Source organism: Myxococcales bacterium (assembly GCA_016717005.1).
Lineage (GTDB): Bacteria > Myxococcota_A > Polyangia > Haliangiales > Haliangiaceae > UBA2376.
In genome coordinates this window covers 57,672-115,342 of the sequence record JADJUF010000016.1, presented here as the reverse complement: position 1 = coordinate 115,342, position 57,671 = coordinate 57,672, and the positions used below count along the sequence as shown (strand labels likewise).

At 74.3% G+C, this 57,671-nt stretch carries 45 protein-coding genes (2 of these 45 cut by a window edge); 28 read left to right on the top strand and 17 right to left on the bottom strand.

The features are described from left to right. The 4 genes from alr to IPL61_16345 form a co-directional block, all read right to left on the bottom strand. On the bottom strand, nt 1–1,067 hold the 5' portion of the coding sequence (gene alr, locus IPL61_16360; protein MBK9032817.1) for an alanine racemase. The gene continues 124 nt to the left of window position 1, outside the view; only the first 1,067 of its 1,191 coding nucleotides appear in the window; its start codon is at nt 1,065–1,067; its stop codon lies beyond the left edge, outside the window. Between the two features lie 81 nt (nt 1,068–1,148). Next, the gene (locus tag IPL61_16355) at nt 1,149–1,874 is read right to left on the bottom strand and encodes a Crp/Fnr family transcriptional regulator (protein ID MBK9032816.1); all 726 of its coding nucleotides are present in this window, start codon (nt 1,872–1,874) and stop codon (nt 1,149–1,151) included. Between the two features lie 1,007 nt (nt 1,875–2,881). Further along, complete coding sequence (locus tag IPL61_16350) at nt 2,882–3,202, bottom strand: four helix bundle protein (GenBank protein MBK9032815.1); 321 nt, start codon at nt 3,200–3,202, stop codon at nt 2,882–2,884. 715 nt (nt 3,203–3,917) lie between these two features. Then, nucleotides 3,918–7,982, bottom strand: a complete 4,065-nt coding sequence (locus IPL61_16345; protein ID MBK9032814.1) for a chromosome segregation protein SMC — start codon at nt 7,980–7,982, stop codon at nt 3,918–3,920. Between the two features lie 142 nt (nt 7,983–8,124). Between IPL61_16345 and IPL61_16340 the strand changes: the two genes are divergently transcribed. From IPL61_16340 to IPL61_16280, 13 genes are all read left to right on the top strand, one after another. After that, nucleotides 8,125–9,795: a carboxypeptidase regulatory-like domain-containing protein gene (locus IPL61_16340; GenBank protein ID MBK9032813.1), complete on the top strand. Its 1,671-nt coding sequence runs from the start codon at nt 8,125–8,127 to the stop codon at nt 9,793–9,795. A gap of 11 nt (nt 9,796–9,806) precedes the next feature. Then, nucleotides 9,807–11,030: a signal recognition particle-docking protein FtsY gene (ftsY, locus tag IPL61_16335; protein ID MBK9032812.1), complete on the top strand. Its 1,224-nt coding sequence runs from the start codon at nt 9,807–9,809 to the stop codon at nt 11,028–11,030. A gap of 348 nt (nt 11,031–11,378) precedes the next feature. Then, a complete protein-coding gene (locus tag IPL61_16330) occupies nt 11,379–12,185 on the top strand; it encodes an outer membrane beta-barrel domain-containing protein (protein ID MBK9032811.1) in 807 nt (268 codons plus the stop codon). Nucleotides 12,186–12,196: 11 nt separating this feature from the next. Then, entirely contained in the window at nt 12,197–13,096 is a 900-nt protein-coding gene (locus tag IPL61_16325; protein MBK9032810.1) for a hypothetical protein, read from the top strand. A gap of 613 nt (nt 13,097–13,709) precedes the next feature. Continuing rightward, nucleotides 13,710–14,069, top strand: a complete 360-nt coding sequence (locus tag IPL61_16320) for a hypothetical protein (GenBank protein MBK9032809.1) — start codon at nt 13,710–13,712, stop codon at nt 14,067–14,069. A 72-nt stretch (nt 14,070–14,141) separates the two neighbouring features. After that, the gene (locus IPL61_16315) at nt 14,142–19,028 is read left to right on the top strand and encodes a translocation/assembly module TamB domain-containing protein (protein MBK9032808.1); all 4,887 of its coding nucleotides are present in this window, start codon (nt 14,142–14,144) and stop codon (nt 19,026–19,028) included. 349 nt (nt 19,029–19,377) lie between these two features. Then, nucleotides 19,378–22,350 (top strand): BamA/TamA family outer membrane protein, encoded by a 2,973-nt coding sequence (locus tag IPL61_16310; GenBank protein MBK9032807.1) that lies wholly within the window; start codon nt 19,378–19,380, stop codon nt 22,348–22,350. Between the two features lie 76 nt (nt 22,351–22,426). Beyond that, the gene (locus IPL61_16305) at nt 22,427–22,570 is read left to right on the top strand and encodes a hypothetical protein (protein MBK9032806.1); all 144 of its coding nucleotides are present in this window, start codon (nt 22,427–22,429) and stop codon (nt 22,568–22,570) included. Between the two features lie 39 nt (nt 22,571–22,609). Next, on the top strand, nt 22,610–23,053 hold the full coding sequence (locus IPL61_16300) for an acyl-CoA thioesterase (protein ID MBK9032805.1): 444 nt from the start codon (nt 22,610–22,612) through the stop codon (nt 23,051–23,053). 127 nt (nt 23,054–23,180) lie between these two features. Next, nucleotides 23,181–23,960 carry a folate-binding protein YgfZ gene (locus tag IPL61_16295; protein ID MBK9032804.1) on the top strand — a complete coding sequence of 260 codons (780 nt, stop codon included), beginning with the start codon at nt 23,181–23,183 and terminating at the stop codon, nt 23,958–23,960. Nucleotides 23,961–23,970: 10 nt separating this feature from the next. Beyond that, complete coding sequence (locus IPL61_16290) at nt 23,971–25,215, top strand: hypothetical protein (protein MBK9032803.1); 1,245 nt, start codon at nt 23,971–23,973, stop codon at nt 25,213–25,215. A gap of 19 nt (nt 25,216–25,234) precedes the next feature. Further along, on the top strand, nt 25,235–25,909 hold the full coding sequence (gene modB, locus IPL61_16285; GenBank protein MBK9032802.1) for a molybdate ABC transporter permease subunit: 675 nt from the start codon (nt 25,235–25,237) through the stop codon (nt 25,907–25,909). Further along, nucleotides 25,906–26,646, top strand: a complete 741-nt coding sequence (locus tag IPL61_16280) for an ATP-binding cassette domain-containing protein (protein ID MBK9032801.1) — start codon at nt 25,906–25,908, stop codon at nt 26,644–26,646. Before modB ends, IPL61_16280 begins: the two co-directional genes overlap by 4 nt. A gap of 9 nt (nt 26,647–26,655) precedes the next feature. Here the strand turns inward: IPL61_16280 and IPL61_16275 are convergent, their stop codons facing one another. Next, nucleotides 26,656–27,474: a 3-hydroxybutyryl-CoA dehydrogenase gene (locus tag IPL61_16275; GenBank protein ID MBK9032800.1), complete on the bottom strand. Its 819-nt coding sequence runs from the start codon at nt 27,472–27,474 to the stop codon at nt 26,656–26,658. A gap of 32 nt (nt 27,475–27,506) precedes the next feature. Continuing rightward, entirely contained in the window at nt 27,507–28,682 is a 1,176-nt protein-coding gene (locus IPL61_16270) for an acetyl-CoA C-acetyltransferase (GenBank protein MBK9032799.1), read from the bottom strand. An 83-nt stretch (nt 28,683–28,765) separates the two neighbouring features. Between IPL61_16270 and IPL61_16265 the strand changes: the two genes are divergently transcribed. From IPL61_16265 to IPL61_16255, 3 genes are all read left to right on the top strand, one after another. Continuing rightward, nucleotides 28,766–30,604 (top strand): hypothetical protein, encoded by a 1,839-nt coding sequence (locus IPL61_16265; GenBank protein ID MBK9032798.1) that lies wholly within the window; start codon nt 28,766–28,768, stop codon nt 30,602–30,604. 358 nt (nt 30,605–30,962) lie between these two features. Continuing rightward, nucleotides 30,963–31,580, top strand: a complete 618-nt coding sequence (locus IPL61_16260; protein ID MBK9032797.1) for a hypothetical protein — start codon at nt 30,963–30,965, stop codon at nt 31,578–31,580. Beyond that, nucleotides 31,577–33,118, top strand: coding sequence for a radical SAM protein (locus IPL61_16255; GenBank protein ID MBK9032796.1), 1,542 nt, complete (start codon nt 31,577–31,579; stop codon nt 33,116–33,118). The genes IPL61_16260 and IPL61_16255 overlap by 4 nt, the downstream gene beginning before the upstream one ends. 15 nt (nt 33,119–33,133) lie before the next feature. Here the strand turns inward: IPL61_16255 and IPL61_16250 are convergent, their stop codons facing one another. Further along, nucleotides 33,134–33,292: a hypothetical protein gene (locus IPL61_16250; protein MBK9032795.1), complete on the bottom strand. Its 159-nt coding sequence runs from the start codon at nt 33,290–33,292 to the stop codon at nt 33,134–33,136. Nucleotides 33,293–33,407: 115 nt separating this feature from the next. Between IPL61_16250 and IPL61_16245 the strand changes: the two genes are divergently transcribed. Then, entirely contained in the window at nt 33,408–34,370 is a 963-nt protein-coding gene (locus tag IPL61_16245; GenBank protein MBK9032794.1) for a hypothetical protein, read from the top strand. Then, on the top strand, nt 34,367–36,124 hold the full coding sequence (locus tag IPL61_16240; protein MBK9032793.1) for a hypothetical protein: 1,758 nt from the start codon (nt 34,367–34,369) through the stop codon (nt 36,122–36,124). The genes IPL61_16245 and IPL61_16240 overlap by 4 nt, the downstream gene beginning before the upstream one ends. A 123-nt stretch (nt 36,125–36,247) precedes the next feature. Here the strand turns inward: IPL61_16240 and IPL61_16235 are convergent, their stop codons facing one another. Then, nucleotides 36,248–39,151, bottom strand: a complete 2,904-nt coding sequence (locus tag IPL61_16235) for a TIGR03960 family B12-binding radical SAM protein (protein ID MBK9032792.1) — start codon at nt 39,149–39,151, stop codon at nt 36,248–36,250. A 284-nt stretch (nt 39,152–39,435) separates the two neighbouring features. On the opposite strand from IPL61_16235, the gene IPL61_16230 reads away from it, so the two are divergent. Continuing rightward, nucleotides 39,436–39,918, top strand: coding sequence for a glutathione peroxidase (locus tag IPL61_16230; protein MBK9032791.1), 483 nt, complete (start codon nt 39,436–39,438; stop codon nt 39,916–39,918). A gap of 12 nt (nt 39,919–39,930) precedes the next feature. Here the strand turns inward: IPL61_16230 and IPL61_16225 are convergent, their stop codons facing one another. Then, nucleotides 39,931–42,792: a CHAT domain-containing protein gene (locus IPL61_16225; protein ID MBK9032790.1), complete on the bottom strand. Its 2,862-nt coding sequence runs from the start codon at nt 42,790–42,792 to the stop codon at nt 39,931–39,933. Continuing rightward, nucleotides 42,785–43,315 carry an RNA polymerase sigma factor gene (locus IPL61_16220; GenBank protein MBK9032789.1) on the bottom strand — a complete coding sequence of 177 codons (531 nt, stop codon included), beginning with the start codon at nt 43,313–43,315 and terminating at the stop codon, nt 42,785–42,787. Before IPL61_16220 ends, IPL61_16225 begins: the two co-directional genes overlap by 8 nt. Before the next feature lie 163 nt (nt 43,316–43,478). Here IPL61_16220 and IPL61_16215 point away from each other — a divergent pair, with 163 nt between their 5' ends. Then, nucleotides 43,479–43,943, top strand: a complete 465-nt coding sequence (locus IPL61_16215; GenBank protein MBK9032788.1) for a hypothetical protein — start codon at nt 43,479–43,481, stop codon at nt 43,941–43,943. Between the two features lie 43 nt (nt 43,944–43,986). On the opposite strand, the gene IPL61_16210 is transcribed toward IPL61_16215, so the two are convergent. The 5 genes from IPL61_16210 to queD all read right to left on the bottom strand — a co-directional run bounded on the left by IPL61_16210 (nt 43,987) and on the right by queD (nt 47,474). Further along, on the bottom strand, nt 43,987–44,670 hold the full coding sequence (locus tag IPL61_16210) for an RNA polymerase sigma factor (protein MBK9032787.1): 684 nt from the start codon (nt 44,668–44,670) through the stop codon (nt 43,987–43,989). Nucleotides 44,671–44,900: 230 nt separating this feature from the next. Next, the gene (locus tag IPL61_16205; GenBank protein ID MBK9032786.1) at nt 44,901–45,701 is read right to left on the bottom strand and encodes a thioesterase family protein; all 801 of its coding nucleotides are present in this window, start codon (nt 45,699–45,701) and stop codon (nt 44,901–44,903) included. A 23-nt stretch (nt 45,702–45,724) separates the two neighbouring features. Beyond that, entirely contained in the window at nt 45,725–46,600 is an 876-nt protein-coding gene (locus IPL61_16200) for an endonuclease/exonuclease/phosphatase family protein (protein ID MBK9032785.1), read from the bottom strand. Beyond that, a complete protein-coding gene (locus IPL61_16195) occupies nt 46,597–47,118 on the bottom strand; it encodes a hypothetical protein (protein ID MBK9032784.1) in 522 nt (173 codons plus the stop codon). Before IPL61_16195 ends, IPL61_16200 begins: the two co-directional genes overlap by 4 nt. Continuing rightward, nucleotides 47,115–47,474, bottom strand: coding sequence for a 6-carboxytetrahydropterin synthase QueD (gene queD / locus IPL61_16190; protein ID MBK9032783.1), 360 nt, complete (start codon nt 47,472–47,474; stop codon nt 47,115–47,117). The genes IPL61_16195 and queD overlap by 4 nt, the downstream gene beginning before the upstream one ends. Nucleotides 47,475–47,540: 66 nt before the next feature. On the opposite strand from queD, the gene IPL61_16185 reads away from it, so the two are divergent. The 4 genes from IPL61_16185 (at nt 47,541) to IPL61_16170 (ending at nt 51,132) form a co-directional block, all read left to right on the top strand. Continuing rightward, nucleotides 47,541–48,752 carry an MFS transporter gene (locus tag IPL61_16185; GenBank protein MBK9032782.1) on the top strand — a complete coding sequence of 404 codons (1,212 nt, stop codon included), beginning with the start codon at nt 47,541–47,543 and terminating at the stop codon, nt 48,750–48,752. 572 nt (nt 48,753–49,324) lie between these two features. Further along, nucleotides 49,325–50,101, top strand: a complete 777-nt coding sequence (locus IPL61_16180; GenBank protein ID MBK9032781.1) for an aminotransferase class I and II — start codon at nt 49,325–49,327, stop codon at nt 50,099–50,101. Next, nucleotides 50,091–50,498 carry a DUF3037 domain-containing protein gene (locus IPL61_16175; protein ID MBK9032780.1) on the top strand — a complete coding sequence of 136 codons (408 nt, stop codon included), beginning with the start codon at nt 50,091–50,093 and terminating at the stop codon, nt 50,496–50,498. Before IPL61_16180 ends, IPL61_16175 begins: the two co-directional genes overlap by 11 nt. Before the next feature lie 79 nt (nt 50,499–50,577). Continuing rightward, entirely contained in the window at nt 50,578–51,132 is a 555-nt protein-coding gene (locus IPL61_16170; GenBank protein MBK9032779.1) for a hypothetical protein, read from the top strand. Here IPL61_16170 and IPL61_16165 read toward each other — a convergent pair. Further along, nucleotides 51,083–52,516, bottom strand: coding sequence for a nuclear transport factor 2 family protein (locus IPL61_16165; GenBank protein MBK9032778.1), 1,434 nt, complete (start codon nt 52,514–52,516; stop codon nt 51,083–51,085). The genes IPL61_16170 and IPL61_16165 overlap by 50 nt on opposite strands. Nucleotides 52,517–52,587: 71 nt before the next feature. Here IPL61_16165 and IPL61_16160 point away from each other — a divergent pair, with 71 nt between their 5' ends. After that, entirely contained in the window at nt 52,588–54,015 is a 1,428-nt protein-coding gene (locus IPL61_16160) for a hypothetical protein (GenBank protein MBK9032777.1), read from the top strand. Nucleotides 54,016–54,055: 40 nt separating this feature from the next. On the opposite strand, the gene IPL61_16155 is transcribed toward IPL61_16160, so the two are convergent. Continuing rightward, the gene (locus IPL61_16155; protein MBK9032776.1) at nt 54,056–54,487 is read right to left on the bottom strand and encodes a hypothetical protein; all 432 of its coding nucleotides are present in this window, start codon (nt 54,485–54,487) and stop codon (nt 54,056–54,058) included. A gap of 465 nt (nt 54,488–54,952) precedes the next feature. On the opposite strand from IPL61_16155, the gene pdhA reads away from it, so the two are divergent. The 3 genes from pdhA to IPL61_16140 all read left to right on the top strand — a co-directional run. Continuing rightward, the gene (gene pdhA, locus IPL61_16150) at nt 54,953–55,954 is read left to right on the top strand and encodes a pyruvate dehydrogenase (acetyl-transferring) E1 component subunit alpha (protein ID MBK9032775.1); all 1,002 of its coding nucleotides are present in this window, start codon (nt 54,953–54,955) and stop codon (nt 55,952–55,954) included. Nucleotides 55,955–55,956: 2 nt separating this feature from the next. Then, nucleotides 55,957–56,940, top strand: a complete 984-nt coding sequence (locus IPL61_16145) for a pyruvate dehydrogenase complex E1 component subunit beta (GenBank protein MBK9032774.1) — start codon at nt 55,957–55,959, stop codon at nt 56,938–56,940. A gap of 76 nt (nt 56,941–57,016) precedes the next feature. After that, nucleotides 57,017–57,671, top strand: partial view of a pyruvate dehydrogenase complex dihydrolipoamide acetyltransferase gene (locus IPL61_16140; GenBank protein ID MBK9032773.1) — the start only. It continues 698 nt past the right edge of the window; 655 of the gene's 1,353 nt are visible here — the first part of the coding sequence; its start codon is at nt 57,017–57,019; its stop codon lies off the right edge, out of view.

The window sequence follows — 57,671 nt, the reverse complement described above, 5'->3', positions numbered from 1 at the left end:
CCGAGCAGCACGACCTCGTCGCCGACGACCACGCCCGGCAGGTCGGTCACGTCGGCGATCGCGATGTCCATCGACACCGCGCCCAGCAGCGGGCACCGCCGCCCAGCGACCAGCACCTGGCCGTGGCCGGTGACCCGCCGCGGCAGCCCGTCGGCGTACCCGACCGGCAGGACCGCGACCACGCTCGGCCGGGTGACGACGCCCAGGCCGCCGTACCCGACGTGGGCGCCGGCCGCGACCTGCCGCACCTGCGCGACGTGGGTGACGAACCGCAGCCCGGGGCGCCGCGGCTGCGGCAGCGCGGCGTCGGTGGCCCAGTGGCCGTTGCCGTACAGGGCCAGGCCGACCCGCACCAGGTCGCGGCGCGCGCGCGGGAACAGCATCGCGCCCGAGCTGTTGGCGGCGTGGCAGATCTCGACCGGCGCGCCGGCCGCCCGCACCAGCGCGATGGCGTCGTCGAACCGATCGAGCTGCCGCCAGGTGGTCGCGTCGGGATCGGCCGGGTCCTCGACGTCGGCGTTGGCCAGGTGGGTCATGACGCCGACGACGTCGAGGCCGCTCGGGCGCGCGCGGGTCACGAGGTCGGCCAGCTCGTCGACGGTGAGCCCGAGACGGCTCATGCCGGTGTCGACCTTGACGTGGACGGCCAGGCGCCGCTGCCGCCGGCGCGCGACCGTCGCGAGCTCGGCCAGATCGCCTGGCGACGACACCACCGGGGTGAGGTCACGGCCGGCCATCTCGTCGCCGCCGCCGGCCTGGGCCGGGCCCATGATCATGATCGGCGCGCGCACGCCGGCGTCGCGGAGCTGCACGCCTTCCTCGACGAGGCTGACCGCGAACCCGGCCACCGCCCGCGCCCCCTCGAGCGCGCGCGCCACCGCGGGCGCGCCGTGGCCGTAGGCGTCGGCCTTGACCACCGCGCAGACCTTGCTCCCGGTCAGCGCGGCGATCGCGCGGGCGTTGTCGGCCAGCGCCGCCAGGTCGACCTCGATGGCCGTCGGCCGGATCCCGACGCCGGTGGCCGAGACCGACGACGCGGCGACCGACCTGGCGGGTGACTCCGGCACGGTATGAGGCTTGTCGCGAGTTGCCCCGCGTGTCAACTCAACAGCTTGGATCTGCGAGGGATTCCAGGCGATCCCGTCGGACTACGCGGCCCTCTTGCGCTCCGAGCGCTCGATCAGCGCCGGCGTCACGATCAGCGCCCGACCGCGCGCGATGATCAGGCCGTCGCGGGCCAGCTGGTTGAACGCGCGCGAGATGGTCTCGCGGCACGAACCGATCATGTTGGCGAGCTCCTGCTGGGTCGGGCGACGGCGCACGACCAGGCCCTCGCTGCTGCTCGAGCCCTCCTCGCGGGCCAGGCCGACGAGGCGATGGATGAGGCGCTCGTTGACGTCGCACAGCGCCAGCTGCGCGATCGACTCGTCGGCCTTGCGCAGGCGCCGCGCCATCTCACCGAGCAGGTTCATCGCGGTGCGCGGGTGGGCCGCGATGTGCCGCATCAGGTCGTCGCGCGACAGGGCCAGCACCGACGTGGGCTCGAAGGCGATGCAGGTCGCCGACCGGCTGCCACCGTCGAAGAGCGACATCTCGCCGAACGAGTCGCCGGGCCGCAGGATCGACAGCGTGACCTCGCGGCCGCTCTCGCCGCACAGGACGACCTTGACCCGCCCAGACATCACGACGAACACCGCGTCGCCCGGCTCGTCCTGCGACACCACCGCGGCGCCCGCGGCGATCCGCCGAACGGCGACCCGCTGCGACAGATCCTCGATGGCCGAGATGGGGAGCGCGGCGAACAGGTGCGCGCGCGCGATCGACGCCCGGATCCGCGCGGGATCCTCGGGGTTCACCGTCGCCCGTCCGAGCACAGTGGAGATCGTCGTTGCGGGAAGCTGAGGCCGAACAATGCCGAGCGCCATGGACTGACTCCTTGGTTCGTGACGAAGCGAAGCGAATACGGGTGTCACTAAAGCAAGGGAGGTGCCGATCCGGATGAACTCGACGATCTCCGCTGTTCTTGACGGTTTGAATCCCGGGGCTGGCGGCCAACCGTGACCTTGGCTTCACATTTTCGTTGGCACCCGCGGCGTTCGTGTCGTGGTTTCTGTCGCCAGAGTCACACTCCGCGCGCCGCGTCATGGCGACGGACACCCGCCCACGTGTGTCAGACCGGTGAAATCCCGACGGAAAGTGGGATGTCATCAACGGCGCGCCCGTCTGTGAGCCAAGACACGTTCGCGAGCAGTGCCGCGACGGGAACCCCGAGCCGGAACCGGAGCCAGAGCCGAAGGCGGAGCCGGAGCCGGAGCCCGAGCCCGCCCCCGACCCGGACCCGGACCCGGACCCGGGACCCGGACCCGGACCCGGAGCCGGAGCCGGAGCCGGAGCCGGAGCCGGAGCCGGAGCCCGGAGCCGGACCGGACCTGACCCGGGAGCCGGACCCGAGCCGGAGCCGGAGCGGACCCGGAGCCGGACCGGAGCCGGAGCCGGACCCGGACCCCGAGCGGACCCGGAGCCGGACCCGACCTGGACCGGAGCGGACCTGACCCGACCCGACCCGGAGCCGGAGCCGGAGCCGGACCGGACCCGGAGCGGACCTGACCCGACCCGGAGCCGGAGCCGGAGCCGGAGCCGGAGCCGGACCCGGACCCGGACCCGGAGCCGGAGCCGGACCCGGACCCGGAGCCGGAGCCGGAACCGGACCCGGACCCGGAGCCCGACCCGGAGCCGGAGCCGGACCCGGAGCCGGAACCGGACCCGGAGCCGGACCCGGAGCCGGAACCGGACCCGGAACCGGAGCCGGAACCGGAACCGGACCCGGACCCGGAGCCGGACCCGGAGCCGGAGCCGGCGTCGGGTGCCGGGCCCCGTCGGGCTACCGCCCGAGCCGGTAGGTCATCGCGCCGACGCGCTCGGCGAGCGCCAGCGCCGGCGCGATCGAGTCGGGCGCTACGTAGCCCCAGGCGGCGGCCACCGCGAGCGCGCTCTTGACCTCCTGGGCCTCGGCCGCGGCGATCCGGTACACGCGGCGCTTGTCCCGGCCGCTCCGCCGCGTGCCCTCGGCCAGGTTCAGCGCCACCGAGGTCGCGGCGCGCCGGAGTTGCTCCGCCAGATCCGGCGAGCACCGGCGCACTTCCTCGACGATCGACCTGAGCACCGTGATGAGTTCGAGCGTGACCTGCTGTGCATCGAGCATGACGTTGGTCTCCGTGTTCGGGGTTGCGCCCCGATCCGCGGCCCGACGCGCAGGTCTCGTGCCCGACCGCGCCGCCCTCGATCTCGTCGCTCCTCACACGATCGCGTCCCGGCGGCGCGTGGGCACGGGACGTGCGCGGGGGCCGCGAGGGGCAACCCCGGACACGGAGCTCCACTCACGCACACAGCTCAACGCCGCACTCATCCAAGCGCTCGTCGAGGAAGCCCGCGCCCCGGAGCCGGAACCGGAGCCGGAACCGTCGGAACCGGTGCCGGTGTCGGAACCGGACCCGGACCCGGAGCCGGTGCCGGTGCCGGTGTCGGAACCGGACCCGGAGCCGGTGCCGGAGCCGGTGTCGGAGTCGGAGCCGGAGCCGGAGCCGGAACCGGAACCGGAACCGGAACCGGAACCGGAACCGGAACCGGAACCGGAACCGAACCGAACCGGACCCGGACCCGGACCCGGACCCGGAGCCGGAGCCGGAGCCGGAACCGGAACCGGAACCGGAACCAGACCGGAACCGGAACCGGAACCGGAACCGGAACCGGAACCGGAACCGGAACCGGAACCGGAACCGGAGCCGGGAGCCGGGAGCCGGAGCCGGGAGCCGGGAGCCGGGAGCCGGGAGCCGGAGCCGGAACTGGGAACCGGAACCGGCCCCGGAACCGGAGCCGCCCGCGCCCGTGCCCGCGCCCGCGCCCGCGCCCCCGCCCGCCTACGCCGCGGCCTGGGCCTTGCCCAGCTTCGCCAGGTTCACGCTCACCAGCTTCGACACGCCCGCCTCCTGCATCGTCACGCCGTACAGGTTGTCGGCGGACTCCATCGTGCGCTTGTTGTGCGAGATGACGATGAACTGCGACCGGTCGGTCATCTCGCGCACGATCTCGTTGTAGCGATCGACGTTGGCCTCGTCGAGCGGCGCGTCGACCTCGTCGAGGATGCAGAACGGCGACGGCTTGATCAGGAAGATCGAGAACACCAGCGCGACCGCGGTCAGGGCCTTCTCGCCGCCCGAGAGCTGGTCGACGGTCGAGTTCTTCTTGCCGGGCGGCTGCGCGAAGATCTCGACGCCGGCCTCGAGGATGTCGAGCTCGGCGCCGTCCTTGCCGGTCGACAGCGACAGGTGGGCCTGGCCGCCGCGGAACAGGCGCGGGAACACCTCCTTGAAGGTGGTGTTGATCGCCGTGTAGGCCTCCTTGAACAGCCGGCGCGAGGTCTTGTTGATCTTGTCGATCGCCTTCTCGAGCTGGTCGACCGCGTTCTCGAGGTCGCCCTGCTGCGCGGTCAGGAACTCGTGGCGCTTGGCCACCTCGCCGTACTCGTCGATCGCCGTCAGGTTGATGTCGCCGCTCATCTTGTCGAGCAGCTCGCGCAGCTCGGTCGCGCGGTCGTCGTGGTTTTCGGTCAGCACGCCGCGCTGGTGGTAGTCGGGCACGACGTCGAGCAGCTCGAGCTGGTAGCGCTCGTGGGTGGCCGCGACCAGCGTCTGGTACGCGCTGGCCAGGTTGGCCGCGCGGATCTCGAGCTGCGTGACCTCGGCGGCCAGGCGCTCGGCCCGGGTCCGCAGGTCGCGGACCTCGATCTCGACCGAGGCCATCGCCTGCAGGCGCTCGTCGTAGCCGCGCCGGCCGTCCTCGAACTCGACCGCCAGCTCGTGGCGCCGCTCGCGCAGCCCGCCGAGCTCGTCGGTCAGCGTGGCCGCGTCGGTGCGCAGCTCGGCGATCCGGACCTGGCTCGAGGCCAGGTTGGCGTCGATGCGCTCGATCCGGGTGCCGAGCTCGCGCGCGCTCGAGGTCAGCGCGCGGATCGACGCCTCGATGCCGGCGCGCTTCTCGCCGAGCTGGGCGGCCCGGACCCGGGCCGAGGTCAGCTCGAGCTGGACCGCGTCGACCCGATCGCGCCCGGCCGTGACGCCCTCGATCAGGCCGAGCTGGGTGCGCTCGAACTGGTCGCAGCGGTCCTTGGCGTCGGCGGCCCGGGCGGCGATCTCGTCGTGCTCGCGGCCCATGGTCGCGAGGCGCTCGTCGAGCTCGACCCGCTCGGCGCCGAGCTGGGTCGCGCGATCGCGGATCCGGTCGTGCTCGCCGCGCAGCCGCGCCGCGTCCTTCTCCTGGCTCATGATCGCCAGGTCGCCCTGGTGGGCCTCGCGCCGGAGGCCCTCGAGGGCCTTCTCGACCTGGCGCAGCTCGGTCTTGGCGGTGACCAGGGTCGCGGTGGCCTCGGTCAGCTCGCCCTCGAGCTGGGCGACGATCTCCTCGAGCTCGCGGATCTCGCGCTTCTGGCCGAGCACGCCGGCGCCCTGGGCGTCGCGCGAGCCGCCGGCCACGACGCCACGGGCGTCGACCAGGTCACCGTCGATGGTGACCAGCGTCGTGGCGGCGCCGGCCTGGTGCAGCGCGACCGCGCGCTCGAGCGAGTCGACCACGACCGCGTCGCCGAACAGGCTGTGGGCCACGCCGGCGTAGCCCTCGGCCAGCCCGACCAGATCGACCAGGCGCCCGAGCACGCCGTCGACGCCGACGGCCGCGACCGCGCCGGTGATCGCGGTGCGATCCTCGACCACCATCTGGGCGTCGTCGCCCGACGGGACCTGCCAGCTCGACGCGCCGACCCGATCGGCGTCGGCCACGGCCAGGTCGACCGCGGGCGCGGCCTGGAGCTCGGGCACCGGCACGAACGCCGAGCGCCCGGCCGACGCGCTCTTCAGGTAGCCGATGGCCGCGACCCCGACGCCGGCGTCGTCGACCAGGACGCCGCCGAGGCGATCGCCCAGCGCGGCCTCGACCGCCAGCTCGAGGGTCTCGGGCGCGCGCACGACGTCGGCCACGAGGCCGCGGATGCTGCCGTTGGCGCGGGCGGCGATCTCGTCGGAGCGCTGCATGACCGCGCGCGTGCCGCGGGCGAAGCCCTCGTAGCGCTCCTGGATCTCGACCAGCGACTGCAGGCGGGACCGCCGGCGGTGGGTCTCGGTCCGCAGCATCTCGACCCGGGACTCGCCGCTCGCGACCTGCTCGGCGAGGAGCTCCTGGCGCGCCTCCCAGGTCTCGGCCTGGTTGCCGAGATCGAGCCGGGTCTGGCGCAGGGCCGCGATGGCGTCGACGGCGCGCTGGCTGTCGCGCTCGACCTCGTGCAGGCGCTCGGACACCTGGGCCAGCTCGTCGGTGACCCGGGCCAGGCGGCGGTCGCTCTCCTCGCGGCGGCGGACCAGCGCCTCGGCCTGGGCCTCGGCCTTGGCCTCGTCGGCGCGGGCGGTCGCGACCTGCCCGCGGGCGCGATCGAGGCTCGACTGGGCCTCGGCCAGGCTCTGGCGGGCGTCGGTGGTCGCGCCCTCGGCGGCGCGCACGGCCTCGTCGCCGGCGGCGACCTCGTCGGCCAGGCCGTCCCGCTCGGTGACGCGCGCGGCCAGCTCGACCTCGCCGTCGGCGCGCTGGGCGATCAGGCGCTCGCGCTCGGCGGCCGCGTCGATCGCGCGCTGCTCGAGCTCGCCGGCCTCGCGGGTCTCGAACCCGATCTTGGACTCGGTCAGGCGCAGGCGGTTGTCGAGCTCGTAGAGCTGCTCCTGCAAGGTCGCGATCCGGCGCTCCTCGAGCGCCAGCTCGGCCCGCTCGGCGATCACCGCCGCGTCCTTGGCGTCGTACTCGGCGCGGACGCCGACGCGCTCGGTCTCGGCCTCGGTCAGGCGCTCGCTGACCGCCGCGGTGTCGGCGCGCAGCTCGAGGAACCGGTGCGAGGCCTTCCAGAGATCGAGGTCGCGCAGCTCCTGCTTGTAGGCGCGGTAGCGCTCGGCCTTCTGGGCCTGGCGCCGCAGCGTGCCCATGCGCTTGTCGAGCTCGGCGACGATGTCCGAGATGCGCAGCAGGTTCTGCTTGGTCTGATCGAGCTTCTTCTCGGCCGCCTTCTTCTTGCTCTTGAACTTGGTGATGCCGGCGGCCTCCTCGATGATCTGGCGCCGATCCTGGGGCCGCGACGAGACGATCTGGCCGATCCGGCCCTGCTCGATGATCGCGTAGGCCTTGGTGCCGACGCCGGTGCCGAGGAAGAAGTCGGTGACGTCGCGCAGGCGACACGGCACCTTGTTGATCAAGTAGTGCGAGGTGCCGTCGCGGTAGAGCCGGCGGGTGATCGTCACCTCGGTGTACTGCGTGAAGTCGATCGCGGGCGGCTCGTCGGCCAGCAGGTCGCGGACCTCGGCCGTGGCCGAGGGCACGATCTGCCCGTCGGCGTCGACCAGGACCGCGGGCTCGCCGGTCGCCGGATCGACGGCCGCGGCGGCGCCGGCCTCGACGTCGAGCACCTCCGCGACCGCCGCGGTCTCGCGCACCACCGCGTCGGGATCGAGCGTGGCCGCGTCGGGCTCGCGCAGGCCCCCGTCGGGATCGAGCGCGCCGTCGAGCTCGAGGGCGTCGGGATCGAGCAGGCTCGCGTCCGGATCCGGCACCGCGTCGACCTGGGCCAGCGCGGCCTCGGCCGCGGCCTCGTCGCTCTGCAGCGACGCCGCCAGGGTCTCGTGGGAGAACCCGACGTCGTCGAACGTCAGCGACACCTCGGCCATCGGCGCCGGCCCGCGGGTCTCGGAGCCCGCGAAGATGACGTCCTCCATGGCCTTGCCGCGCAGGTGCTTGGCCGACTGCTCGCCCATGCACCAGCGGATGGCGTCGACGATGTTCGACTTGCCGCAGCCGTTGGGACCAACGACGGCGGTGATCGGCTGCGCGATGTTGATGACCGCGCGATCGCAGAACGACTTGAACCCGATGACTTCGACCCGCTTGATACGCATGTAAGGCTTCGGCTCCTCGGCAGAGACGATCCCGGGATCGCTCCGCGGTCGGCAGGGTCGATCCCCCCTCTGACATCCGGATCCTGGGACACCGGGGAGAGGGACGCGGCACGAGCGGTTCCGCCGTGTTATCACCCGGTCCGTGGCTCGCGCGCTGGTCGCCCTGCTCGCCCTGGCCGTGGTCGCGGCCGCGCCGGCGCCCGCCCGCGCGCGGCCGCCGACGGTCACGATCCGGGCCCGGGCCGAGCTGGTGCTGGGCAGCGTCCGGCGCACCGACGACGGCCGCGTCCGGATCCGCGGCACGCTGCACGACCGCGCCAGCGGCTCCGGGCTCGGCGGCGAGGCGGTCGACGCCCTCGCCGGCGGCGCCACCGGCACCGGCATCACCAGCCCCGACGGCAGCTTCGAGATCCTGGTCGCGCCGGGCGACGGCCCGCTCGACATCACCCTGAGCTACGCCGGCAGCGCCGGCATCGATCTCGCCACCGCGAGCGCGACCAACGTCGACCCGACCAAGGCCGCGGTCGACATGGTCGTGACCACCAGCGTGACCCCGGCCGGCGTGCTGGTGACGGCGACGACGTCGTCCGACGGCACCTCGATCGAGGTGCCCGTGGTCGTGCGGGTGTCGCCGACCGATCGCGACGAGCCCCACCACGACGCGGCGGGCCGGAGCAACCAGCCCATCATGATCACGCGCGCCGACGCCCTCGGCCCGGGCGCGCGCCGCCTGACCGCCTCCTTCGCCGGCGACGCGGGCCACGCCCCGGCCACGGTCACGACCGTGGTCGAGCTCACGAGCGACACCGCGATCACCATCGATGCGCCGGGCGCGGTCGCCTACGACGCCACGCTGCGCCTGCGCGGGCGCGTGGTCGACGCCGACGGCGCCGGCGTGGCCAAGGTCACCGTCACGATGACCGGCGCCGACAAGCGCCGGCTCGGCAGCGCGGTCAGCGGGGCCGACGGCACGTTCCGGGTCGCCGCCGAGGCCAGCCTGCTCGGCACCGGCCGCCACGGCGTCGTCGTCGCCGCCGAGCCGCGCGAGTCGTGGCTGCGCCCGAGCCAGTCGCCGATCGTGTTCGTCACCGTCGGCGCGCCGCGCCCGGCGCCGGTCGCGATCACGATCGCGGCGTTCGCGGCGACCGCGCTCACGGCCCTGGGCTTCATCCTGGCCCGGCGCCGGCGCGAGCGCCAGGTGGCCGCGGCGACGGTCGAGGCCGACCGCCCGCACCAGGCCCCGCGCGGCGGCCTCGAGCCCGCCCGCCCCAGCCTGGTGTCGACGCTGCGGCGCGCCGCCGACCACGGCTTCGCCGGCCTGGTGCGCGACTCGGTGCGCGGGCGGCCGATCGCCGACGCCACCGTCGAGCTGACCCTCGGCGGCGAGCTGCGCAGCGCGATCACCACCGCCGACGGCCGCTTCGCCGTCGAGGCGCTGCCGATCGGCGAGTGGTCGGCCCGGGTCACCGCGGCGGGCCACATGGGCGAGCGCTTCAGCGTGACGATCCCCCACCGCGGCGAGCTCCGGGGCGCGCGCATCGACCTGGTCGCGGTCCGCGAGCGGGCGTTCGCGATCTACCGGACCGCGGCGCTGCCGCTCCTGCCGCGCCCCGAGCTGTGGGGCATCTGGTCGCCGCGCCAGATCGTCGACTACGTCCGGACCCGCCGGCCGCCCGCCGCCCTCACCGACCTGACCGCCACGATCGAGGAGATCTACTTCTCGGGCCGGGTCTTCGACGAGGCGATCGTGCCGACGGTCGAATCCAAGGCCAGGGCCGCGATCGCCGAGCGCACGGCCGGCATTGCAGTATAGTCGCCGCCCTCATGGTTCGAGAGATCGTCACGTTGGTGGTCGTGCTGTCGGTGGTCGGGCTGTTCGTCTGGTACCTCCGCCGCGCCGGTGAAGCCAGCCGCACCCGCAGCACCAAGTCGGTCCAGGAGCGCGTGGCCGGGACCCCGGCGGCCGAGGCCGCGCGCCCGCCCCGCGAGCGCAAGCGCAAGCGGATGGGCGGCGCCGCCGCGCAGCGCCGCCGCGCCGCCGCGCCGGCCGAGCCCGAGAAGGACGACGACGACGATGAGGGCCACGAGGCCGACGCCGAGCCGGCGGGGCCCGCCGACGAGGCCGCGACCGAGGCGTTCCGGGCGGGGCTGGCCAAGACCCGCGGCGGCTTCGTCGCGAAGCTCGGCAAGCTCTTCGGCAAGAAGAAGATCGACGTCGACGTGCTGCCGGATCTCGAGGAGGTCCTGTTCACCGCCGACATCGGCCCGCGCGCGGCCGACCGCATCTTCGAGTCGGTCAAGAAGAGCCTCGCGAAGGACGACCTGGCCGACGCCAGCAAGATCTGGTCGAAGATCCGCGAGACCTCGACCGCGATCCTCGACGTCGACGCCCCGGCGCTCGACTGGAGCGCCAGGCGCCCGTTCGTGCTGCTGGTGCTCGGCGTCAACGGGGTCGGCAAGACCACGACCATCGGCAAGCTGGCCGCGCTCCTGGCGGCCGAGGGCAAGAAGGTGCTGCTGGCGGCCGGCGACACGTTCCGGGCGGCCGCGGCCGAGCAGCTCGAGGTCTGGGCCAAGCGCGCGAACTGCCCGGTCGTCCGGGGCAAGGACGGCGGCGACCCGTCGTCGGTCATCTTCGACGCGGTCAAGCGTGGGGTCGACGAGCAGTACGACCTGGTGATCTGCGACACCGCCGGTCGGCTCCACACCAAGGTCGATCTGATGGACGAGCTGAAGAAGGTCCGGCGCGTGATCGACAAGGCCATGCCCGGCGCCCCCCACGAGACCTGGATGGTGCTCGACGCGACCACCGGCCAGAACGCGATCACCCAGGCCAAGACCTTCAAGGAGGCCATGGAGATCACCGGCATCGTCATCACCAAGCTCGATGGCTCGGCCAAGGGCGGGGTGATCCTGGGTATCTGTGACGAGCTGAAGGTCCCGGTGCGCTACATCGGCGTCGGGGAGAAGCTCGAGGATCTGCGGCCGTTTGACCCGGCCGCATTCGTCGCGGCGCTCTACGACGACACCGCGGCCGCCGCCTCGTGACGGATCGGCCCGCGCGGGCCACCCACGCCCCGTCGAGGATTTCCCAGGTCGATCGCGCAACCACTGAATGTCACGCGTGGTCTTGTGAATTGAAAATCGCGCGTGTAATATTGCGCGCAGTTGAGCTAGATGACGCGCAAAGATTTGAAATCATTTAGGATTTCAGCATTTCGCGGCATCGACCCCGGGACCTTTCGCCGGAGACGATCTCACCTCATGCGACGCACCAAGAGCCACTCAAGTTTCTTCGCCGCCTTGGTAAGTGCCGCGGCGCTCACGTGGGCGATCGGTCTCCCGGCAGCGCGGGCGCAGCCCAAGCCAGCCCCCGTCGCCGATGATGAGATCGAGATGGACGGCGACGACGGCGACAAACCCGTCGACGAAGGCGAGATCGAGATGGAGGGGGAGACCCCCGAGCCCGATCTGACGGCCGACCTGGCCGCCGACGACGCCGCCGCGGTCAAGATCGACACGACCACGCGCGACGTCAAGGCGGTGTCCTGGAAGGACATCATCGTGGTGATGCGCAAGCCGTTCCTCAAGCTCGGCCGCACCGACATGATGCCGTTCCTGGCAACGACCATGAACGACAACATGATCCGGCACGTCGGCGCCGGCGCGCAGATCAACTACTACCTGACCGACGTGCTCTCGGTCGGCGTCGAGGGCCAGTACTTCGCGAAGAACTTCCGCGAGCCGTTCGACCTCGTCGGCCGCCAGGCCCGACGGCTGCCGACGGTCAACAAGTACAACTTCGCCGCGGCCCTCAACTTCCACTACGTGCCCGTCTACGGCAAGTTCGCCGTGCTCGACAAGCACCTCATCCACTGGGAGACGTACTTCACGGCCGGCGTCGGCATCACCCAGAGCGAGGTGATCCCGCGCGACCCCCGGTACGACGCGTTCACGAACATCCTGATCACGCCGAACATCGGCGCGTCGATGCGGTTCTTCCTCGCCAAGTGGCTGACGGTCAACCTCGGCATCCGCGACTACATCTTCGTCGACAAGTTCGAGCCGACCGACCGCACGATGTACACGTCGGCCTCGTCGGCCAAGGACCACGCCGACACCGCGTTCATCAACAACGTCATGTTCCAGCTCGGCGTCAGCTTCTGGATCCCGCCGACGTTCGAGTACACCACCTTCCGCTGAGGAGCCGAACCGTGACCACCAACGCCCGTCTCTGGTCCCGCTCCCTGGCGCCCCTCGTCGGTGGGGCCCTCGCGACCGCCACGCTGCTGGGTGCGCCCGCCGCCGCGTCGGCGGAGAACAAGAGCGACCTCGAAACCCAGCCGGCGGTGCGCCACCGGCTGCTGCTCGTGGCCAAGCGCCTCGAGGCGACCCCGATGTTCGAGTCGACGATCAACGCCGACTTCCGCCACTTCGTCGGTGGCGGCCTCAAGCTCGAGTACCACCTGAGCGACATGCTGTCGTTCGGCGTGATCGGCGTGGGCTCGGCCTCGATCGACACCAAGCTCACCGAGCGCGTCCTGGCGACCCTCGAGGACGCGGATCCGATGCCGCCCCCGGGCGCGTCGTCGGGCAGCCGCGAGCCGTCGAAGACCGAGTTCGCGCAGCACCTGAACAAGATGCCGTTCCACGGCGCCGCCTACGTCAGCCTCACGCCCTGGTACGGCAAGCTGGCGGCGTTCGGCAAGTCGTTCGTGAACTTCGACTTCTACTTCCAGGGCGGCGTCTCGTTCGCGCAGCTGACCTCGGACTGCGCCCGCACCGTCTGCGACGACACCGATCCGGGCGGCCCCGAGGCCAACCCCGCCGACCCGATGGCGCCCCTGCCCGACGACAACCCCAACGACGATCCGCCGCTCAACGCGGGCTTCAAGCCGGGCCTGTACCTGGGCGGCGGCATCCACGTGTTCGTGAACGACTTCATCGCGATCGACCTCGCGGTCCGCGACTACGCGTTCACCGACAACCCGTCGGGCGCCGACTTCAACGCCGACCTGGCGGTCAAGAGCGACGACAGCCGCTTCCTGCACCACCTCTTCGCCGGCGTCGGCGTGTCGATCATGCTGCCGATGCAGGTGAAGCGCACGCGGTAATCCAGAGAGGGTTTTTCGAAACAACCCTCCCCCGGCGCATACGCCGGGGCCCAGGCAGGTGTAGGGGCGCTCCGAGGTCCGTGGTCACCACCAAGCCACGGCGGCACGTCGAGGTCGAAACGGCCCAGAGCGTGGGCGGAGGGTGGATTTGGCCGGGCGCCCGACGTGGCGCCCGGTTTCGTTTTCGGCGGAGCGGGCGCAGCCACTGACGATCGGGTGACACCCGTCAGCGCAGGTCCAGCTGACGATCGGGTGACACCCGTCAGCGCAGGTCCAGCTGACGATCGGGTGACACCCGTCGGCGCAGTCCCGCTGACGATCGGGTGACACCCGTCAGCGCAGGACACCCGTCGGCGCAGGACACCCGTCAGCGCAGGACACCCGTCGGCGCAGGACACCCGTCGGCGCAGTCCCGCTGACGATCGGGTGACACCCGTCGGCGCAGGACACCCGTCGGCGCAGACACCCGCTGGCCCGCACGATGCGACAACCGTTGTTGCGGATTGCCAATCTGGTTGTCAGGTGGCTGGGTGGGAAGTGGCGGAAATCAGGAGGGGTGCATGTGGATCGAAAGTTGCGTAGGCTTGTTGTCGTGATGGCTCGCGCTCTGGCTGTGTTTGCGCTGTTTGTCGGGCTGACGCTCGGGGCGTGCATCACGCCGTCGATCCCGATCCCGCCGCCGGAGCCGTCGTCGATGGTGTTCGCGCTGAGCCCGACCGACGGCGTCGCGACGTTCAGCTACGCCGCCGAGCCCAACTACTCCGGCGCCACGGTCTACGTCTTCAACCGCACGGCCGGCAGCGGCGTGATCGCCACGGCCCGGGCCGACGGCAGCGTCGGCCCCACGGCGCCCTTCCCGGCCGGGCTCGGCGACAACGTCGCCGTCACGTTCGAGACCGACGAGGTCTCGGTGACCCGGTGCGTGGTCGTCCGCGAGGGCGCGCCGTCGGCGGTCGAGTACTGCGCGCAGTGACCGGCGCCCCCGACGACATCGTCGGGGCGAACCCGGGCGGGCCCGCCCGCAACCTGCTACCGTAACCGACGCGTGCTGGTCCGCCCTGCGATCCGGTTGCGCCGGTGGCTGGTGGCTACCGGGCTGGCGCTCCTGGTCGTCACCGGTGCAGCCGTGGCGATCTTGCGCGTGCGGTTCGAGGGCCCCGACCTCGCGACCACGCTGACCGACATGATGAACCGGTCGATGCGCGGCCGCATCGAGGTCGCGTCGGTCAACTGGCCCGTGTCCGGCATCCAGACGATCGTCCGCGGCGGCTGGATCCCGCTCGAGCTGATCGACGTGAGGATCTGGGACGAGGAGGGCCAGCTGGTCCTCGAGACGCCGCGGCTGACGACCGAGATCGACATCCACGCGCTCATGTTCGCGCGCCACGACTTCGTGCTGCGCAAGATCCACGTCCACGGCGGCCACGTCCACCTGCGCGAGATCGCCGAGCCCAACCCGCTCCACGAGTACGACCGCAAGGTCTTCAGCCTGCTGGCCGCGTTCTACGGCGTGCGCAAGGCCGGCTTCTACGTCGGCATCCACGCCAGCCGCAAGCCGGTGTTCGACCTGCGCGACTTCACGGTCGAGGACCTCGACCTCGAGATCTGGAGCGGGCTCAAGGACGGCGACTACGCGTTCCGCGCGCTGGTCCACGACGTCAACGCCACCGGCTTCCTGTACATGGACGCGTCGGATCCGCTGGTGCCGAAGTTCTACTTCGCGCTGGCCCCGACCGGCGGCCCCGGCGAGATCGACATCCTCTGGGAGAAGTACAAGGACGGCCAGTGGCGCGGGTTCTACAAGTTCCCGATCGAGCGCCTGACGGTCAACACGCTCAAGCAGATCCCGACGACGTGGCCGGCCAGCCCGGTCGCCAACACGCTCACGTTCGATCTCGAGATCGACACCGTCAGCCGCGCCCACGTGAAGCTCCGCGGCGCGATGATCGACTACTGGGACACGCCGTACGGCGGCTCGTGGCAGATCACCGCCACCGTCGACAACGCCGGGCCGATGCTCAAGCAGTCGATCCTGGTCGACCTCGGCGGCGACGACGTCAAGGTCCAGGCCGTCGTCACCGGCCCGATCGTGTTCTACCCGACGATCGAGCTCGAGATCTCCGGCCTCACCTACGACCTCATGGACTTCGTGCCGCCCGACCCCAAGACCGGCCTGCGCACGTCGGTCTTGCTCAACCTCGACAGCCTGCACGCGGGCTACGACCTCGCGGTCAACGCCGGCAGCGTCGACGAGTTCATCGCCCGCGGCGTCGGCGGCGAGCTCACGCTGTCGGCCAGCTTCGAGGGCGACGGCTCCGACGAGGCGCCGTTCCTGGTCAACGCCCAGGTCGACATCCACGAGCCGCTCGAGCTGGCTCGGTGGATGCCGAAGTGCCAGCGCGACGTGCTCGGCTCGACGCTGTCCGGCCACTTCCGCGCCCGCCGCTACAAGGGCGACACCAAGATCCTGGCGCAGCTCGACCAGCTCGATCTGCGGCTGGGCAAGGTCCACGCCAGCGGCGGCACGGTCTACGCCGACCAGGCGTTCGGCACGGTGACGGTGCAGGACATGCGCCTGCAGTTCGGCGCGACCAGCGCGCTCGTCGGCCTGACCCTCGACCCGCGCTCGACCGCCCTGCCGCCGTTCGACGTGCAGGAGGCGTCGGGGCGGATCGGCGACCTGCTGGCGCTGCAGCGCGCGATGCAGTGCGCGAACCCCAAGCCCGCGCCCAAGGCCAAGGCCAAGGCCGCCGCGACCACGCGCCAGCGCCGCGGCGCCGGCGGGGCGCTCCGTCCGCGGCGGCCCGCCCGGGTGCGGCCTCGGCCCCGGGTCGCGGTCGCGGCGCGGCCGCGCGCGGCGCGCCAGGCCCAGCGCACGCCGTTCGACGACATCAAGTTCCGCGGCGTCGCCAGCGCCGACGGGCCCGCGATCGTCGGCCGGAACATCGTGTTCCTCGACGTGCCGGTCGTCGGCACCGTGACGACGGCCGGGTTCCGCTTCCTCGACGAGCGCCTGACCGTCGAGAACGTGCGCATGCCCAAGCTCGGCGGCTCGATCCGCGCCGACGGCACGATCCACGTCGGCGCCACCACCTGGCTCGAGCGCCTGCACGTGGTCGCGCGCGGCGTCGACCTGAGCCGCCTGCCCTTCGGCGCCAAGCGCGTCGGCGGCGCGCTCGCGGCCGATCTGATCCTGCGCGGGCCGATCGACCCAGCCCGGATGAGCGCCGAGGGCTGGGCCTGCTCGAACAAGATCACCGCGCTCGGCGACAGCTACGCCGACGTCGGCGTGTGGATGAACATGGCGCCGACGCCGCTCAAGGCGTGCCCGCGGGTCGCGCCGCCGGGCGGCGACCCGGCCTGCCTCGACATCGGCAAGCACAGCGGCCGCTGCGTGATCGCCCGGGCGCGGCGCGAGGCCGGCGGCGAGGTCCTGGCGCGGGTGTCGGCCGATCGCACCCAGCAGCTGGGCGGCGACCTGTCGATCTCGGCGTTGCCCCTGGCGGCGATCGCGAAGCTGCTCGGCGCGACCTGGCCGGCCGGCGCGGTCATCGACGCGCCCCAGCTGCGCCTGGGCGGCACGGTCGACGCGCCGACCGTGGCCGGGACGGTGCGGATCAGCCGGGCCTGGGCCCTGGGCGGCTTCGTCGGCGACGGCGCCGTCACGCTGAGCCCCGCCGGCGCCGACGCGATCGCGCTCGACGGCAGCTTCCTCGATGGTCGCCTGACCGTGCGCGGGCGCATCACGACCACGGCGCCCTACCGGCTCGACGTCACGGTCGACTTCAGCCGCCTGCCCCTCGACGCCTTCGTCGACCTGGCCGCGCTCGCGGGCGTGCCGATGGCGCGGGCCGCGATCAGCGGCCGCATCCGCGTGCGCACCGCGCTGACCGACCCGCGGGCGCCGCTCGACGTCAACGTCGACCTGTCGGAGCTGACCGCGACCGTGGCGGTGCCCGGGCTGGGCGCCACGCCCGAGCCGCTCGACGTGCGCCTCGGCGCCCCGGTGTCGGCCACGTTCGACGGCAAGGACCTGCGGATCAACCAGCCGATGGTGCTGGTCACCGAGCTCGGATCGATCGCGGTCGTGGGCACGGTCGGGGCCAACCGCCTCGACCTGTCGGCCCGCGGCACGCTCGACGTCGCGCGCACGCTGCCGCTGACCGGGCGCCTGCTCGACGACGCCCGCGGCTCGGCCGAGCTGACGGTGCGCGTGACCGGGCTGCCGGCGGCGCCGCGGCTCAACGCCACCCTCGACGTCGCCGACGTCCGGGTCCGGCCGGCGCGGCAGGAGGCGTGGCTGCGCATCCCGGCCGGCAAGATCGAGATCGACGACGCCACCGGCCCGTCGGCCGGGCCCGGGCGGCGCGCGGTGTCGTTCACCGGCCTGTCGCTCGAGGTCGACGACGGCTACTCGACCGAGCCGGCGTCGCTGGCGGTGTCGGGCGGCATCGTGCTCCAGGGCGCGGTGCCCGCCGAGTACAGCGTGATCGTCACCGGCGCGCTCGGCGGCGAGATGCTGATGCTGGCGTCGGTGCTGGCGGCCCCGGGCGCGATCACCACCGCCAACGGCGCCGCCGACGTCAACCTGCGGCTGTTCGGCAAGCGGGCGCGGCCGCGCATCGACGGCACGCTCACGTTCGACGCGACCCGACCGCTGACGGTGTTCGCGCGCGGCCTCCAGCGCGAGATCGCGCTGTCCGAGGGCTCGATCTCGGTCACCGACGACGAGCGGGATCCGGCCCGGCTCGAGATCAACCTCGACGACGTCGGCGGCTCGATCGACGGCGAGGGCCGGCTGCGCGGCATCCGCGGCACGGTCGAGCTGGTCGACTTCGGCATCGCCGACGGCGCCGCCGATCTGACCGCGTCGCTCGAGGCCTACCCGTACCGGGTGCCGCGCAAGCTCGACCTGATCGTCAACGTCGACCAGCTGCGGATCGTGCTCGACCAGCGCCAGCTCGAGGTCGCCGGCAAGGTCGAGCTGGTCAGCGGCCGCTACCTGGTCGACTTCAACCTGGGCGAGGTGCTGCGCCCGGCCACGTCGAGCGGCCCGTCGTCGCCGCCGTTCTGGGAGGCGTCGCCGATGCTGGCCAACGCCCGGCTCGACCTGTCGGTCGACGCCCGCCGGTTCTCGGTCGCCAACAACATCGCGTCGATCGACATGGAGGGCGGCCTGACCCTGACCGGCACGCCCCGCGACCCGCGGCTCGAGGGCACGATCCTGGTCCAGCGCGGCACGTTCAAGATCCCGGGGCTGCGCGCGCGCTTCACGCGCACCTCCGGCGCGATCCAGTTCGAGTCGCTCTTGCCGCTGGGCCAGACGCCGACGCTCGACATCACCAGCGAGGCCGACTACCGCGATCCGACCGGCACCGATCACCTGATCATCCTGCGGGTCGAGAAGACCCTGGCCCAGCCGCACCTCGACCTCTACACCGCGTCGGGGCTCAACAAGGCCCAGACGCTGACCCTGATCATCTCGGGCCGCACGCCCGACGAGTTCCGGCGCAACCTCGGCCAGGCGGCGATCGGCAGCGACCCGACCCGGATCAACCCATCGACCGACACCTCCCAGGGCTACACCGACGAGCTGTTCCGCCAGGCCGCCGGCGATCTCCTGACCCGGGCCGTGGCCGACACGCTGCGCGATCTGTCGGGCCTCGACGTCGCGCGCATCGAGTTCAACCTCGGCTCGTTCGGCTTCCACGGCGAGGCCCGGGTGTTCGAGAACGGCCGCTTCGTCGGCGATCTCGAGCGCACCACCCGCGGCTCGACCGTCAACGCCCGCCTCGAGTATCGGCTGATCACCCAGGCCTCGGCCGAGGCGTCGTACCTGTCGAAGAACTTCGACGACGCGGGCGAGCGCGACATCAGCGACTTCGAGGCCAAGCTGGTGCTGCGCACGAGCTGGAGGTCGCCGTGGCGGTGACGGCGCGCGGGGTCGGCGCGGGGCTCGTCACGCTCGCGGTCACCGCGGCCGCGCTCCGCGCCCAGGCCCAGCCGAAGCCGCCCGCGGTCCCGACGCCCGCGCCGACGCGCGCCGTGCCGACGCCGGTCCCGGCCCCCGCGCCGACGCCCGCGCCCGCGGCCCTGCCGACGCCCGCGCCGACGCGCGCCGTGCCGACGCCGGTCCCGGCCCCCGCGCCGACGCCCGCGCCCGCGGCCCTGCCGACGCCCGCGCCGACGCGCGCCGTGCCGACGCCGGTCCCGGCCCCGCGCCGACGCCCGCGCCCGCGGCCCTGCCGACGCCCGACGCCGCGCCGGCCGCGCCGCCGCCGGTGCAGTGGACCGAGTGGGAGGTGGTCGGGACGTTCATCGATCCGGCGGCGACGGTGCGGGCCATCCTCGAGCCCGAGGTCGGCAAGCTGCGGGTCCTCACCGACGCGGCGCGCGAGCAGTTGCTCGAGGTGTGCGAGCGCATCGGCTACCGGCTGCTGGATCTCCGCACGACGCGCCTGCCCGACGGCGGCATCCGCGCGACCCTCGAGGTCGCACCGATCCTGGTGGTGCGCTGGGTCGACGTGTCGGTCTCGTCCCGCGGGGTGTTCCTCGACGACGAGATCCGGCGGCGGCTGCGCCTGCGCCCCGGCGCCGCCCTCCCCTACGACGAGGGCCCGCGCCAGCGCCTGCTCGACGAGGAGACCCAGCGGGTCCGCACCTACCTGCGCGACGAGGGCTACTTCGAGGCGGCGGTGACGATCTCGGTCACTCGGACCGGCGCCTACGGGGCGACCGTGGCGGTGACCGCGGCCCTGGGCCCGTCGTACCGGGCCGGCACGATCACCGTCGAGAACACGTCGCAGGCCGGCGGCGCGCTCGCGATCCCGGTCCGCGAGGTCCAGGCGGTGTTCGATCACCGGCAGGTGTGCCTGCGGCTGGCGTTCCCGCCGACCTGCCCGACCCGCTTCACGCGCAGCCAGCTCCAGGCCGACCTCGAGGAGATCACCCGCCGGTTCCAGCGGCGCGGGTTCCCGGCGGTGCGGGTCGCGAGCGACTTCGATCCGGTCGGCTCGATCGATCGCAAGACCAAGACGGTGTCGCTGACGCTCAAGATCGACGAGCGCCGCAAGCTCGACGTCGTCTTCGAGGGCAACGACCCCGACCGCGTGCCCGACGAGGACCTCGCTGGCGTCCTGACCTTCGCCGCGGCCACGACCGTCGACGACTTCGAGGTCGCGGCCTCGGCCCGCGCGATCGAGCAGTACTACCAGGCCCGCGGCAACTTCGACGTGATGGTCAGCTCCGAGCGGGTGCGCTTCCGCGCGTTCGACCGGGTCGTGTTCCGGATCGAGCCGGGCCAGCCCCGCTCGGTCCGGGCGGTCGAGATGACCTGCCGCGGCGCCAGCGGCCCGCAGCCGTGCAGCCTGCCGCTGGGCGATCTGACCGGCGCGATCGGCACCCGCACCGACGAGTTCTCGTTCTTCGGCAGCTCGGCGTCGCCGACCACCGCGCTGCTGACCTCCGACGTGGCCGCGCTCGAGCGCCTGTACCACCGCCGCGGCTTCCTGCGCGCGACCGCGCGGGTCGCGGTGGCGCCGACCGCGGCCGGCTGGGGCGCGGCGGCGCTGGCGATGGCCGAGGTCGCGGTCGATCGCGCGCCGACCGCGCTGCGCGTGCGCTTCACGATCGACGAGGGCCCGCGCACGACGATCAACCAGGTCAACGTGGTGTTCGAGGGCGCGGCCACCGGCGGCGGCACCGCCGCCGACGAGCGCCAGGTCCGGGCCCGGCTCGGCTTCAAGGTCGGCGACCCGTACGTGCGCGACACGATCGAGGCCGCGGCCAAGCGCCTCGAGGACTGGTACTGGAGCGTCGGCCGGCCGCGGGCCCAGGTCACGATCCCCGAGCCGATCCTGTCGGCCGACGGCCAGGCCGCGCTGGTCACGATCAACGTCGAGGAGCGCCAGGAGCTGCGCATCGGCCAGGTCATCGTGCGCGGCAACTTCCGCACCCGCGACTGGGTCATCAAGGACGAGCTCGGCTTCGGCCAGGGCGAGCTCCTGACCGGCGACCTCTACCGCGGCGGCCCGAGCCGGCTGCGCTCGACCAACCTGTTCTCGTCGGTCTCGCTCAAGCTCCTGGGCTTCGACGACGACAAGCAGGGCACGGTCGACGTGCTGGTCCGGGTCGAGGAGCGCAAGGACGTGTTCGCGCAGCTCGACCTCGAGGGCGGCGGCTCGCTCGAGAACGGCTGGTTCGTCCGCGCCAAGCCGTCACTGCCCAACGTCGCCGGCCTCGGCATCCGGGTCGAGACCAACCTCACCGCCGGCACCCAGTACCAGGCGGCCGAGGCCACGCTGCGGCTGCCGCACTGGCTGTGGCGGCGCGCGGTCCACGCCCAGTTCGACCTCGAGGTCGCCGGCTACGTCCGCAACCAGATCACCGAGCGCTTCGGTGACCTGTTCACCTACGGCGGCACGCTGTCGGCGATCCGCTCGTGGCAGCGCGAGGCCGACGAGCGCCACAAGGCCCGCCTGATCGGCATCGCGGGGCGCTACGACGTCCGCCTGCTGTCGCGCGACGAGGAGCTGATCCGCCCGGCCGGCGCGGCCGGCGACCTGACGACCAACCCGATCCGCACCCGGACCGGCACGCTCGGCGTCCGCCTGACCTGGGATCAACGCCGCGATCGCCAGGGCAACCTCAACCCGCTGGCGCCCGACAACGGCTTCCGGGCCGAGGTCGGCGTGTCCTACGCCAGCCCGTACCTGCTGGGCCAGGACACCTTCCTCAAGCTGTCGGGCACGGGCCAGACCTTCTTCACCAGCGGCCGGGTCCAGCTGCGCCTCGACGGCCGCTACGACCACGGCGTGCCGCTGGGCGGCGCGGTGCTCCTGCCCGAGGTCGAGCGGTTCTTCGCCGGCGGCGACGTCACGGTGCGCGGCTTCGACGAGGATCGCCTGGCCACCGAGATCATCACCGAGCCGGTGCCGCCGCTGGGCCAGACCACGCAGGTGCGGGTGCTGCCCGCGGGCGGCAACATCCGGGCCCTGGCCACCGTCGACCTCCAGGCGACCCTGTGGCGGGTCGCGGGCTTCCCGGTGGCGTCGGCGATCTTCACCGACGCCGGGCTGGTGACCAACACCCTGGGCTCGGTCCGGCTCGGCGACGTCCGCCCGGCGGTCGGCATGGCCCTGCGGGTCCTCCTGCCGATCGGCGCGTTCTCGGGCGAATATGCGGTCCCGGTGGTGCCCCAGCTGGGCGATGATCCACGCGGGCGCTTCCACTTCTCGGTCGCCCTGAGGTATTGACGCGATCCGCCAGCCGCCTCGGTTGACAGCACGGCCGCCAGTCTCAATACTGCGCGGCACTTTCAAGGAGCCTGCCATGGGTCGTCGAGATAGCCGCCGTTCGCCGAAGATGCGCCGCCGCAAGAGCCAGAACAAGCTCAAGGCCCGCGTGGGTCGTAAGGTCGCCGCCGCGAAGGCGGCCGCCAAGAAGCCGGCCGCGGCGCCTGCCAAGAAGAAGTAGGCCGCGGTGGCCGGCACGCCGCTGGCGTCGCGCTGCGTGATGACGCAGATCGTGATGCCGACGCACACCAACGGCTCGGCCGGGGTGATGTTCGGCGGCGTGATGATGCAGTGGATCGACGTGTGCGCGGGCGTCGCCGCCATGCGCCACGCGGGTGGGCGCGTCCTCACGGCGTCGATCGATCGCGTCGACTTCGTGCACCCGGTGCACGTCGGTGACGTCGTCGTGCTCACCGCCCAGGTCAACTACGCCGGGCGGACCTCGATGGAGGTCGGCTGCCACGTCGAGACCGAGGAGATGAGCACCGGCTCGCGGCGCCACACGACCAAGGCGTACCTGACCTTCGTCGCGGTCGACGAGGCCGGCGCCCCGCGCGCGATCCCGCCGCTCGCGCTCGAGACCGACGACGACCGCCGGCGCCACGCCGAGGCGGTCGCCCGCCGCGCCGACCGGTTGCGAGCGGCCGGCCGGACCGCGCGCTGAGCTGCGTGCGCGCTGGCGACCCGCGCATGCCGCGCGCCGCGCGGGCGCCCGGTCGTGACCCAGCGCCAGCGAGGCCCTGGGCCCGGCGCCATCTGGCCAGCGCCGATCGAGGTGATAGGGTGCGTCCATGCTCGTCGACTGCTCCGCCTGGGGTCACCTCGCCGTCACCGGGGGCGACCGTCTGCGCTTCCTGCACGGGCTCACCACCGTCAACGTGACCGGGCTCGCCGACGGCGGCCACGCCTGGGGCGCGATCCTGTCGCCCAAGGGCCGGGTCCTGTCGGTGGTCGAGATCACCCGCGAGCCCGAGCGCGTGCTGGTCCACGTCGAGCCGGCCCTGGTCGAGCCGACGCTGGCCGTGCTCGACAAGTACGCGGTCATGGACGACGTCGTCTCGGCGCAGGTGCCCCTGGCGGCGCACAAGCGCTGGGCCTCGGCCGCCGACGCCTGGCGCGCGCCGTACGTGTTCGCGCCGCCGCCCGGCCCGGTCGCCGGCGCCGATGAGCTCGAGGTCGCGCGGATCGAGGCCGGCCTGCTCCGCTACGGCGTCGACGTCGACGACGGCTGCTTCCCGTTCGAGACCCCGCTGGCGGCGTTCCTCGACTACGGCAAGGGCTGCTACGTCGGCCAGGAGCCGGTGTTCCGCGTCCACGCCCAGGGTCAGGGCGCCCGGACGCTGCGCGGGCTCCGGGTCGACGGTGACACCGCACCGCCGGTGGGCGCGACCGTGGCCCACCCGGCCAAGGCCAGCGCCGGCGCGGTCACGTCGGCGACGGTGTCGCCGCGGCTGGGGCCGATCGCGCTGGCGTACCTGCACCGCTCGGCGTGGACCGTCGGCGACGAGGTCACCGTCGACGGGCGCCGGGCCACCGTCGTCGAGCTGCCGGCCGACAGCGGCCAGTGGTAGGCTGGTCCGCGTGCATCGTCGGGCCGCCCTGTGCGCCGTCGCCGCCCTGGCGTGCGGCACCGAGGACTCGACCGCGGGCGATCCGTTCCCGATCCTGATCGACCGCGCCGGGGGCGCGCTCTTGACGACGGTCTCGGTCGACGGCGCCGGGCCGGTGCCGGCGGTGATCGACGTGATGTCGCCGCTGACGATCGTCGACGCGCCGCTGGGCGCGGCGGTGCGGCGGCGCGGGATCGAGCTGACCGTCCTCGGCCATCGGACCGCGACCGACCCGACGCTGATCGCGCGGGCGCGGTTCTCGACGACGGCGCTGTTCCTGCATCCGTGCGACGTCCCCGAGACCTGCGCGATCGGCCAGCCCGGCGCGCCGACCGAGATCTCGGTCGTGATCGGCGGCGACACCCTGCGCGGCGACGCCCTCCGCGTCCAGCCGGCCAGCGACCGCCTGTTCGTGCTGCCGGATGTCGCCGGCGCCGGCGCCGCGCGCGATCGCGTGTGCGACGCCGAGGTCCCCTCGCCCTTCTACGGCGGCGGGACGCTGGTGATCGGCGGCACCGAGCTGGGGTTCTCGGGCCTGCGCCCGACCCTGGGCGTGTGCCTGTCCCCGACGCCGACCGCGCTCGATCCCACCGCGCGCGGGGTCGACGCCGCGCTGGTGCTCTCGACCGGCATCGGGCCGTCGATCCTGGCCGAGAGCCGCTACGAGATCTGGCGCGCGGCCACCGGCGGCCCGGCCCTCGCCGACCTCGCGCCCGCGACCGTGCTCCTGCCGTCGGGCCCGCTCGAGGGTCGCCTGGCGCGCATCGACGCGCTGGCGATCGTCGGGGCCAAGACCGCGCCCCGGGGCGCGTGCCGCGAGGTGTTCGCCCACCACCTGCTGACCGCGCGCGACTGTGCGCCCGAGGACGGCGACGACTGCCCGTGCACCGACGCGACGTTCTGCAGCGTGCCGTCGGTGGTCGAGCTGGCCGATCAGTTCGAGGCGTTGATCGTGCCCGACACCGCGCCGCTCTTGCAGGCGCTGCGCACCGAGCTGCGCCCGGCCCAGCCCGAGATCGACGGCGTCCTCGGCCTGGCCGCGCTCGGCGCCACCGAGTTCGACGTCGACTACCCGAACAACCGGCTCCTGTTCCGCTGCGCCGGCGCCGGGTGCGTCATCCGCCCGGCGCTGCGCGACGCCGCCTCGCGCCCGACCGTCGACCTCTGCCTGGCCCAGGCCACGCCCGCGCTCGACGCCGGCGTCGACGCGCCGTGATACCGTCGACGCGGCGTCCATGGACTGGGATCCGCTGCTCCTGTCGCTCGAGGCGGCCCTGTTCGCCACCGTGATCGCCGGCCTGGCGGGGATCGCGGTGGGGGCGGTGCTGGCGCGGCCGCGCATGCCCGGGCGTCACCTGATCGACGCGATCATCGCGGCGCCGATGGTGATGCCGCCGACGGTGCTCGGCTACTACGTGCTGGTGACGGTCGGCCGCAAGAGCGCGCTGGGCGGCGTCTACCGCGACCTCGTCGGCACCGACCTGACGTTCACGTTCCACGGCGTCGTGCTCGCGGCGACGCTCGGCGCCTTCCCGATGGTGGCCAAGGCCGCGCGCACCGCGTTCGAGGGCGTCGACCCGACGCTGGTCAGCGCGGCCCGCACGCTCGGCGCCGGCCGGGTCCGCGCGTTCTTCACGATCGCCCTGCCCCTGGCCGCGCCCGGCATCGTCGGCGGTCTGATGATCGGCTTCGCGCGCGGCCTGGGCGATTTCGGCGTGACGCTGATGGTCGCCGGCGACATCCCGGGCGAGACCCAGTCGGCGCCGCTCGCGATCTACGATCACGTCCAGGCCGGGCGCGAGCGCGCCGCCGGCCTGTCGTCGCTGGTCCTGACGATCGGCGCGGTCGTGATCCTGTACGCGGTCAACCGCCTGACCCGCGATCGCCACCGCGAGCAGGAGGCCCAGTGACGCTCGCGATCGACGTCACGGTCGCGCGCCGTGACTTCACGTTCGCGATCGCCACCACGTTCGCGCCCGGCATCACCTGCGTGCTCGGGCCGTCGGGCGCCGGCAAGTCGACGCTGCTCGGCGTCATCAGCGGGCTGGTCCGGCCCACCCGCGGCCGGGTCGCGCTCGGCGACGAGGCCTGGGTCGACACCGCGGCGCGGGTCGCGGTGCCGATCGAGGCGCGCCACGTCGCGTACCTGTTCCAGTCCCTGGCGCTGTTCCCGCACCTCGACGCGCTGGCCAACGTCGCGTACGCGGTGCCGCGCGCGGTGCCGCGGGCCGAGCGCGGCGCCCGGGCCCGGGCGCTGCTGGCCCGGGTCGGGGTCGAGCACCTGGCGGGCCGGCGGCCGCGCACGTTCTCGGGCGGCGAGGCCCAGCGGGTCGCGCTGGCCCGGGCGCTGGCGATGACGCCGCGGGTGATCCTGCTCGACGAGCCGTTCTCGGCGCTCGACCGCGAGCTCAAGCGCCCGCTGATCGCGCTGGTGCGCGAGCTGGCGCGGGAGCTGGCGGTGCCGACGATCGCGGTCACGCACTCGCTGGGCGAGGCCCGGGCGCTGGCCGACCGGGTGATCCGCGTCGCCGCGGGCCGGGTCGTCGCCGACGGCGCGCCGGCGGACCTGCTGGCGCGGGCCGGCCACGACGACGACCTCGTGGCCGACGCGCCGCGCGCGGCCGACGCCGCGGCGCGCGCGGGTTGATCCGCGGGCCTACTTGCCGTCGTAGCGGTAGAAGCCGCGCCCGACCTTGCGGCCGAGCCAGCCGGCGGCGACGTGCTGGCGCAAGAGCGGGCACGGCCGGTACTTGTCGTCGCCCAGCTCCTGGTGGAGCACGTTCGCGATCGCCAGCACGGTGTCGAGGCCGATCAGATCGGCCAGCTCGAGCGGGCCCATCGGGTGGTTGAGCCCGAGCTTGACGCCGGTGTCGATGTCGGCCGGCGTGCCCAGGCCCTCGTAGAGCGCGTAGCAGGCCTCGTTGAGCAGCGGGATCAGCACGCGGTTGACGATGAAGCCCGGGATGTCGCGGGCCGCGATCGTGGTCTTGCCGAACCGGTGCGCCAGCTCGATCGTCGTCGCCGAGGTCTCGTCGCTGGTCGGCAGGCCACGGACGATCTCGACCAGCTTCATGACCGGCACCGGGTTCATGAAGTGCATGCCGATCACGCGCTCGGGCCGGCCCGAGGCCGACGCCAGCTTGGTGATCGAGATCGACGACGTGTTCGACGCCAGGATCGTCTCGGGCGGCGTGACCTTGCCCAGGCTGCGCATGAGCTCGAGCTTGAGCGCCTCCTGCTCGGGCGCCGCCTCGATCACGAACTCGCGATCGGCGAGGTCGGCGTGGCCGGCCCCGGACCGCAGGCGGCCCCGCGCGAGGTCGCGCTCCTCGCCGGTCAGCTTGCCCTTCTCGACCAGGCGGTCGAGGGTCTTGCCGAGCTTCGCGATCGCCCCCGCCGCCAGCTCGGCCGTGACGTCGACCAGCACCACGTCGAGGCCGGCCTGGGCCGCGACCTGGGCGATGCCCTGGCCCATCTGGCCGCCGCCGACGACGCCGAGGCGCGTGATCACGGGCGCTCCACGAGCAGCGCGATGCCCTCGCCGCCGCCGATGCACAGCGACGCCCCGCCGGTCTTGGCGCCGCGGGCGGCCATCGCGGACAAGAGCGTGACGACGATGCGCGCGCCCGACGCGCCGATCGGGTGGCCGAGCGCGACCGCCCCGCCCCAGACGTTGACCTTGGCCGGGTCGAGGCCGAGCAGCTGGTTCTGCGCGATCGACACGACCGCGAAGGCCTCGTTGATCTCCCACAGGTCGACGGCCTGGGGCTTCCAGCCGACCTTGGCGCAGGCCTTCTCGATGGCCGGCGCCGGCGCGGTGGTGAACCACTCGGGCGCCTGGGCGTGGTAGCCGGTGGCGACGATCCGCGCCAGCACCGGCAGCTCGCGCCGCTTGGCCTCGTCGGCGCTCATCAGCACGACCGCGGCGGCGCCGTCGTTGAGCGACGAGGCGTTGCCGGCGGTGATCGTGCCGTCCTTGGCGAAGGCGGCGCGCAGGCCGCCGAGCTTGGCGATGTTGCCGCGGCCGGGCTCCTCGTCGGTGTCGACCACGATCTCGCCGCCCTTCGCGGCGATCTTGACCGGCGTGATCTCGGCGACGAAGCGGCCCTCCTGCTGGGCGGTGAGCGCCCGCTGGTAGCTCGAGCCCGCGAACTCGTCCTGGGCCCCGCGCGAGATGCTGCGGTCCTTGGCGCACAGCTCGGCGCAGTTGCCCATGTGCTGGTTCGAGTAGACGTCCCAGAGGCCGTCGTTGACCATGCTGTCGACGGTGTCGAGCCCGCCCATCTTGACGCCGGTGCGCAGGCCGCGCACCAGGTGCGGCGCGTTCGACATCGACTCCATGCCGCCGGCGACCGCGATCGTCGCGTCGCCCACCGCGATCGCGCGCGCGGCCATGATGATGGTCTCGAGCCCGGACCCGCACACCTTGTTGACGGTCACGCACGGGACGCCCTGGGGCAGGCCGGCGCCGAGCGCGGCCTGGCGGGCCGGGGCCTGGCCCTGCCCGGCGGGCAGCACGCAACCCATGTAGACCAGATCGACCGAGCTGCCGTCGACCTGGGCCCGCTCGAGCGCGGCCTTGATGGCGATCGCGCCCAGCTTGGGGGCGGGCACGGTGGCCAGGGCGCCGAGGAAGCTGGCGATCGGGGTGCGGGCAGCACCGACGATGACGACGTCACGCATGGGGGACCTCCAGGAGCGAGATGACGTGCACGAGCGGAGCCGAGAGTGTGGCCGCCGCGCGCGCGAAGGGATACCCTTGGCAGGTGGTGCGGTCAAGCCACCGGCTCGCCGGGACGTGCGTCGCGATCGTCGCAGCCGGCGGCTGCGGCGACGGCCTGCGCGTCGACGTCGACTACGAGATCGTCGGCCTGGTCCCCGCGGTCGGCGGCGTGTGCGGCGCCGCCCCGACCGCGCCGCCCGCCGCGCCCGGCGCCACCCGCGTGCGCTTCACCTTCCGCGATCACACGGCCACCGGGCCCGGTCCGTTGCGCTGCGACGCGGTCTTGCCGCGGGGCCTGACCCGCCCGGTCCTGGCCGTGCCGCGCCGGGGCGAGCCGGTCGATCTGTGGGTCGAGTACTTCGCCGACGACGGCGCGCTGGTGGCGCGCGGCGAGCGCCGCGACGTCGATCTGACCGGCGGCACGGTCACGATCCCGGTCGGCCCGTCCAACGGCTACGCCTGCGACCCGGCCCAGCCGAGCCAGCCGCGCGCGTTCCACAGCGCGACGCTCTTGCCGACCGGCGAGGTGCTGTTCCTCGGCGGGCTGGTCGGCGCGCCGGGCGACGCCGGCGCCGAGTTCGCGCCGGCCGCGGGCGCCTACGTGACGTCGTCGGCCGAGATCTACGATCCGGCGTCGGGCCGGGTGTCCCCGATCGCGATCGCCGGCTTCACCCCGCGCGCCTTCCACCAGGTCGTGGTCCTGGGCACCGATCCCAACGGCGACGTGCGGCTCGCGGTCAGCGGCGGCCTCGGGGTCGGCGGTGACGCGAGCGCCGCCGGCAACGTCGCCGCGATCGGCGGCGCCGCCGGCGAGGCGCCGTGGCAGCTCGTGTCCGCCGACGTGGCCCTGGGGCGGGCCGGCGCGCAGCCGGTGGCGACCGAGCTCCTGGTGTACGTGCCGACGACCCGCACCATCAACCGATCGCCGATCACCGGCGCGACCGGGGCCACGTTCGCCGCCGCGGGCGCCGTCGACGTCGAGTTCGGCAGCCCGCGGATCGTCGGCGGCGGCGTCGGCGCGGGCGGCGACGCGCTCGACGTGCTGCACCCCAGCGGCGAGCTCGACGTGCGCCTGACCGGCCTGCCGCGGGTGGGCGCCAGCCTGGTGGCCGCGACCGCGACCACGGCGCTGTGGCTGGGCGGCGAGCTGACCGGCGCGTCGCTCTACGACAAGATCATCCAGCTCGACGCGGTCGCGGCGCTGGCGTCAGGCGCGGCCCCGCCGGCGGCCGGGCTCAACCGCGCGTTCGGCGCCGCGGTGCGCCTCGACGACGAGATCCTCTACGCCGGCGGCCTGCGGATCCTCACGGGCGTGCTCACCGACACCACCGGCGCCGTCCCCGGCGTGCGCATCGACGTGGCGACCGACACCGCGACCGATCTGATCGCGCCCGAGCTGACCGGCGCGGCGTACCCCGCGGCGGCGCAGCTGCCCGGCCACGGCGGCCTCGTCAGCGGCGGCGCGGTCGCCGGCGATCTCGCCTGCGCTGGCACGCTCGCGTGCGTCAGCGGGCAGAGCGTCCGCTTCGACGCCGCCGGGATCGCGAGCGCCACCGGCGCGCCCGGCCTGGCGCGCTACGGCCACGCGCTCACGCGCCTGGACAACGGGATCGTGCTGGTCAGCGGCGGCTTCACCGCCGGCGCGACGGCCGGCACGATCCGCGCGGTCAGCACCCTCGAGCAGTTCGAGCCGCACCTCGCCGCCGACGATCCGCTGGCCGACATCGGCCCGGTGCGGGCGCCGGGCGAGGTGGCCACGATGGCCGGCGTGCCGATCGCCCCGTGCACGCTGGTGCAAGGCGGCGGCGCCGACGCCGGCGGGCCGATCGACGCCCTCGACATCGACGCCCTCGACATCGACGCCGACATCGACGCGATGTAGCCCCCGCCCCGACCCCCCGAGCCGGAGCCGGACCCCGAGCCGGACCCGGACCCGGAGTCGGTGCCGGAGCCGGACCCGGTGCCGGAGCCGGTGCCGGAGCCGGAGCCGGCCCCGGAGCCGGAGCCGGACCCCGAGCCGGAGCCGGACCCGGTGCCGGAGCCGGACCCGGAGCCGGACCCGGACCCGGAGTCGGTGCCGGAGCCGGTGCCGGAGCCGGACCCGGACCCGGACCCGGAGCCGGACCCGGCCCCGGAGCCGGACCCGGATCCCCGCCGCGATCGACCCGGCCGAGCCCGACGCCGACGAGATCGACGCCCTCGACATCGACGCGCTCGAGGCCCGAGGTACACTCCGGGCCGTGCGGCTCCGTCTCATCTGCAGCTCCGCCGCCGCGCTGGTCGCGGCGACCGCGCTGGTCGCGGTGGCCCGTCCGGGCCGCTCGGTGCGGGTGCCGCGGACCACGACGGCGCTGACGACGATGGCGCGGTTCTGCGCGGTCCACGAGGACGATCGCGGCATGTGCTTCGCGCCGGTCGCGGTCGGCGACGCCGGCGCGGTGCTTTCGCCCGACGGCGACAACCTCGGCGAGACCACGATCACCGAGGTCACACCCAACCCCAACCGCTGCGGCGTCGCGGAGACCTGGTCGATCCGGTTCGATCGCGGCCGGCTCGGCGGACGCTACCTCGACTACGGCGGCACGATCCTGATCGGCGCGCGGGCCGCGCCCGAGGCCAAGCTCATGCCCGGGGCCGCGGGCGTGCCCGACGACAACCCGCTGGCGTCGGTCATGTACGTCGTCGACACCGACGGCGACGACCGGGCCGACCTGCTGGTCGATCAGTTCGCGTGCGACCAGGCGCGGCGCCCGACCCGCGTCAACTACCCCAGCCACATGTGCACCGAGTACTGGCTGGCGATCCGCGATCACTGGCAGCGCGCGCGCACCGATCAGATCGCGATCTGCAGCCGATGACCCGTCGATGGGACGCCGAGCGGGACGTCGCGGCCCGGCTCGCCAACGAGCGCGGCACGATCCGGCGCGAGGCCGCGACCCGGATCGCGCTGTGCTACCCGAGCCCGTACCGCGCGGCGATGTCGTCGCTCGGCTACCAGCACATCTACCGGCTGCTCAACGCGGTGCCCGAGGTCGCGGCCGATCGCGCGGTCCTGCCCGACGACGTCGCCGCGGCCCGCGGCCAGCCGTGGCTGACGCTCGAGCGGTCGCGGCCGGTGGCCGGGTACCCGCTGCTGGCGTTCTCGGTCGCGTACGAGCTCGAGCTGATCGGCCTGATCGAGTGCCTCGAGCTGGCCAACATCCCGGTGCTGGCGGCCGACCGCGACCACCACCACCCGCTGATCGTCGCCGGCGGGCCGCTGACCTTCTCGAACCCGGTGCCGCTGGCGCCCTACGTCGACGTCGTCATCCTCGGCGAGGGCGACCAGCTCGCCGGCGAGCTGGTGGTGCTGGCCCGGGACCTGGGCTGGCACCGCGGCGACGTCCTCGCCGCCCTGCGCGGCCGCCCAGGCTACTACCTGCCGACGATCCACGGCGACGACGTGCCCGCGATCGCCGCCGCCGACGACGAGCTCCTGCCGGCGCGCTCGCAGATCCTCACGCCCGACGCCGAGCTGGCCGACATGTTCATGACCGAGGCGGCGCGGGGGTGCTCGCGCGGCTGCACCTACTGCGTCATGCGCCGCTCGACCAACGGCGGCATGCGGGTCGTGCCGACCGAGGTCGTGCTGGCCGGCATCCCGGAGGCGGCGCGGCGGGTCGGCCTGGTCGGCGCCGCGGTGACCGATCACCCCGACATCCGCGCGATCGTCCGCGGCGTCGTCGACGGCGGCCGCGAGGTCGGCATCTCGAGCCTGCGCGCCGACAAGCTCGACGACGAGCTGGTCGGCCTGCTGGCCAAGGGCGGCTACCGCACGTTGACCGTCGCCGCCGACGGCACCAGCGAGCGCATGCGCCGCGTGGTCGAGCGCTCGACCCAGGAGAAGCACCTGCTCCAGACCGCGGTGCTCGCGACCCGGCACCAGCTCGCGACCGTGAAGATCTACATGATGGTCGGCGTGCCGAGCGAGACCGACGACGACATCGACGAGCTGGTCCGGTTCGCCGGCGAGCTGGTGGCGGCGCACCCGAAGATCGCGTTCGGCGTGGCGCCGTTCGTGGCCAAGCGCCACACGCCGCTCGACGGCACCGCGTTCGCCGGCATCGACGTCGTCGAGCACCGGCTCGAGCGCCTGCGCCGGGGCCTGGGCGCGTACCGCGGCAAGGCCCTGGTGCGGCCGACCTCGGCCCGGTGGGCCTGGGTCGAGTACATGCTGGCGCAGGGCGACCGCCGCGCCGGGCTGGCCGTGCTCGAGGCCCACCGGGCCGGCGGCACCTTCGCGGCCTGGAAGCGCGCGTTCATCAGCCAGGACGCCACGCCGACCGGGCCGCGCGCGCGGGTGCCGTCGACCGCCGAGATCATCGCGCTGCGGCGACGCCCGGCCGCGACCGCCTGAGCGGCCGCGCCGCGGTCACCAGAACTTCCACCACGGGCGGGCCCGGGCCTTGTCCTCGGCCGAGCACTTGCAGCGCTGGCTCTTGGGCACGCCGGCCAGCACCTGCTCGACGTGGGCGCCGCAGCCGGCGAATGAGGGCTTCTGGCACAGCGAGCAGGTCACGCGACGGCACATGCGGCGCACTCTACCCGACCCGGGCCGCGCTGGCGGGCGCGCGCGTTGTCGCACCTGCACTGAGGTCGCCCCCGGGCGAGTTGAGGATCGCGGGCCGCGGGCCTACCATCGCGGCGTGGACCTGGCGCGCATGCTGGACAAGTGCACGAGCGGCCAGTGGCACGCCGACGACCTCGACTGGTCGGCGCCGCCGCCGGCGCTGGCGCGCGCCAAGGAGGAGGCCGTGGTCCAGGCCTTCACCGACATGGCCGGCATCGAGCTCCTCGCCGCGGCGCTGTTCCGGGCCCAGCGCGCCAAGGCCACCGATCCGACCCTCGCGGCGATCTTCGACTCGTTCATCGTCGACGAGGAGCGCCACGCCGTGGTCGCGGCCCGGCTGGCCCGCTACTACGACGTCCACCGCTACCGGGCCTACCAGCTGGCGCCGGCGCTGCGCGCGTTCCGGCCGCCGTTCCTGGCGGTGATCGACCTGGCGGCGCCCGACATCGCCAACGCCTACGTCACCGCCGGCGAGCTCCTGCTCGACGTCGCGCTCCTGCGCTCCCTCGACGACTACGTCGGCGACGCGATGAGCCACCAGGCGATGGCGCTGATCAACCGCGACGAGTCGCGGCACATCGCGATCGACTTCCACATGACCGAGGTCTACGCGTCCGACGCCTACCTGGCGGCGAAGGCCGCGCGCCCGGCCTCGTCGTGGCGCCACCGGGCCGCGACCGCGACCGCGCTGGGCCGGATGCTCTGGCACGCGCAGCCGTTCTTGCGGCAGGTGTTCCTCGAGCCGATCGACCGGACCGATCCGACCGGCCACCGCCTGCGCGAGGCGCTCAAGCGCATCCAGCTGATCGCGCGCAAGCCGACCGTGGCCCGGCTGCCGCTGATGCGCGTGATGTTGACCGCGCAGGAGCTGTACCTGCACCCGATCGCCGGGCCGCTGTTCGCGGGCGCGCTCTTGCGGCTGCTCGGGGCCGAGCCGCGGATCGCCGCCAGGCTGTTCACCGACGCCGAGCTCGCGCGCTCGAACGCGATGAGCTTCGACGAGCTGGCCGAGGACGCCGTGGCGGCCAAGGGCTCGTGACCGTCACCGCCCCCGCCCTGGTGTCCGCGAGCAGCGACGGCCGCGCCGTGGTCGCGGTCCGCGGCGGCCGCGCGACCGTGTTCGACGCCGCGAGCCTCGAGGTCACCGCGACCGGCGCGGTCCCTGACGACGTGATCGCCGCGGCCCTGGTCGCGACCCGGCTGGTGGTGCTCCACGGCGGCCAGCTCGCGGTCTTCGAGCTGCCCGCGTTCGAGGTCAGCGCGACCGCGGCGGTGCCCGGCGCCACGACGATCGCGGGCGTCGCCGGCGACCGGGTGCTGCTGCCGATCGACGGCGCGGTGGTGATCGCGCGGCTCGGCGCCGGCGCGATCGCGCTCGAGCAGCTGGCCGCGCCCGTGCCGATCGAGGACGTCATCGCGGTCGACAGCGACCGGCTGCTGACGATCGCGGCCGGCGCGGTCGCGATCGTGTCGGCGGTGTCGCACCGGCTACTGTCGCGGCTCAGCGCGCGCGTGCCGCCGGCGCCGCGGCTGTGCGGCCTGGCGGCCGGGCGCCGGATCGCGTGGCTGGCCCGGGCCGACGAGGCCGACCTGACGCTCTTGCGGCTGTCCGACGGCCGGACGTTCAGCTACCGCACGGCCGCGGTGATCTCGGCGGTCTACGCCCACCCCGAGGTGCCGTGGGTGGTGATCGCGACCGCGCGCGGGCTCGAGCGCGTGCACGTCCAGACGCTGGCCGGGCACCCGATGGCGGCCGAGCTCGACCGCGGCGCGTGCGTCGCCGGCGGCGACGCGCCGGTGCTGTGCTGGATCGATCGCCAGGGCCGGCCGCGGCGCACGCCCCTCGACGGCGACGCGGTGATCGGCCCGGCCGGGTTCCGCCTGGCCATGGCCGGCGCGGGCGCCGCCGCCGCCCGGGAGGATCGCCCGACGCCACCGATGCCGACGACGCCACCGATGCCGACGACGCCACCGATGCCGACGACGGCGCCGGGCGACGACGCGCCCCCGGCCGCGCTGGCCGACGCGGCCGCGGCCGCGGTCCCCGACGACACCCCGCCGCCGCTACCGACCCGCGTGGGGCGTGGGCCCCGGGGACGCTCGTCGGCGCTGTGGCGCGTCGAGCTGGCCGACTGGGCGCGCGCCGCGCTGGCCGGCGCCGCCCCCGACCGCGACCCGCCCGCGCTCGACGACACCCCGCTCGCGGCGCTGGCCCGGCGCACGGCGCTCACCGACGACGGCCGCCGCGCCCTCGCGCTGCTCTACGGCGCCTGGCTGGTCGGGGCGCCGCGCCCGTCGCTCGACCGGCTCGCGCGCACGATCGCCTGGGACGAGGTCGGCGGCGACGGCAGCCTGCCGCGCGCGGCGATCACCAGCGTCGCCGGCGGCCGGGTCGCGCTGCGCACCGCCGTGGCCCGGTTCCTCGACGGTGGCGCCCCGGCGCGGATCGCCCTGGCCGGCGCCGGCGTCGCGGCGAGCCCGCCGCGCGGGCGGGTCCGGGTCCACACCGATCCCGATCTGTCGCTCGCCGCCGCGGCCCGCGCGATCGCGACGCGGCTGGGCGCGGCGGCGATCACCGACGAGGCCCGGGCCGGCGGCCGCCGCGGCCTGGTGATCGCGCTCGACGAGGCCTGGCTGCGGCAGCGCCCGCTGATCGCCCTGCCCAGCGGCGGCTTCGACGTCGACGCGCTGGTCGCCGCGCCGGTCCGCGACGACCACGCGCTGATCGTGGTCTGGCCCGATCGCGAGGCGCCCGAGGCGCTGGCCGACTGGCCCGCGCTGACGCTGCCCTGACGCGCGCCCGGCCGCGATCCGCCCCGGCCGCGATCCGCCCTGGGCACGATCGGCCCTGGCCGCGATCCGGCCAGCGGCGATCGACCCTGGCCGCGATCCAGCGGCGATCCGCCCTGGCCGCGATCAGGCCAGCGCCGGCGCGTCGTGGCGCGCCGACGCGTCGCCCAGCACGATCACCGGCGCGTCGGGGCTGGCGGCGATCGTCACGTCGGCGTCGTCGAGCCCGACCAGCGCCAGCCGCGCCACCTGGGCGTGGCGGGCGCGCGGATCGTCGGGGCCGTAGATGCCCAGCGCCCGCGCGACCTCGATCGGCTTGGCCGAGCCGGCGGCCGACACCTTGACCCGCACGGTCAGGAGCGGGCCCTCGTCCCAGCCCAGCGCCGCGGTCAGCCGCAGCGCCGCCGGCGCCGCCACCACCGCGACCCGCTCGACCAGCGCGCGCACGTCGACGGCCTTGTCGCCGCGCGCCACGATCGCCTCGGCGCGATCGAGGAAGGTCGCCGCGATCCGCCCCAGGCGGGCCTCGTCGAAGCGGACCCCGTCGGGCGCCGGCGCCAGCACCAGGTCGGTGCCGGTGACCAGCTTGCCCAGGCCCGGCTGCACCGGCGGCAGCACCGCGCCGCGCACGATCGCCAGCCCCTCGGGGCAGACCGCGCCTAGCCGGGCCACGACCTCGTCGGCCGTGAGCGCGGCCGCGTCGCCGTGGACCAGATCGACGTCGAGGACCTCGGCGAAGCTGGGCACGCCGAGCGCGAGCGCCGGGCCGTAGACGATCCGCGGCTTGGGCGAGAAGCCGCGGCTCATCGCCAGCGCCAGCTGCGCCCGCCGGAACGACCGCGCCAGCAGCCGGGCCACGTCGAGGTGGCCCAGGAACGCGGTGCGCCCGAGCTTGGTGTAGCGCAGGCGGTAGCTCGTGTACGGCGCGTCGGCGCCGTGGTGGCCGTTCTTGCGCACGCGGTCGGCGCGCTCGTGCTCGCGGCGCGCGCCGCCGCCGCCGCCGCCCTGCTCCGCCGGCGAGCCGCCGCCGCGCTCGCTCACGTCGAGCGCGGCCTCGCCGTCGATCACCGGCGCCGCCGCGGCCCGGCCCCGAGGCGCGGTCGAGCCGAGCGCGCGCAGCGCCACCAGGCGATCGCCGCGCATCGTCGACAGGTCGCAGGCGACGCCGCAGTCGTAGCAGACCAGCCGGCGCTGATCGGGCTCGGCGTCGGCGAGGTTGGTGTGGTGCACGAGCATGCCCGCGACCTTGCCGCACGGTGGCGACGCCCGACCCTTGAGCGCCTTGCGGTACTCGGCCAGGAGGAACCCGTCCTCGAGCCCGACGTCGATGTGGTCCCACGGCAGCCGCGCCGTCACCGGCCGGGTGCCCAGGTACGCGGCCTCGTCGACGCCGTGGGCGTCGAGCGCCGCCTGCCAGCGCGCGTCGTCGAACAGCTCCTCCCAGCCGTCGAAGCGCGCCCCGGCCCGCCACGCGTGCTCGACCACCGCGGCCATCCGCCGATCGCCGCGGGCCAGCAGGCCCTCGATCCACGACACGCCGCCGTGGTGGTACTTGAGCCGGAGCTGGCGATCGCGCACGTTCATGCGCAGGAGGCCCTGCTTGCGCCGGATCTCGGCGTGGGTGTCCTGCGCGCACCACTGCAGCGGCGTGTGCGGCTTGGGCACGTGCGACGACACGCTGACCGTGACCTCGGCCCGGCCGCCGGCGATGGGCTTGCCGATCTGCAGCATGCGCTGGCCGGTCTCGACGATGCCGCGGACGTCGTCGTCGGTCTCGGTCGGCAGGCCGATCATGAAGTACAGCTTGACCCGGTGCCAGCCGCGCTCGAAGACCTTGCGCGTCGACTCCTCGATGTGCGCCTCGGTGATGTTCTTGTTCACCACGTCGCGCATGCGCTGGGTGCCGGCCTCGGGCGCGAACGTCAGGCCGGTGATCCGGGTCTGGGCCAGCTCGTCGAGGATCTCGTCGGGCAGGCCGTAGGCGCGCAGGCTCGCGACCGACATCGACACGCCGCGATCGCGCAGCGCGCCGGCCAGCTTCGACACCAAGGGCGAGATGCTCGAGAAGTCGGCGGTCGACAGGCAGGTCAGGCCGGTCTCCTCGTAGCCGGCGTTCTCGACGCCGCCGATCACGCTGGCGATGATCGAGCCGGGGCTGCGCTCGCGCACCGGCCGATAGATCATGCCGGCCTGGCAGAACCGACAGCCCTCGGTGCAGCCGCGGGCGATCTCGACCGACGCGCGCTCGAACACCGCCTCGGCGTACGGCACCGGCACGTCGGTCGGGAACGGGTAGGCGTCGAGGTCGCGCACCATCGCGCGCCGCACCCGGGCCGGCGCCCGCGGATCGCGCGGGGCGCCGACGACGACCATGCCGGTGGCCTCGTCGACGACGGTGTCGTACAGCGCCGGCACGTACAGCGGGAACGTCGCCGCGAGCTCGGCCAGGGCGTCCGTCCGCGTGCGGGTCCCGGCGCGGATCTCGCGGCGCAGCCCCGCCCACGCCACCACCAGCGCCGGCAGCTCCTCCTCGGCCTCGCCGATGAACGCCGCGTCGATGAACGGCACCAGCGGCTCGGGGTGGGTCGCGACCGGCCCGCCGACCAGCACCAGCGGCGCGTCGGCGGCGCGAGCGGCGGCGTGGAGGCGCAGCCCGCCCAGGTCGAGCAAGGTCAGCGCGTTCGTGAACGTCAGCTCGTACTGCAGCGACAGCCCGACCACGTCGAAGTCGGCCAGCGGCCGCTGCGACTCGAGCGCGCACAGCGGCAGGCCGCGGACCCGCAGCTCGGTCTCCATGTCGACCCAGGGCGTGAACGCGCGCTCGCACGCGATCCGTGGATCCTTGTTGAGCAGGCTGTAGAGGATCTTGGTGCCCAGGTGCGACATGCCGATGTCGTAGACGTCGGGGAACGCCAGGCACACGGTGGCCTCGACCGTCGCCCAGTCCTTGGTGACCGACTGGTACTCGCCGCCGAGGTAGCGGGCCGGCTTGAGCACCTGATCGATGAAGTCCGCGTAGACGTGGCGCATGGCGAACGCCCGGTGTACCGGATCGCGGCCACCGGCGCCACGGTCAAGCGCCGGGTCGGCGCCCGAGGATTGTGCGCTAGGCTCGGGCGATGCGCAGCCTGTCCCTCGTCGCCGTCGCGCTAGCCACCGCCGTCGCCGGCACCGCGTGCAAGAACGACAAGCCCCACAACACCGCCGCCCCCAAGCCGGTGGTCGAGGGCGCCACGGCCAAGGCCGAGCGCGCCGTGCTGCCGCCGCCGGGCGTGGCCCCGCCCACGGTCGCCGCCGGTGCTACGGTGGCCGCCATGTGGGACCTCCCGATCAAGACGCTCCGCGGCCAGGCGATGACGCTGGCCGACTACAAGGGCAAGGCCATCCTGGTCGTCAACGTCGCGTCCAAGTGTGGGCTGACGCCGCAGTACGCCACGCTCGAGGCGCTGCAGGACAAGTACGCCACGCAGGGCTTCACCGTGCTCGGCTTCCCGTGCAACCAGTTCGGCGGCCAGGAGCCGGGCTCGGCCGAACAGATCGAGGAGTTCTGCTCGACGACCTACGGGGTCACGTTCCCGATGACCGAGAAGATCGAGGTCAACGGCGCCGAGCGCCACCCGATCTACCAGCAGCTCACGCCGATCGCCGACGCCGAGGGCCACACCGGCGACATCCGCTGGAACTTCGAGAAGTTCCTGATCTCCGCCGACGGCGCGTCGATCACGCGGTTCGCGCCCCAGACCAAGCCCGACGACCCGACGGTGATCGCCGCGATCGAGGCCGCGCTGCCGAGGTGACGGCCGCGCGCCCTACTCGAACACGATGACGCCCGCCGCCCAGGCCTGACCGCGGGCCACCGCCGCGGCCCGGACCGCGGCCACCGCGGCCGCTGGGAGCTCGCCGCCCGTGATGCGCGCGCGGACCTCGTCGAAGAACGGCCCAGCCTCGGCGTCGGGGATCTCGACCGCGGGGGCGATCACCGCCCGTGCGCCCGCCGCCAGGAACGCGTCGGGCAGGCTCCAGCGGGCGTGGGCGAACGGCGCCACCGCGGCGGCGCGGCACGCCGCCAGCACGACCACCGGCGCCGCGGCGAAGTGGGCCTTGCGGACGTCGCCGGCGGTGAGCGCCCACTGCCCGTCGGTCGCCGGCGACAGCGCCAGGAACGACGCGTCGGCCACCGCGAGATCGACCTCGCCGTGGACGTGCAGTTCGGCGTAGCTGGCGTCGGCGAGCGCGGCCAGGACCTGCGCGGGCGTGGCGGCGACGCCGGTCACGGCGCGGGCACCAGCGGGGATCGGCGGCGGCGCCAGCGCCGGGAACCCGAGCGAGGTCGGCGGCCGGGCGTCGCCGACCGTCACCAGCCGCCCCGCGGAGGTCGACGCGGCCCGCGGCGCGCCGTCGCCGAACGACCAGGCCGTCGTCGTCGGCAGCAGATCGGTGCGCCCATGGAGCGGCGGACGCGCGAGCACCGCGATGGCGGCGCAGCTCGCCAGCGTCGCGCGCAGCGCCGGCGGCACCAGCCGGGCGCCGTCGATCTCGGCCGCCACCGCGGCCTCCACCCGGGCCCCGACCAGCGCGCCGCTGCCGTCGATCGCCACCGCGACCGCGTGGGTGCGATCGACCGACGCCACCAGGGTGCACCGCGGCGGCACCGGCCGGCCGCGCTCGGCGGCGACGTCGGCCACCACCGACGGCCACGCGGCCCGGGCCGCGCCGTCGTCGATCAGCGCGGCGTAGCCCCACGCGCGCACCGCGGCCAGCTCCTCGTCGGCGGCGTCGAGCCTGGGCAGCGCCGCGCGCAGCCGCGCGCCAGCCGCGGGATCGCGCGCCAGCGCCAGCACCGCGCCCGCGACCTCACCGGCGTCGCCACGTGCGGCCGCGACCCAGGCCGCGGCCCGCGTCCACGCCGCGTCGTCGCCGCCGCCCCGGGCCAGATCGACCAGCGCCACCAGCTCGAGCCCGCTGGGCGCGGCGTCGCACGCGGTCGGCGGGCCGGGATCGATCGATCGCTCGACCGGGCCGTGATCGACGGCGACCAGCGCCAGGCCGGTGCGCGCGAAGCGCCGGGTCGTGCAGTCGCGCTCGGGCGCGCGCGCCAGGATCTCGTCGAACGCCGCCGCCGCGAGATCGAGCCGGCCGCGGCTGCGCTGGATGTCGGCCAGGTACGAGAGCACGAAGCTCTCCATCGCCACCGCGCCGACCGCCGCGAACCCGCGCGCCGCGCGCTCCGCCGAGGCCGCGCCGTCGGCGAAGCGGCTCTGGCGCACGTAGAGGGTCGCGAGGTCGTACGCCAGGTACGCGCAGCGGTGGCCCCAGGCCCGCGCGTCGCACGTCGCCAGCGCCTCGCGCAGGCGCACCTCGGCCGGCCCGGTCGCGCCGCGGGCGATGTCCTGCTCGGCCCGCACGCCGACGGCGAGCAGCGTGAACCAGGGATCGTCGACCGCGGCGGCGTAGCGCTCGACCTCCTCGGGGTGGACCGCGTCCTGGTTCGTCAGCACGAGCGCGCCGACCCGCAGATCGACCGCGGCCGCGCCCGCGCGCGCGAGCTGCTCGAGGAACGGACCGGCGTCGGCCACGGCGAGGCGCCGCAGGAACAGATCGCGATACCGGCGCGCCAGGGGCGCGCGCACGCGCAGGTCCGCGGCCAGCGCGCGGTCGAGCATCGCCCGGGCGCCGGCGGTGCCGGCGGCGCCGTCGAGGGCCTCGGCCAGCGGCGCCAGCGCCCGCAGCTCGTCGGCGGTGGTCGCGGAGCGCACCGCCTCCAGGAAGTAGGCGCGCGCGTAGCCCGGGACCGTGCGCACGAAGTCGACCGCCAGCGGCGGCCCGGTGCGATCGATCATCGCCTCGGCCGCGCGCGTGACCGCGTCGAACGCGTCGAGCCGCGCCTGGACCGGCGCGCGCAGCGCCGCCGCGGTCGCGCGGGCCTCGTCGGCCCAGCCGACCTCACCGCCAGCGCTGATCCGCTCGAACTCCGACGCCGCCGCCAGATCGAAGCCGAGGTCGCGCAGGGCCAGGCCGCGGTTCCAGCGGGCCACCGCCAGGGCCGGCGCGGCGGCCAGCGCGCGGTTGGCCGACGTCAGCGCGGCCTCGGGCCGCCCCGCCAGCACCTCGACCGCCGCCCGGTCGGCGTCGCGGCCCGGCGACGCCGGCTGCGCCGCCAGCGCCTCGCCCGCCCGGCCGAGCTCGCCGGCCGACGCCTGCGCCGCGACCAACGCCGCGCGATCGCCGCGTCGCTCGAGCCCGGCCAGCTGGTCGAGCGCGAACGCCTCGTGCTGGGCCGCCCCGCGGTTGACCGCGTACGGCCGGTGTGGCGCGAACGCTGGCGCGCTGAACCGCACCTCGACGCCGCGCTGTGGCGCCAGCGCCAGGGTCGGCGGCGCCGCCGGGCGCGGCGAGGGCCGCAGCACCACGATCAGCACCGCGGCCGCGACCACCGCCGCCGCCGCGCCGCCGAGCCACCACCGCCGGCGGTCGCCGCGCGCCGTCGGGGCCGTCGCCGCGGCCGCGGCGCCCCGGCCGAGCGCCACGTCGAGGCCGATCAGATCGCCGAGCTCGGCCTGGCACCGCGCGCACGTCGCCAGGTGATCGAGCGCGCGCGCCTCGTCGCCGCCGGCCTCGCCGTCGAAGTACCGCGCGGTCAGCGCGCAGGGATCGTCGTCGGGTTCACGCATCGCCGCCGCCTCCGAGCAGCGCCTTGATCCGACGCCGGGCCCGCAGCACGCGGGTCCCGACCGTGGCCACCGGGACGTCGAGGGCCGCGGCGATCTCGCGGTACGACTGCCCCTCGAACGCGAACCGCTCGAAGGCGCCGCGCAGCTCGACCGGGAGCTGCGGCAGCACCGCGCGGATGTCGTCGGCGGTGACCGTCTCCCACCACGCGATCTGATCGGGATCGCCGGCGGCCTGGGTCCCGTCGAGCCCGACTTGCGCCGGCTGCGCCGCGCGCGCCCGCACCCGATCGATGAACAGGTTGCGCATGACCCGGGCCAGCCAGGCCGCGTGGTTGACGCCGTCCGGGAGGCGATCGTAGTGGGCGACGGTCTTCAGCAAGACGTCCTGCACGAGGTCCTCGGGATCGAAGTTCGAGCGGCACAGCTTGCGGGCGAGCCCTCGGAGGAAGGCCTGGTGGTCGCGCGTGAGCTCGGCCAGCCGTCGTCGTTTCGCAAGCTCATCGATCGGTTCGACGGGGGACACGATGCTTCTTCCCGGGCTGCTGGTCCCTGCGCGGCGTCGGGCCGCGGCGCGCCGCGGTCGGGCCGCGCCAGAATTTGCCGGGCGCCGGGAACAATACCCAATGCGTCCGTCGAGGGTGTTAGGTTTCGAGACTCTTTCTCACCCCTCACCTGTGAGTGAAGCGATGCGTCCAGCCCTGTTCATCCCGCTGATCGGACTCGCCTTGTCGAGCTGCGTCGACCCGGCCACCGAGACCGGCACTGCCACCCAGGAGGTGAAGACCTACTGCCTGACCGCGACCAACGCGATCGGGCCGGTCCCGACCTACCAGCAGTGGAACTACGCGCTCCCGCCCGACACTTCCTCCAACCAGGTGTTCGTGGTGGTGCCGTTCGCCAACGGCCAGAGCTTCGGCCTGTACCAGGTCACGCCCGACAAGAATCGGGTCGACTACGCGTCCACGCTGACCTCCTCGCAGGTCCCGTACGCGATGTACCTCGCGTCGATCCGCCCCGGCACGGCGATCCGGATCCGCGGCCCGGTCCAGCCGCCGTGGCCGCCGACCGATCAAGGCATCGCCGCGAGCCAGCTCAACGCGATGGCCCACAACGCCATCGCGACGGCGACGCTGCCAGCCGCGCCGTACTGACCGGGCCGTGGTCGACAAGACCTCGCGGGTCGGCGCCGCGGGGTCAGGCCCAGCGCGCATCGCCGCTGCGCAGGAGCGCGTTGATCCGGCGGCGCGCCCGCAGCACCCGCGTCCCAACGGTGGCCACCGGCACGTCGAGCGCGGCGGCGATCTCGCGGTACGACTGCCGCTGGAACGCGAACCGCTCGAACGCCGCGCGCAGCTCCGCCGGGAGCTGCGGCAACACCGCGCGGACGTCGTCGGCCGTCACGGTCTCCCACCACGCGACGTGCTCGATGCCCACCGCCACCTGGGACCCGTCGAACCGAACCTGCGCTGGCCGCGCCGCGCGGGCCCGCACCCGATCGATGAACAGGTTGCGCATGACCCGGGCCAGCCAGGCCGCGGGGTTGGCGCCGTCGCGCAGACGGTCGTGGTCGTAGTGGGCGACGGCCTTGAGCAGCACGTCCTGCACGAGGTCCTCCGGATCGAAGTTCGAGCGGCACAGCTTGCGGGCGAGCCCGCCGAGGAACGCCTGGTGGTCGCGCGTGAGCTGCGCCAGCCGTCGGCGCCGCGCGAGCTCGTCGATCGGCGCTGCTCGGGCGACCGCCGCTCCGTCGCGGACCGACGCGGCGCGCGGGCACTCGGCCGGTGAGATCTTGCGCCGCGCGGGGCGGCGCCGCGCCGGACCTCGGCTGACCACGGAGGGTCCCAGTGCCGCGCCGCTGAGCTCGGGAGATGCCGTCATGCGGCAGACCTGTGCAGCGGTCGTGCCGGGCGGGTTCGGCGCCCCTGGGGCGGCACCGGCCACCCTCGCGTCGACGTTGCGCACGATGGGCACAACTCGCACCCAGCGATGAGCCCAGGCGGCGCAACGCCGCGGGCGCCGGTCGGCGCGTCGACGGCCCCAGGCCCGGGCGATCTGCCCGGGAAGATCGGCCGCCCCGCGTGGGGTGACCCGGTGACGCCGCGCCCGCCCTACCCGGCCGCGAAGGTCTGCTGGTTGAGCGCGACCAGGCGGTCGCCCTGCCACAGGTGGCGCAGCTCGACCGAGTAGCCGTCGACGCCGCCGGCCAGGTGCGCGACGTACGCGAACGGCGCGGCCGGATCGAGCGAGGCGGGATCGACCAGGAGCTCGGCGGTGAACGCGACGGTCGCCATCGGCCGCGGCGTCGCCTCGACCACCAGCGCGCACGGCCACCACGCGTCGAGCAGGCCGATCACGTCGGCGGCGTCGAGCGGTCGCGGCGCCGCGATCACGCCGCGCTCGCGCAGCCAGCCCGCGGCGGTCGGCTCGGCCGCGGCCGCGAACGGCGGCGGCCCCAGCGTCCGGAACTCGTAGCAGGCCGTGAAGCGCGGCGACGGCGCCTGGCCGAGCGGCGCGACCGCGACCGTGTCGAACGCGGCCAGCGTCGGCGGCGTGGGCGTCAGCCGCAGCGTCGTCGGCGGCCGGGCCGCGCCGAACAGCCCGCTGGCCCGGGCGATCACCGCGTCGCCCTGCCGAGCCCGGGCCTCGAGGTAGGTGATGCCGCGACCGCGCCGCAGGGCCGTCACCGCGATCGTGGTCGCGCCGGTCAGCATCGGCGCGCACAGCTCGGCGGTCAGCGACCGCAGCGCCCGCGCGGGCTCCGGCTCGCACGCGGCCATGGCCCGGGCCAGCGCGCCGATCACGAGGCCGCCGAACGCGCCCTTGCCCTGCTGCCAGCCGTCGGGCACGTCCCACGCGAAGCGGTCCTCGCCCAGCGGCGTGATCGTCGAGGCGGCGCGGAAGTCAGCCATCGCGCGACCGTAGCGCAGGCGGCTCAGCCCGGCGAGATCTGGACGTCGGCGCACACGCCGTAGTGATCGCTCGCGCACGCGGCGTCGGCGCCGACGCCGTCGCGCTCGGTCAGCACGACCCGGCAGTCGTGGACCGTGCCGCGGCCGTCCTTCTTGCGCGTGGTCACGAACACGTAGTCGATGCGGCGATCGAGATCGAGCGAGCGCAGCGGTCGGGTGTGCTCGTTGTCCGACGACCAGGTCACGCCCTCGGTCGGCCCGGCGCCGCGCCCGGGCTCGTCGTGGCGACGCAGCCACGCGTCCTGGAAGTGCGTGCGCCGGCCGGCCAGGGTGTGGAGCCCGCGCAGGAACCGGACCTCGTCGCTGTCGGGGGTCGCGTTCAGATCGCCGCACAGCAGCTGCGGCGCGTCGGCGTTGCCGCGGCCGCACGCGCGGATCGCGTCGTCGATCGCCAGCACCTGCGCTGCGCGGGCGGCGCCGTCGTCGAGCCGGTAGTGCAGGTGCGTGGTGTGGACCCAGATCGACCCGGCCGGCGTGGCCAGCTGCGCCGACAGCAGGATCCGCGCCTCGGTCGGGCGCGCGTACGGCAGCCGCAGCGCCCGCCGCGCCAGCATCGGCCAGCGGCTCACGATCGCCAGGCCCTCCTCGCCGCCGCGGGTGCCGGGCCCGAACGCGCCGTCGGCCCACCGCACCGCTGGCAGGTACAGCACGTGATCGCCACGGGCCGCGGCCAGCGCGTGCGCGGTGGTGGCGTCGCCGTGGGGCTTCACCTCCTGCAGCGCGATCACGTCGGCGTCGAGCGCGGCCAGCTGGCGCGCGGCCAGCGCGAGCCGCCGATCCAGCGGCGGCTCGGTGCCCCACAGGTTCAGCGTCACCAGCCGCAGCGTGGTCGCCGTCATTGCACCGGCACCTCGCCGACGTACGCGCCGCCGGTCCAGCCGCCGCTGCCGTAGCCGCCGTAGCGCACGCCGCCCTGCCCGGCCGCGGTCACCTCGGTGATGATCGTGACCACCATCGGCGCCATCGTGTCACCGCTGGCGATCGGGTGCGGCGGCAGGTGCGCCTCCCAGCCGACGCCGCCGTCGATCGGGATGAACTCCGCGTCGACCGCGCCGACGCAGCCCGGGTCCCAGGTGCACGACACCTCACCGCGCCAGGCGAACCCGCCCGCGACGCCGGGCGTGACCACGCCGTCGAGGTGCATCTGGCCCTCGGCCTTGACCAGCCGCAGCCGACCGTGGTCGCTCTTGAGCTCGCACGCGTACAGCGGGTAGCGGAAGCCCGCCTGCTCGATCTGACAGGCGTAGCGCCCGACCCAGCGGCCGACGTCGTCACCGCCGCGGTTGCGCGGGCCGCCGGCGGTCGCCGCGGGGCCACCGCAGGCCGCGCCGACGAGCGCCAGCGCGGCGACCCTCACCCGCGCACCACGCACCGCGACGCCGGGGGCTCGGACACCGACAGCTCTGCCAGGATCGGCAGCGCCGGCTTGATCCGCGTCCACAGCCACGCGGCCAGCCGCTCGCTGGTCGGGTTGGCCAGGCCGTCGAGCTCGTTGAGCAGCCGGTGATCGAGGCCGGCGATGATCGGCCCGACGACCACGTCGATGTCGCCGAAGTCGATGACCCAGCCCATGACCGGATCGACGTCGCCCTCGACCGTGATCACGACGGTGTAGCTGTGCCCGTGCATCCGCTTGCACTTGTGGCCGTCGGCCACCTGGGGCAGGAAGTGGGCGGCCTCGAAGTGATAGTCGAGCGCGAGTCGGGTGCGCATGGCGCCGGGACGCTACCCGGATCCGCCCGAGCGCACAACCGCCCGGCCCGTGCTACGCGATGCGCGATGGCGACCCGGTTCGCGGCCTGGCGCGCGCTCGATCCTCGGATCGGGCGGCTGGCGGCCGCGCGCGCGGTCAACACGCTGGGGCTGTCGCTGGTGATGTCGTTCCTCGGCATCTACATCATCGACGAGCGCGGCTACGCCGCCACGCTCTACGGCGCGATCGCCCTGGTCGCCAACCTCGGCCAGTCGGCGAGCAACGCCTGGGCCGGGCAGCTGTCCGATCGGATCGGCCGCCGGCCGCTGATCGTCGGCTCGCTGCTCGCCCGGGCGCTGGTGATCGCGATCCTCGGCGCGCAGATCCTCGTCGACGCGTCGCTGCCGTGGATCGCCGTGACCTTCGTCGTCAGCTCGACCCTGCGCGGCAGCTTCGAGCCGGTCGCGTACGCGCTGTGCACCGACCTGGCGCCGCCGCACCAGCGGACCGACGCGTTCGGGCTGCAGCGCATGGGCACCAACCTGGGCTGGGCGCTGGGCCCGGCGCTGGGTGGCCTCTTGTCGTGGGTCGTGCCCTACGGCGCGGTGTTCTTCCTGGCCGCGGCCGGCATGATCGCGGCGGCGTGGATGTGTCGCGGCATCGCGGTGGCCGCGCCGACGACCGGCGTGCCGGCCCGGGCCCGGCTGTGGGCGTCGCTGGCCGCGGCCGCCGCCCACCGGCCGATGCGCCTGCTGCTGATCGCGACGGTCGTGTTCGCGCTGGCCCAGACCCAGATGTTCACGCTGTTCACCGTCTACCTGGCCGACGAGCTCGACCTGTCGAAGTTCGACATCGGGCTGGTCTACATGATCAACGGCGCGCTGGTGCTGCTGCTGCAGTGGCACGCGCTCGGGATGATCCATCGGCTCGGCGTGCGCCGGGTGCTGCCGCTGTCGGCGCTCGGCTTCGCGGCCGGCTACCTCCTGGTCGGGCTCGCCACCGGGCTGGCCACGGCCATGGCGGCGATCGCGCTGATCACCGCCGCCGAGGTGTTGTTCACCCCGGCCCACCAGACCGCGGCCGCCGAGAGCAGCGACCCGGCGCGCATGGGCACGTCGTTCGGCCTGGTGTCGTGGGCCCAGACCATCGGCATCGCGTTCGCCCCGCTCTGCGGCGGCGCGCTCTACGATCACATCGGCCACCATCACCTCGCCCTGTGGGCCTGCGTCAGCGGCGCGTTCCTGGTCCTGTCCGGCCTGCTGGTCGCGTACGGCCGCGCCGCCCCCCGGGCGACGTAGCCGGCGGCGGTTGCGATGGCCGGAGTCGGAGTCGGGGTCGGGGTCGGAGTCGGGGTCGGGGTCGGGGTCGGAGTCGGAGTCGGGGTCGGGGTCGGAGTCGGGGTCGGGGTCGGAGTCGGAGTCGGGGTCGGAGTCGGGGTCGGAGTCGGGGTCGGAGTCGGAGTCGGGGTCGGAGTCGGAGTCGGGATCGGGATCCGGGATCCGGAGCCGGAGCCGGATCGGGATCCGGATCCGGATCCGGATCCGGGTCGGGATCCGGATCGGGATCGGGATCCGGAGCCGGATCGGGATCGGGGTCGGGATCCGGAGCCGGATCGGGATCGGGATCGGGATCGGGATCCGGATCCGGAGGATCCGGATCGGGATCGGGATCCGGAGCCGGATCCGGATCGGGATCGGGATCCGGAGCCGGATCGGGATCGGGATCGGATCCGGATCCGGAACGGGATCGGGATCGGGGTCGGGATCGGGATCGGGATCGGAGCCGGCGTCGGCGCCCGATCCGGAGCCCTTGTCGGCGCTGCCGCCACACGCCGGGACCGCCGCGACAGGCATTCGAGTACGCTGCCGCGGTGCCCCCTCCGCCGCTGCCGCACATCACCGCCACTCGCTTCGTCCAGGCGCTGCGCGAGGGCGGCTCGCTGCCCGGGCTGATCGAGGCCGACGACGGCCGCCTGTGGGTGGTGAAGTTCCGCGGCGCCGGCCAGGGCGTCGGCGCGCTGGTGGCCGAGGTCATCGCCGGCCGGCTCGCCGCGGCGCTGGCGCTGCCGATGCCCGACCTCGCCGTGCTGACGATCCCGCCGAAGTTCGGCGTCACCGACGGCGATCCCGAGGTCAACGATCTGCTGACCGCGAGCGTGGGCACCAACCTGGCGATGGCGTTCCTGCCGGCCGCGGTCGGCTACGATCCGGCGGCGAAGCGCACCGTCGACGCGGCGCTGGCGGCGCGGGTCGTCGCGTTCGACGTGCTCATCTCCAACATCGATCGCACCTACCGCAACCCCAACCTCCTGTGGTCGGGCGATCGGCTGTGGCTCATCGATCACGGCGCCGCGCTCTACTGGCAGCACAGCTGGGACGGCTCCACCACCAACGCCACCGCGCGGCTGCCGCGGCTGACCGAGCACGTGCTCGCGCCGCTGGCCGACGACGTGATCGCGGCCGCGACCGCGATCGCGGCCGCGCTCGACGACGCGGTCCTGGCCGACGCGCTGGCCGCCGTGCCCGACGCGTGGCTCGGCGACGACGGCGACCTGGCCGCGGCACGCCGCGCCGCCTTCGTCGCGCGCCTGGCGGCCCGCCGGCCGGCCCTGCCCGCGCTGGTCGCCGAGGTCGCGCGTGCCCAGTGACGACCGGGCCTCGAGCCCGTTCGACTACGCCGTGATCCGGGTGGTCCCGCGGATCGAGCGCGACGAGTTCACCAACGTCGGCGTGATCGTGTTCGCGCGCACCCGCGGCTTCCTCGGCTGCCTCGTCGACGCCGACGCCGCGGTGGCCGCCCGGGTCCACGCGCTCGCGCCCGCCGCCGACCTCGCCGCCCCGCTGGCGCAACTCAGGGCCATCGCGGCGGTCTGCCGCGGTGACCCCGACGCCGGCCCCGTCGCCGCTTTGCCGGCCCCCGAGCGCTTCCAGTGGCTGGTCGCGCCCCGCAGCACCGGGGTGCAGTGCAGCGTGATCCACGCCGGCACCTGCACCGACCCTGCCGCGACCCTGGCCCGGCTGTTCACGACGCTGGTCGCGCGGTAGCCGCGGCGCGTGGCCCGCATCGCCGCTGGACGTCGCGAGGATCCTCCCGCGCCGGCTGCAATTGTGTACATTTCACACCATGCTCATCGACGCCGACGGGGCTGCCCTGATCGCCGCGCTGCGCGCCGAGCCCGCCGCTGCGCTGCTCGTCGTCACGGGCGCCGGCGTCAGCCTGGCCAGCGGCATCCCCACGTTCCGTGGCAGCGATCCCGACGCGGTGTGGGCGCGGGACGTCACCGAGCTTGGCACCAACGCCTACTTCCAGCGCGACCCCGTCGGATCGTCGCGCTGGTACCTGGCGCGGTTCGGCGGCCTCGCCGGTGCGGCACCCAACGCGGCGCACGTCGCGCTGGCGCAGCTCGAGCGCTCGCGCGAGGCGCGCGGCGGACGCTACCTGCTGGTGACCCAGAACGTCGACGGGCTCCACGCCGCGGCCGGCAGCCGCGCGCTGGTCGAGGTCCACGGCCGGGCCGATCGGGTGCGGTGCTCGCGCCTGACCTGCGCGCTGGGCGCGCCGCGCGGTTCGATCGCGCGCGCCGACGTGCCGATCTCAGCGGGCCTCGCGCCGATCGCTGCGCCGGCCTTCAGTCGCCGTCGTAGCCGTCGCAGCCGAGGCCGGCCGGCCACGCGATGAACAGGTTCGGGGTCCACAGATCGAAGCGGCCGGCCAGGTAGACCCCGCCGGCGAGGACCGCGTCGAGCGCGCCGTCGCCGTCGAGGTCGACGACCGTCAGCCCGCCATCGGTGCCCTCGATGCGCGCGACCTCGCCCAGGGTCCAGCGGCCGGCGTCCTTGGTCGCGGTCGCCAGCACCCGCTCGTGCAGCTCGGGCGCGGCGCACCCGTCGGCGCGCTCGACGTTGACCAGCGCGAAGCCGCGGGCGCCGTCGTCGATCGCGTCGGCCACCGTCGCGTCAGCGCCCGCGTCGGCCAGGTCGCGCGCGAACGCCTTGACCGCCGGCAGCCCCAGGCCGTTGGCATCGGCGATCGCCACCAGCTCGGGCGCGTCGACGCCGCGCACGAACGGGCCGGTGCACGGCGCGGTCAGCTCCGCGTTGATCAGGTAGGGCCCGGCGCGCCAGGCCGCCACGGCCGCCGCGGGCTCGTCGTCGGCGACGTCGTCGAGGTAGGTCACGACCTCGGCCCCGGTCACGGCGATCGTGCCGCGGCACCGGGCCGCGAGATCGGCCCCCAGCACCACCACGGTCGCGCCGTCGAGCGCGCGCAGCGGATCGCCCTGGGCCAGGTCACCGGTCACGTCGACCGCGCCGACGCCGCCGGCCGCGGCGTCGCGCACCGCCTCGATCACCTCCAGCTCGATCGGCGCGAGCGCCCGGCGGGTGCCGGCCAGGGTGATCGACGTGCCGTCGACCGGCGCCAGGCGCATCGCGGCGAGCGACGCCGCGCGATCGTAGCCGAACCAGGTGTCGCCGTCGGTCGCCACCGCGGCCGGCGGCGTCGGCGCGACGATGCGCGAGCCCAGCAGCTCCTCGTACTGGATCCGGGTCTGATCGCCGGCGCCGGTCAGCACCAGGTTCTTGGTGCCGACGTCGCGGAACCGCCCCTGGCTCCAGGTCTGGGTGAAGAACACCTGCCGATCGGGGCCGGCGACGTAGACCACGAGGTGGGTCGCGGTCACCGCCATCGGCTTGCGGAACATGGCCTTGCGATCGGCCATCCAGCCGGCGCGATCGAACCGACGGGTGGCCTGGCCGGTGCGGCGCACGCCGTGGAAGCGCGGGTCGTAGAGCGCCTCGTAGGCCGCGAAGTCGCCGCCGTTCTGGGTCGCCAGCCAGCGATCGACGAACGCCTGGGCCGCGGCGAGCTCGTCGGCGGTCGCCGACCGGGGCGCGAACCCGGCCGCGGCGTCGATCCCGGCGTCGGCGATCGCCGCGTCGCTGGTGGCGCCCGCGTCACCGCCGCGCGCGACCTTGGCCGGAGCGTCGGGCTTCTTGCCGCACGCCCCGGTCGCGAGCCCCATCGCGGTCATCCCGATCGTCACCACGCGCATCGCTCCCATGGCGTCGATCATGCCTCGCCTCGGGCGCCGAAATCCACGCCGCCGCCACGCCGGCGGTGTAGCGTCGCGCGATGCGCTCGGTCCGCACGCTCCCCGTCCTCGCCCTCGCTGCGCTCGCCGCCTGTGGTGGCGACGACGGCACCACGCCGCCGCCGATCGACGCCGCCGCGCCGCCGGCCTGGCAGCCGGGGCTGCCCGCGGCCGCGACGATGGGCGCGCGCCGAGGCCTGACGCCGGTGCGCGGCATCATCCACCTGCACTCGCCGTTCTCGCACGACGCCTGCGACGGCAACCCACGCCCCGGCCCCGGCGGCGAGATCGACGAGACCTGCCTGGCGCACCTGCGGGCAGCGCTGTGCACGCTCCACATCGGCTACGCGGCGCTGACCGATCACGACGCGTCGATGGCCGACGAGGACTTCGCGACCCTGTTCTCGGCCCGCGGCAGCGACGAGCTGATCATGGGCGCCAATGGCCCGATCGCGTCGCGGGTCCACTGCGCCGACGGGCACGCCGTGCTGCTCACCGTCGGCAGCGAGAACCCGATGATGCCGATCATGCTCGACCGCCACGTGCCCGGCACGGTCGCCGAGCGCCACGACGTCTACAACGCCGACACCCCGGCCGCGGTCGCGGCGTTCCACGACGCCGGCGCGCTGGTGTGGATCCCGCACACCGAACAGCGCACCACCGCGGCGCTGATCCCGCTCGCGCCCGACGGCATCGAGATCTACAACCTCCACGCCAACCTCGATCCCAACATCCGCCGCGATCACCTCGGCCTCGATCCCAACGCCGCGATCCAGGCGGTGATCGCGTTCGCCGAGCAGAGCCCCGAGGGCCCCGAGCCCGACCTCGCGCTGCTGTCGTTCCTCGAGCCCTCGACCCCGGCCCTGACCCGCTGGGACGAGCTGCTCGCCGCCGGCCTGCGCGTCACCGGCTCGGCCGGCACCGACGCCCACGAGAACACTCTGCCGATCATGCTGCGCGACGGCGAGCGCGGCGACTCCTACCGCCGGATGATGCGGTGGTTCGCCAACGTCGCGTTGACCACGCAGCCCGACGACCCGGTCGCGATCGAGGCCGCGCTCGCGGCCGGCCGCATGTTCGTCGCGTTCGAGCTGCTGGGCACGCCGGTCGGCTTCGACCTGGTCGCCACCGCTGGGGCCACCACCTTCGAGATGGGCGACGAGGTCCGCGCCGACGCCGGCGCGACGCTGACCCTGACGGTGCCGACCATCGCCGACCTCGCCGCCACGCTGCCGGCGCCGACGATCGCCGCGCGGGTCGTCCGGATCGACAGCGCCGGCGTCGCCGAGGTCGCGAGCGGCGCCGGCCCGACGCTCACGGTCGCGCTCGATCGCCCCGGCGCCTACCGCGCTGAGGTCCGGATGGTGCCGCGCCACCTGGGCCCGTACCTCGGCCTCCTGGGCCCGGCCTACAGCGAGCGCGAGCTACCGTGGATCTACGCCAACCCGATCTACGTCACCGCCCCGTAGGCCGGATCCGGCGCCCGACCACGGTCGGCGCGCCCGAGGATCAGCGCGGCGCCGGCAGATCGAGCGCGACCACGCCGCTCGAACCGACCGCGGTGCCCTCGACGAAGCCGAGACGGCCGCCGTCGGCGGCGAACGTGACCATCCGGACCACCGTGTAGCCGAGCGGCAGCTTGTCGTAGAAGAACGAGCCGGGTCCGCACGGCACCGGGGCCACGGTGTGCGCCGTGCCGACCGACGGATCGATCACGGTCAGCTCGAGCTCGCCGATGCCCGTGCACGACGACGCGCTAGCTGGCTGACCGGCGATGGTCCAGGTGACCCGCAGCGCGTAGGCCTCGGTCGCGCACTCCCCGACGCGGGTGCAGACCGCGCCGGCGCAGTCGCTGTCGCGGGCGCACGCGCCGCCGTCGACCGGCTCGAAGCAAGCGGCCAGCGGCAGGACCGCCAGGCAGGCGAGGACCAGCATGCGCACGGCGAAGATCGTAGCACGCGGGCCTCGACCGTCCACGCGTGATTCCGGCGCCGACGCCAGCGCCCGATCGGCTGACACCCGGGCGCCCGGCGCCAGTCCCAGTCCAAGTCCAAGTCCAAGTCTAGGTCCAAGTCCGCGTCCAAGTCCGCGTCCAAGTCCAAGTCCAAGTCCAAGTCCGAGTCCGAGTCGAGTCTAAGTCCGAGTCCAAGTCTGAGTCCGAGTCTGAGTCTGAGTCTGAGTCTGAGTCCGAGTCCGAGTCCGAGTCCGCGTCCGAGTCCGAGTCCGAGTCCGAGTCCGAGTCCGAGTCCGAGTCCGAGTCCGACGCCGGCGCAGGCGCCGCCTAGGGCAGCGCGCCGCCCGCTGGCCGCGCCGGCTGACGCGCCGCGCCATCGACCGGGCGATCGCACGCAAAAGCCGCGTCGCGCGAGTGCCACATCCGGGGCGAGTCGCTATGGTGCCGCACCCATGACCCTCCCAGATTCCGCTCGGGTCGAGCCCGAGCAGGCGGAGCCGACCACCGTCGACGAGCTGGCCCCGCTGTACCGCCAGATGCTCGCGATCCGCCGCATGGAGGAGGCCGCCGCCAAGGCCTACTCCCAGGGCAAGATCGGCGGCTTCCTCCACCTGATCATCGGGCAGGAGGCGGTGTGCGTCGGCTCGATCGCCACGCTCAAGCCCGAGGACTACGTGGTCGCGACCTACCGCGAGCACGGCCACGCCTACGCCAAGGGCATCGCCGCCCGGCCGATCATGGCCGAGCTCTACGGCAAGAAGACCGGGCTGGTGAAGGGCCTCGGCGGGTCGATGCACCTGTTCGACAAGGCCACCAACTTCCTCGGCGGCCACGGCATCGTCGGGGGCCACGTGCCGCTCGCCGCCGGCGCGGCGTTCGCGTCGAAGTACCGCGGCGACGGCCGCGTGACCGTCTGTTACTTCGGCGACGGCGCCGCCACGATCGGCGGCTTCGCCGAGGGCCTCGCGCTCGCGGCGCTGTGGAAGCTGCCGATCGTGCTCATCTGCGAGAACAACCAGTACTCGATGGGCACGCCGCTCTACCGCTCGCTCGCGGTCGAGGACGTGTCGCTCCGGGCGCTGGCCCACGGCATGGCCCGCGATCGCTTCGACGGCGACGACGTCATCCGGGTCAAGCGCCGGATCGCCGAGGCGGTCGAGCGCGCCCGTACCACCGGCGAGCCGTCGCTGGTCGAGATCGTCACCTACCGGTTCCGCGGCCACTCGATGAGCGACCCGGGCCTGTACCGCACCAAGGACGAGGTCGAGGAGTGGCGCCGCCGAGATCCGCTCAACCGCGCCCGCGAGCGCCTGATCGAGGTCGGGATCACCGCCGCGGCGCTCGACGCGCTCGAGGCCGACGTCAAGGCCGAGATCGAGGACGCGGTCCGGTTCGCGGAGGAGAGCCCCGCGGCCGACGCCTACCTGCCGTACGTCACGAAGGGAGCCCAGTAGCCATGGCGGTGATCAGCTACCGCGAGGCCTTGAACCAGGCCATGCGCGAGGAGATGGAGCGCGATCAGGACGTCTTCGTGATGGGCGAGGAGGTCGGCCACTACAACGGCGCCTACAAGGTCACGCAGGGCCTGCTGCAGCGCTTCAGCGAGCGGCGCGTCGTCGACACCCCGATCGCCGAGATGGGCTTCGCCGGGATCGGCGTCGGCGCCGCGATGGTCGGGCTGCGCCCGATCGTCGAGTTCATGACCTGGAACTTCTCGCTGGTCGCGATCGATCAGATCGTCAACAGCGCCGCCAAGATGTTCCAGATGAGCGGCGGCCAGTTCAACATCCCGATCGTGTTCCGCGGCCCGTCGGGGCCGGCGGTCCAGGTCGGATCGCAGCACAGCCAGGCGCTCGAGTCGTGGTACGCGCACGTGCCGGGCCTGGCGGTGGCGCTGCCGTCGACCGCGTACGACGCCAAGGGCCTGCTCAAGACCGCGATCCGCGACGACAACCCGGTCGTGTTCATGGAGGGCGAGACGCTCTACGGCACGACCGGCGAGGTGCCCGAGGCCGAGTACCTGATCCCGTTCGGGCAGGGCGACATCAAGCGCGCCGGCGCCGACATCACGCTCGTGGCGTGGTCGCGGATGGTCCACGTGTGCCTCGACGCCGCCAAGGTCCTGGCCGACGACGGCATCGACTGCGAGGTCGTCGACCCGCGCACGCTGCGGCCGCTCGACGTGCCGATCATCGTCGACAGCGTCCGGAAGACCGGGCGGTGCGTGATCGCCGAGGTCGGCTGGCCGTCGGCCGGCTTCGGCGCCGAGATCGCGTACCAGGTCCAGCGCCACTGTCTCGACGCGCTCGACGCGCCGGTCGAGCGGGTGTGCTCGGACGACGTACCGATGCCGTACGCCAAGAACCTCGAGGACGAGGTCCAGCCCCAGGTCGCCGACGTCGTGGCGGCGGTGCGGCGCGCGCTCTACCTCGACGCCTAGCCCCTAGCCGACGGCCGGCGACACCCGCGCGATCGGGGTCGCGGCCGCGCGAACGACGATCGAAGGACGACTCCCCATGGCGCAGATCATTGGACTCCCGAAGCTCTCTCCCACGATGGAGGAGGGCGTGCTGGTCAAGTGGGTGAAGAAGGTGGGCGACAAGGTGTCGCCCGGCGACCTGGTGGCCGAGGTCGAGACCGACAAGGCCAACATGGACTTCACGATCGAGGACGAGGGCACGGTCCTGCACCTGTTCGTCAAGGAGGGCGAGACGGTCAAGCTCGGCGCGCCGGTCGCCATCCTCGGCAAGCCCGGCGAGGACATCGCCGCGCTGATCGCCCAGGGCGCCGCGCCCGCCGCCGCGCCCGCCGCCGCGCCGCCCACCCCAGCCAAGCCCGCGCCCGTCGCCGCGTCGCCGGCCGCCGCCGCCAAGCCCGCGCCGGTCGCCGCCGCCGCCAAGCCCGCGCCGGTCGTCGCCGCCGCGCCCGGTCCCGGCCCGGCCCCGGGCGGCCGCCTGCTGGCGTCGCCGCTGGCCAAGACCCTCGCGGTCGAGCTCGGCATCGACCTCCGCACCGTGACCGGCTCCGGCCCCGGCGGCCGCATCGTCGAGCGCGACGTGCGCGCGGCCGCCAGCGACGGCCCCCGCGCCGTGGCCACGACCGCGATCGTCGCCGCCCCCGCCGTGGCGTCGACCGCGGCCGCGAGCGCCGACACCGCGCTCGCCACGGTCG

Excerpts from the sequence above, each read along its gene's own strand:
- IPL61_16350 (MBK9032815.1), bottom strand. The coding sequence starts at position 3,202 with ATGCTCGATGCACAGCAGGTCACGCTCGAACTCATCACGGTGCTCAGG.
- IPL61_16345 (MBK9032814.1), bottom strand. The coding sequence starts at position 7,982 with ATGCGTATCAAGCGGGTCGAAGTCATCGGGTTCAAGTCGTTCTGCGAT.
- ftsY (MBK9032812.1), top strand. The coding sequence starts at position 9,807 with ATGGTTCGAGAGATCGTCACGTTGGTGGTCGTGCTGTCGGTGGTCGGG.
- IPL61_16330 (MBK9032811.1), top strand. The coding sequence starts at position 11,379 with ATGGACGGCGACGACGGCGACAAACCCGTCGACGAAGGCGAGATCGAG.
- IPL61_16305 (MBK9032806.1), top strand. The coding sequence starts at position 22,427 with ATGGGTCGTCGAGATAGCCGCCGTTCGCCGAAGATGCGCCGCCGCAAG.
- IPL61_16300 (MBK9032805.1), top strand. The coding sequence starts at position 22,610 with ATGACGCAGATCGTGATGCCGACGCACACCAACGGCTCGGCCGGGGTG.
- IPL61_16295 (MBK9032804.1), top strand. The coding sequence starts at position 23,181 with ATGCTCGTCGACTGCTCCGCCTGGGGTCACCTCGCCGTCACCGGGGGC.
- modB (MBK9032802.1), top strand. The coding sequence starts at position 25,235 with ATGGACTGGGATCCGCTGCTCCTGTCGCTCGAGGCGGCCCTGTTCGCC.
- IPL61_16275 (MBK9032800.1), bottom strand. The coding sequence starts at position 27,474 with ATGGGCCAGGGCATCGCCCAGGTCGCGGCCCAGGCCGGCCTCGACGTG.
- IPL61_16270 (MBK9032799.1), bottom strand. The coding sequence starts at position 28,682 with ATGCGTGACGTCGTCATCGTCGGTGCTGCCCGCACCCCGATCGCCAGC.
- IPL61_16255 (MBK9032796.1), top strand. The coding sequence starts at position 31,577 with ATGACCCGTCGATGGGACGCCGAGCGGGACGTCGCGGCCCGGCTCGCC.
- IPL61_16250 (MBK9032795.1), bottom strand. The coding sequence starts at position 33,292 with ATGTGCCGTCGCGTGACCTGCTCGCTGTGCCAGAAGCCCTCATTCGCC.
- IPL61_16235 (MBK9032792.1), bottom strand. The coding sequence starts at position 39,151 with ATGCGCCACGTCTACGCGGACTTCATCGATCAGGTGCTCAAGCCGGCC.
- IPL61_16230 (MBK9032791.1), top strand. The coding sequence starts at position 39,436 with ATGTGGGACCTCCCGATCAAGACGCTCCGCGGCCAGGCGATGACGCTG.
- IPL61_16225 (MBK9032790.1), bottom strand. The coding sequence starts at position 42,792 with ATGCGTGAACCCGACGACGATCCCTGCGCGCTGACCGCGCGGTACTTC.
- IPL61_16215 (MBK9032788.1), top strand. The coding sequence starts at position 43,479 with ATGCGTCCAGCCCTGTTCATCCCGCTGATCGGACTCGCCTTGTCGAGC.
- IPL61_16210 (MBK9032787.1), bottom strand. The coding sequence starts at position 44,670 with ATGACGGCATCTCCCGAGCTCAGCGGCGCGGCACTGGGACCCTCCGTG.
- IPL61_16205 (MBK9032786.1), bottom strand. The coding sequence starts at position 45,701 with ATGGCTGACTTCCGCGCCGCCTCGACGATCACGCCGCTGGGCGAGGAC.
- IPL61_16200 (MBK9032785.1), bottom strand. The coding sequence starts at position 46,600 with ATGACGGCGACCACGCTGCGGCTGGTGACGCTGAACCTGTGGGGCACC.
- queD (MBK9032783.1), bottom strand. The coding sequence starts at position 47,474 with ATGCGCACCCGACTCGCGCTCGACTATCACTTCGAGGCCGCCCACTTC.
- IPL61_16185 (MBK9032782.1), top strand. The coding sequence starts at position 47,541 with ATGGCGACCCGGTTCGCGGCCTGGCGCGCGCTCGATCCTCGGATCGGG.
- IPL61_16170 (MBK9032779.1), top strand. The coding sequence starts at position 50,578 with ATGCTCATCGACGCCGACGGGGCTGCCCTGATCGCCGCGCTGCGCGCC.
- IPL61_16165 (MBK9032778.1), bottom strand. The coding sequence starts at position 52,516 with ATGGGAGCGATGCGCGTGGTGACGATCGGGATGACCGCGATGGGGCTC.
- IPL61_16160 (MBK9032777.1), top strand. The coding sequence starts at position 52,588 with ATGCGCTCGGTCCGCACGCTCCCCGTCCTCGCCCTCGCTGCGCTCGCC.
- pdhA (MBK9032775.1), top strand. The coding sequence starts at position 54,953 with ATGACCCTCCCAGATTCCGCTCGGGTCGAGCCCGAGCAGGCGGAGCCG.
- IPL61_16145 (MBK9032774.1), top strand. The coding sequence starts at position 55,957 with ATGGCGGTGATCAGCTACCGCGAGGCCTTGAACCAGGCCATGCGCGAG.